58 protein-coding genes (2 of these 58 cut by a window edge) are annotated in these 57,671 nt (G+C 31.0%); 49 read left to right on the forward strand and 9 right to left on the reverse strand.

Annotation, left to right across the window (positions count from 1 at the left end; translation table 11 throughout):
• The 13 genes in view from HSX10_RS07790 to HSX10_RS07850 are tightly spaced (at most 57 nt apart) and all read left to right on the forward strand, a layout consistent with a single transcriptional unit that may run on beyond the window.
• On the forward strand, positions 1–16 hold the final stretch of the coding sequence (locus tag HSX10_RS07790) for a M23 family metallopeptidase (RefSeq protein WP_173587644.1). It extends 851 nt beyond the left edge of the window; the window shows 16 of its 867 coding nt (coding positions 852–867); its start codon lies off the left edge, out of view; the stop codon is at positions 14–16.
• Positions 16–1,518, forward strand: a complete 1,503-nt coding sequence (locus HSX10_RS07795; protein ID WP_173587645.1) for a GH3 auxin-responsive promoter family protein — start codon at positions 16–18, stop codon at positions 1,516–1,518. Before HSX10_RS07790 ends, HSX10_RS07795 begins: the two co-directional genes overlap by 1 nt.
• Positions 1,519–1,546: 28 nt before the next feature.
• Positions 1,547–3,238, forward strand: a complete 1,692-nt coding sequence (locus HSX10_RS07800; RefSeq protein WP_173587646.1) for a DUF6909 family protein — start codon at positions 1,547–1,549, stop codon at positions 3,236–3,238.
• A gap of 3 nt (positions 3,239–3,241) precedes the next feature.
• Positions 3,242–4,294, forward strand: a complete 1,053-nt coding sequence (locus tag HSX10_RS07805) for a hypothetical protein (protein WP_173587647.1) — start codon at positions 3,242–3,244, stop codon at positions 4,292–4,294.
• Positions 4,287–5,306 (forward strand): dTDP-glucose 4,6-dehydratase, encoded by a 1,020-nt coding sequence (gene rfbB, locus HSX10_RS07810; protein ID WP_173587648.1) that lies wholly within the window; start codon positions 4,287–4,289, stop codon positions 5,304–5,306. Before HSX10_RS07805 ends, rfbB begins: the two co-directional genes overlap by 8 nt.
• 1 nt (position 5,307) lies before the next feature.
• On the forward strand, positions 5,308–6,171 hold the full coding sequence (gene rfbA, locus HSX10_RS07815; RefSeq protein WP_173587649.1) for a glucose-1-phosphate thymidylyltransferase RfbA: 864 nt from the start codon (positions 5,308–5,310) through the stop codon (positions 6,169–6,171).
• Between the two features lie 5 nt (positions 6,172–6,176).
• Positions 6,177–6,722: a dTDP-4-dehydrorhamnose 3,5-epimerase gene (gene rfbC, locus HSX10_RS07820; RefSeq protein WP_173587650.1), complete on the forward strand. Its 546-nt coding sequence runs from the start codon at positions 6,177–6,179 to the stop codon at positions 6,720–6,722.
• Positions 6,719–7,573: a dTDP-4-dehydrorhamnose reductase gene (rfbD, locus tag HSX10_RS07825; RefSeq protein ID WP_173587651.1), complete on the forward strand. Its 855-nt coding sequence runs from the start codon at positions 6,719–6,721 to the stop codon at positions 7,571–7,573. The genes rfbC and rfbD overlap by 4 nt, the downstream gene beginning before the upstream one ends.
• Positions 7,574–7,623: 50 nt before the next feature.
• Entirely contained in the window at positions 7,624–8,910 is a 1,287-nt protein-coding gene (locus tag HSX10_RS07830; RefSeq protein ID WP_173587652.1) for a flippase, read from the forward strand.
• Positions 8,903–9,979: a glycosyltransferase gene (locus HSX10_RS07835; protein WP_173587653.1), complete on the forward strand. Its 1,077-nt coding sequence runs from the start codon at positions 8,903–8,905 to the stop codon at positions 9,977–9,979. Before HSX10_RS07830 ends, HSX10_RS07835 begins: the two co-directional genes overlap by 8 nt.
• The gene (locus HSX10_RS07840) at positions 9,972–10,982 is read left to right on the forward strand and encodes a glycosyltransferase family 2 protein (RefSeq protein ID WP_173587654.1); all 1,011 of its coding nucleotides are present in this window, start codon (positions 9,972–9,974) and stop codon (positions 10,980–10,982) included. Before HSX10_RS07835 ends, HSX10_RS07840 begins: the two co-directional genes overlap by 8 nt.
• Positions 10,983–11,039: 57 nt before the next feature.
• Complete coding sequence (locus HSX10_RS07845; protein ID WP_173587655.1) at positions 11,040–12,140, forward strand: glycosyltransferase family 4 protein; 1,101 nt, start codon at positions 11,040–11,042, stop codon at positions 12,138–12,140.
• Positions 12,133–12,822: an acyltransferase gene (locus HSX10_RS07850; protein WP_173587656.1), complete on the forward strand. Its 690-nt coding sequence runs from the start codon at positions 12,133–12,135 to the stop codon at positions 12,820–12,822. The genes HSX10_RS07845 and HSX10_RS07850 overlap by 8 nt, the downstream gene beginning before the upstream one ends.
• A gap of 49 nt (positions 12,823–12,871) precedes the next feature.
• Here HSX10_RS07850 and HSX10_RS07855 read toward each other — a convergent pair whose 3' ends face one another.
• Positions 12,872–13,057 (reverse strand): hypothetical protein, encoded by a 186-nt coding sequence (locus tag HSX10_RS07855; RefSeq protein WP_173587657.1) that lies wholly within the window; start codon positions 13,055–13,057, stop codon positions 12,872–12,874.
• A gap of 328 nt (positions 13,058–13,385) precedes the next feature.
• Here HSX10_RS07855 and HSX10_RS07860 point away from each other — a divergent pair, with 328 nt between their 5' ends.
• The 5 genes from HSX10_RS07860 to HSX10_RS07880 all read left to right on the forward strand — a co-directional run bounded on the left by HSX10_RS07860 (position 13,386) and on the right by HSX10_RS07880 (position 19,106).
• Positions 13,386–14,129 carry an O-antigen ligase family protein gene (locus tag HSX10_RS07860; RefSeq protein ID WP_302476787.1) on the forward strand — a complete coding sequence of 248 codons (744 nt, stop codon included), beginning with the start codon at positions 13,386–13,388 and terminating at the stop codon, positions 14,127–14,129.
• A 30-nt stretch (positions 14,130–14,159) separates the two neighbouring features.
• Positions 14,160–15,407 carry an O-antigen ligase family protein gene (locus tag HSX10_RS07865; RefSeq protein ID WP_173587659.1) on the forward strand — a complete coding sequence of 416 codons (1,248 nt, stop codon included), beginning with the start codon at positions 14,160–14,162 and terminating at the stop codon, positions 15,405–15,407.
• A 192-nt stretch (positions 15,408–15,599) separates the two neighbouring features.
• Entirely contained in the window at positions 15,600–16,697 is a 1,098-nt protein-coding gene (locus HSX10_RS07870) for a DUF1972 domain-containing protein (protein ID WP_173587660.1), read from the forward strand.
• Positions 16,698–16,971: 274 nt separating this feature from the next.
• Positions 16,972–18,327, forward strand: coding sequence for an exopolysaccharide biosynthesis polyprenyl glycosylphosphotransferase (locus HSX10_RS07875; RefSeq protein WP_173587661.1), 1,356 nt, complete (start codon positions 16,972–16,974; stop codon positions 18,325–18,327).
• A 5-nt stretch (positions 18,328–18,332) separates the two neighbouring features.
• A complete protein-coding gene (locus HSX10_RS07880) occupies positions 18,333–19,106 on the forward strand; it encodes a glycosyltransferase family 2 protein (RefSeq protein WP_173587662.1) in 774 nt (257 codons plus the stop codon).
• On the opposite strand, the gene HSX10_RS07885 is transcribed toward HSX10_RS07880, so the two are convergent.
• Entirely contained in the window at positions 19,096–20,403 is a 1,308-nt protein-coding gene (locus tag HSX10_RS07885; RefSeq protein WP_173587663.1) for a phenylacetate--CoA ligase family protein, read from the reverse strand. The genes HSX10_RS07880 and HSX10_RS07885 overlap by 11 nt on opposite strands.
• Positions 20,404–20,486: 83 nt before the next feature.
• On the opposite strand from HSX10_RS07885, the gene purD reads away from it, so the two are divergent.
• A complete protein-coding gene (gene purD, locus HSX10_RS07890) occupies positions 20,487–21,758 on the forward strand; it encodes a phosphoribosylamine--glycine ligase (protein WP_173587664.1) in 1,272 nt (423 codons plus the stop codon).
• Positions 21,759–21,880: 122 nt separating this feature from the next.
• On the opposite strand, the gene HSX10_RS07895 is transcribed toward purD, so the two are convergent.
• Positions 21,881–22,108 (reverse strand): DUF6341 family protein, encoded by a 228-nt coding sequence (locus HSX10_RS07895; protein WP_173587665.1) that lies wholly within the window; start codon positions 22,106–22,108, stop codon positions 21,881–21,883.
• A gap of 75 nt (positions 22,109–22,183) precedes the next feature.
• On the opposite strand from HSX10_RS07895, the gene HSX10_RS07900 reads away from it, so the two are divergent.
• On the forward strand, positions 22,184–23,101 hold the full coding sequence (locus tag HSX10_RS07900; protein WP_173587666.1) for a DUF6427 family protein: 918 nt from the start codon (positions 22,184–22,186) through the stop codon (positions 23,099–23,101).
• Here HSX10_RS07900 and upp read toward each other — a convergent pair.
• A complete protein-coding gene (gene upp / locus HSX10_RS07905; RefSeq protein WP_173587775.1) occupies positions 23,090–23,749 on the reverse strand; it encodes a uracil phosphoribosyltransferase in 660 nt (219 codons plus the stop codon). The genes HSX10_RS07900 and upp overlap by 12 nt on opposite strands.
• A gap of 72 nt (positions 23,750–23,821) precedes the next feature.
• Here upp and HSX10_RS07910 point away from each other — a divergent pair, with 72 nt between their 5' ends.
• On the forward strand, positions 23,822–24,430 hold the full coding sequence (locus tag HSX10_RS07910) for a DUF4254 domain-containing protein (RefSeq protein WP_173587667.1): 609 nt from the start codon (positions 23,822–23,824) through the stop codon (positions 24,428–24,430).
• Between the two features lie 186 nt (positions 24,431–24,616).
• Positions 24,617–25,633 carry a glycosyltransferase family 9 protein gene (locus HSX10_RS07915; protein ID WP_254453212.1) on the forward strand — a complete coding sequence of 339 codons (1,017 nt, stop codon included), beginning with the start codon at positions 24,617–24,619 and terminating at the stop codon, positions 25,631–25,633.
• A gap of 550 nt (positions 25,634–26,183) precedes the next feature.
• Here HSX10_RS07915 and HSX10_RS07920 read toward each other — a convergent pair.
• The gene (locus HSX10_RS07920; protein ID WP_173587668.1) at positions 26,184–27,242 is read right to left on the reverse strand and encodes a ferredoxin--NADP reductase; all 1,059 of its coding nucleotides are present in this window, start codon (positions 27,240–27,242) and stop codon (positions 26,184–26,186) included.
• A 139-nt stretch (positions 27,243–27,381) separates the two neighbouring features.
• On the opposite strand from HSX10_RS07920, the gene HSX10_RS07925 reads away from it, so the two are divergent.
• The 25 genes from HSX10_RS07925 to HSX10_RS08045 all read left to right on the forward strand — a co-directional run bounded on the left by HSX10_RS07925 (position 27,382) and on the right by HSX10_RS08045 (position 49,709).
• Positions 27,382–27,714, forward strand: coding sequence for a PadR family transcriptional regulator (locus HSX10_RS07925; protein ID WP_115838117.1), 333 nt, complete (start codon positions 27,382–27,384; stop codon positions 27,712–27,714).
• Positions 27,715–27,720: 6 nt separating this feature from the next.
• Entirely contained in the window at positions 27,721–28,368 is a 648-nt protein-coding gene (locus tag HSX10_RS07930) for a hypothetical protein (protein ID WP_173587669.1), read from the forward strand.
• Positions 28,369–28,406: 38 nt separating this feature from the next.
• Positions 28,407–29,042 (forward strand): hypothetical protein, encoded by a 636-nt coding sequence (locus tag HSX10_RS07935; protein WP_173587670.1) that lies wholly within the window; start codon positions 28,407–28,409, stop codon positions 29,040–29,042.
• A complete protein-coding gene (locus HSX10_RS07940) occupies positions 29,039–29,728 on the forward strand; it encodes a hypothetical protein (protein ID WP_173587671.1) in 690 nt (229 codons plus the stop codon). The genes HSX10_RS07935 and HSX10_RS07940 overlap by 4 nt, the downstream gene beginning before the upstream one ends.
• Positions 29,729–29,780: 52 nt before the next feature.
• On the forward strand, positions 29,781–31,259 hold the full coding sequence (locus HSX10_RS07945; RefSeq protein ID WP_173587672.1) for a DUF5687 family protein: 1,479 nt from the start codon (positions 29,781–29,783) through the stop codon (positions 31,257–31,259).
• 14 nt (positions 31,260–31,273) lie between these two features.
• Positions 31,274–31,996: an ABC transporter ATP-binding protein gene (locus HSX10_RS07950; protein WP_173587673.1), complete on the forward strand. Its 723-nt coding sequence runs from the start codon at positions 31,274–31,276 to the stop codon at positions 31,994–31,996.
• A gap of 187 nt (positions 31,997–32,183) precedes the next feature.
• Positions 32,184–34,802, forward strand: a complete 2,619-nt coding sequence (gene porW, locus HSX10_RS07955; RefSeq protein WP_254453213.1) for a type IX secretion system periplasmic lipoprotein PorW/SprE — start codon at positions 32,184–32,186, stop codon at positions 34,800–34,802.
• A gap of 16 nt (positions 34,803–34,818) precedes the next feature.
• Positions 34,819–35,253, forward strand: coding sequence for a bactofilin family protein (locus tag HSX10_RS07960; protein ID WP_173587674.1), 435 nt, complete (start codon positions 34,819–34,821; stop codon positions 35,251–35,253).
• Complete coding sequence (locus HSX10_RS18815; protein WP_367651260.1) at positions 35,237–35,455, forward strand: AtpZ/AtpI family protein; 219 nt, start codon at positions 35,237–35,239, stop codon at positions 35,453–35,455. The genes HSX10_RS07960 and HSX10_RS18815 overlap by 17 nt, the downstream gene beginning before the upstream one ends.
• The gene (locus HSX10_RS07970) at positions 35,448–35,840 is read left to right on the forward strand and encodes a DUF6168 family protein (protein WP_173587675.1); all 393 of its coding nucleotides are present in this window, start codon (positions 35,448–35,450) and stop codon (positions 35,838–35,840) included. Before HSX10_RS18815 ends, HSX10_RS07970 begins: the two co-directional genes overlap by 8 nt.
• A gap of 90 nt (positions 35,841–35,930) precedes the next feature.
• Entirely contained in the window at positions 35,931–37,097 is a 1,167-nt protein-coding gene (gene atpB, locus HSX10_RS07975) for a F0F1 ATP synthase subunit A (protein WP_173587676.1), read from the forward strand.
• Positions 37,098–37,135: 38 nt separating this feature from the next.
• Complete coding sequence (gene atpE, locus HSX10_RS07980) at positions 37,136–37,324, forward strand: ATP synthase F0 subunit C (RefSeq protein WP_173587677.1); 189 nt, start codon at positions 37,136–37,138, stop codon at positions 37,322–37,324.
• Positions 37,325–37,421: 97 nt separating this feature from the next.
• Positions 37,422–37,922: a F0F1 ATP synthase subunit B gene (locus tag HSX10_RS07985; protein ID WP_173587678.1), complete on the forward strand. Its 501-nt coding sequence runs from the start codon at positions 37,422–37,424 to the stop codon at positions 37,920–37,922.
• A 5-nt stretch (positions 37,923–37,927) separates the two neighbouring features.
• Positions 37,928–38,464 (forward strand): ATP synthase F1 subunit delta, encoded by a 537-nt coding sequence (atpH, locus tag HSX10_RS07990; RefSeq protein ID WP_173587679.1) that lies wholly within the window; start codon positions 37,928–37,930, stop codon positions 38,462–38,464.
• Positions 38,465–38,522: 58 nt separating this feature from the next.
• Positions 38,523–40,103 carry a F0F1 ATP synthase subunit alpha gene (atpA, locus tag HSX10_RS07995; RefSeq protein ID WP_173587680.1) on the forward strand — a complete coding sequence of 527 codons (1,581 nt, stop codon included), beginning with the start codon at positions 38,523–38,525 and terminating at the stop codon, positions 40,101–40,103.
• A gap of 143 nt (positions 40,104–40,246) precedes the next feature.
• On the forward strand, positions 40,247–41,107 hold the full coding sequence (gene atpG / locus HSX10_RS08000; RefSeq protein ID WP_173587681.1) for an ATP synthase F1 subunit gamma: 861 nt from the start codon (positions 40,247–40,249) through the stop codon (positions 41,105–41,107).
• Between the two features lie 145 nt (positions 41,108–41,252).
• Positions 41,253–42,206 (forward strand): hypothetical protein, encoded by a 954-nt coding sequence (locus HSX10_RS08005; RefSeq protein WP_173587682.1) that lies wholly within the window; start codon positions 41,253–41,255, stop codon positions 42,204–42,206.
• Positions 42,207–42,253: 47 nt separating this feature from the next.
• A complete protein-coding gene (locus HSX10_RS08010) occupies positions 42,254–42,727 on the forward strand; it encodes a hypothetical protein (RefSeq protein WP_173587683.1) in 474 nt (157 codons plus the stop codon).
• Positions 42,728–42,864: 137 nt separating this feature from the next.
• A complete protein-coding gene (locus tag HSX10_RS08015) occupies positions 42,865–44,325 on the forward strand; it encodes an oligosaccharide flippase family protein (RefSeq protein WP_173587684.1) in 1,461 nt (486 codons plus the stop codon).
• 20 nt (positions 44,326–44,345) lie between these two features.
• A complete protein-coding gene (gene dut, locus HSX10_RS08020; protein ID WP_173587685.1) occupies positions 44,346–44,780 on the forward strand; it encodes a dUTP diphosphatase in 435 nt (144 codons plus the stop codon).
• 113 nt (positions 44,781–44,893) lie between these two features.
• Positions 44,894–45,913, forward strand: coding sequence for a sugar phosphate nucleotidyltransferase (locus HSX10_RS08025; protein WP_173587686.1), 1,020 nt, complete (start codon positions 44,894–44,896; stop codon positions 45,911–45,913).
• 97 nt (positions 45,914–46,010) lie between these two features.
• A complete protein-coding gene (locus HSX10_RS08030) occupies positions 46,011–46,325 on the forward strand; it encodes an antibiotic biosynthesis monooxygenase family protein (protein WP_173587687.1) in 315 nt (104 codons plus the stop codon).
• Positions 46,318–47,673, forward strand: coding sequence for a tetratricopeptide repeat protein (locus HSX10_RS18890; protein WP_173587688.1), 1,356 nt, complete (start codon positions 46,318–46,320; stop codon positions 47,671–47,673). The genes HSX10_RS08030 and HSX10_RS18890 overlap by 8 nt, the downstream gene beginning before the upstream one ends.
• 6 nt (positions 47,674–47,679) lie before the next feature.
• Positions 47,680–48,471, forward strand: coding sequence for a lipoprotein insertase outer membrane protein LolB1 (gene lolB1 / locus HSX10_RS08040; protein ID WP_254453214.1), 792 nt, complete (start codon positions 47,680–47,682; stop codon positions 48,469–48,471).
• A complete protein-coding gene (locus tag HSX10_RS08045; RefSeq protein WP_173587689.1) occupies positions 48,471–49,709 on the forward strand; it encodes a murein hydrolase activator EnvC family protein in 1,239 nt (412 codons plus the stop codon). The genes lolB1 and HSX10_RS08045 overlap by 1 nt, the downstream gene beginning before the upstream one ends.
• A 14-nt stretch (positions 49,710–49,723) precedes the next feature.
• Here HSX10_RS08045 and HSX10_RS08050 read toward each other — a convergent pair whose 3' ends face one another.
• Positions 49,724–50,236 carry an acyl-CoA thioesterase gene (locus HSX10_RS08050; RefSeq protein WP_173587690.1) on the reverse strand — a complete coding sequence of 171 codons (513 nt, stop codon included), beginning with the start codon at positions 50,234–50,236 and terminating at the stop codon, positions 49,724–49,726.
• A 261-nt stretch (positions 50,237–50,497) separates the two neighbouring features.
• Positions 50,498–51,433: an HU domain-containing protein gene (locus HSX10_RS08055; RefSeq protein ID WP_173587691.1), complete on the reverse strand. Its 936-nt coding sequence runs from the start codon at positions 51,431–51,433 to the stop codon at positions 50,498–50,500.
• A 473-nt stretch (positions 51,434–51,906) separates the two neighbouring features.
• Here HSX10_RS08055 and dprA point away from each other — a divergent pair, with 473 nt between their 5' ends.
• The gene (dprA, locus tag HSX10_RS08060) at positions 51,907–53,010 is read left to right on the forward strand and encodes a DNA-processing protein DprA (protein ID WP_173587692.1); all 1,104 of its coding nucleotides are present in this window, start codon (positions 51,907–51,909) and stop codon (positions 53,008–53,010) included.
• Between the two features lie 238 nt (positions 53,011–53,248).
• Positions 53,249–56,536 (forward strand): DUF8693 domain-containing protein, encoded by a 3,288-nt coding sequence (locus HSX10_RS08065; protein WP_173587693.1) that lies wholly within the window; start codon positions 53,249–53,251, stop codon positions 56,534–56,536.
• A gap of 89 nt (positions 56,537–56,625) precedes the next feature.
• On the opposite strand, the gene HSX10_RS08070 is transcribed toward HSX10_RS08065, so the two are convergent.
• The gene (locus HSX10_RS08070; RefSeq protein WP_173587694.1) at positions 56,626–56,802 is read right to left on the reverse strand and encodes a hypothetical protein; all 177 of its coding nucleotides are present in this window, start codon (positions 56,800–56,802) and stop codon (positions 56,626–56,628) included.
• Between the two features lies 1 nt (position 56,803).
• Positions 56,804–57,671, reverse strand: partial view of a tryptophan--tRNA ligase gene (gene trpS / locus HSX10_RS08075; protein WP_173587695.1) — the 3' portion only. 101 nt of this gene lie beyond the right edge of the window; 868 of the gene's 969 nt are visible here — the last part of the coding sequence; the start codon falls outside the window, past its right edge — the gene reads right to left on this strand; its stop codon occupies positions 56,804–56,806.

The raw sequence follows: 57,671 nt of genomic DNA on the forward strand, positions 1-57,671 counted from the left end.
TATTAATTTTCAGTAATGGCATCACTCAAAGCCGCACTTTCAAAACCTTTTGCAAAATACGTCGCAAGGAAAATAAATAAATGGTCTTCTAAACCTTTAGAAACACAACAAAAAGTGTTTCGTAATTTAATTTCTACAGCGGAACACACCGTTTTTGGAAAAGATCATAATTTTAAAAATATAACATCGTTTGAAGAGTTTCAAGCTAATGTTCCAATTAGAGATTACGAAGAACTTAAGCCTTATGTAGAACGCGTTGTTGCAGGTGAAGAAGATATTCTTTGGAAGGGTAAACCTATTTATTTTGCAAAAACTTCAGGAACCACATCTGGTGCAAAATATATTCCTATTACAAAAGAAAGCATGCCAACTCATATTGAAGCGGCAAGGAATGCAATTTTGCTATATATCCATGAAACTGGAAATGCGAAATTTGTAGATGGTAAAATGATTTTCCTTCAAGGAAGTCCTATTTTAAAAGAAAAACACGGTATAAAATTAGGTCGATTATCTGGTATAGTTGCTCATTTTGTTCCTAAATATCTTCAAAAAAACAGATTGCCAAGTTTAGAAACCAACTGCATTGAAGATTGGGAAACTAAGGTCGATGCAATTGTAGAAGAAACGATCCATGAAGATATGAGTATCATTTCTGGAATACCACCATGGGTACAAATGTATTTTGAGAAATTAATAGAGAAATCTAGTAAGAGTGTTGGTGATCTTTTTCAAAATTTCAATTTGTTCATTTTTGGAGGTGTTAATTATGAACCTTATCGTGCTAAATTCGAGAATCTAATAGGAAGAAAAGTAGATAGTATTGAGTTGTATCCGGCAAGTGAAGGTTTTTTTGCGTTTCAAGATAAACAAGACGAAAAAGGAATGTTGCTTCAGCTAGATTCAGGAATATTCTATGAATTTGTAGAGGCAGAACATTTTTTCGATAAAAACCCAAAACGAATTACAATTGCAGATGTTAAGTTAAGTGTAAATTATGTAATGATTATTTCTTCTACAGCAGGATTATGGGCATACAATGTTGGAGATACTGTTGCGTTTACATCATTAAAGCCTTATAGATTGATTGTTAGCGGTCGTATAAAGCATTTTATTTCAGCATTTGGCGAGCATGTTATTGGTAAAGAAGTAGAGCAAGCGCTTAAAGAAGCAACAAAAAATACGTTAATTTCGGTTAATGAATTTACGGTAGCCCCTCAAATAAGTCCTGAGGAAGGTTTACCTTATCACGAATGGTTAATAGAGTTTGAAAACGAACCAGAAAATGAAGCTGAATTAATTGAAGCCTTAGAACAATCTTTACAACAACAAAACAGTTATTATTTAGATTTAATTACAGGAAAAGTTCTTAGACCTTTAAAAATAACAAGAATTAAAAAAGATGGTTTTCAGAGCTATATGAAGTCTATTGGAAAGTTGGGAGGACAGAATAAAATACCAAGATTATCAAACGATCGAAAGATTGCAGATAGTTTACATGAACTTCATTTAACGAAATAAGCCTATATTTGCAGGTTAAACTAATATTATGAGTACAACAAAAAAAGAACAAGGAAGAACTAGAGCACAAGAGAGTTCTAGTGCTATAGAGCGCATGTATATAACAATGCGTCACCTCTTTAACCGTGGTTTTTATAAGCCAATGGGGATTTCTGGAGAAACATTACGTGAAGCTTTATTGCTATTGCGTCCAGAGATTTATGGCTCAATTGGTGAAGAGAAAGCAGAATTAGAAGGATTATTATATGTGGTAGATCGTTTACCTCAAGGTATAGAAGAGTGTACTTTTGTTAACTTAACAAGTGATGAAGGGTATGCAAATTCTCATTTTCAATCTATAATTCCACCTAAAAGAAGACGTAATTGCTATCGTATTGACGATGAGCAAATGAATATTGAAATCACAAGAGGTCGTTCTGAGATTTACGATATTTTAACACATCTTACGTTTTTATTTGTAGAGTCTCATAAAATAAGCAAGCGTGTTATTATTGATGAAGATGGTTCTACAATTAGAGATTGGCAAAAATTAGAGAATGCTGTCCTTTCTACTAATAAACTGACACAAAAAGAACGTGAAATTGCAATAACGCATACTGCTAATATTTTAGGCAGAACGTTTCATGAGTTAACAGATGCTTATCCAAAATTTGCTACTGAAAACCAACCAGAACGCTTACTTCATATTGTATATTGGTTAGGGAAATTAGCGATAGAAGAAACAATTAATAATGAAAAACGTACTATAACATTTAGTCCTGTTTTAAGAGAGCGTTTAGGACATCATATTCATGGTGAAATTTGGGCAGATGAAATAAAGTCGGCTTTACATAAAAACGGATTATTAGGGAGACCTATTCATATTATTAGTGCTAACATGCATAGCGTTATGAATACTTTATTTGCCAAAGGAGCACTTAAAGGAGCAGATGCTAAAAAAGATATTTTTCAAACTTATGAAGCTTTAAGTGAGTCTCAAAATGGACACTTAAGAAGTAAGGTTGAAAAATTAGCGTTGCAAAACGGAATGATAACTATTAAAGATACTTCAGGGACTAATATTGATATCCAGATTTTTGATACCGATAAAATAGATTTTTCTAAAACAGACTTTAAGTATTTAGAAGAAGCTAAAGAGAAAAAAGCGGTCATCTTTGTAATGGATTATGCCTTTGGAGAGCAAGCTTATGAAACTTTAGATGAATTTTTAAAGCCTATACATGTAGCAGGTAAAGATGTACATTTAAATGTAGAATCTATTTCCATTATGGGGAAAGCTGGTATTTTACAAGGAGGAAAAGGAGATGTTATGATTCCTAATGCTCATATTTTTGAAGGTACTGCAGATAATTATCCATTTAAAAATGAGTTAACTAAGGAAGATCTTTTAGATTGTGGTTTCTCTGTTTTTGAAGGAACGATGGTTACTGTTTTGGGAACATCACTTCAGAATAAAGAAATTTTAAAATTCTTTAAAAAATCGACTTGGAATGTTATAGGCTTAGAAATGGAAGGTGCACATTACCAAAAAGCCATCCAAGCAGCATCTAGAGTTAGAGGGAATATAAACGAAGATGTAAAAGTAAGATATGCGTATTACGCTAGTGATAATCCATTAGAAACAGGAGGGACTTTAGCTTCTGGAGGATTAGGAGCTTCGGGAGTTAGACCAACTTATGCAATCACAAAAAAAATACTAGAACAAATATTTAATTCATAAAAAATGAGTGAGAAATTACCGCAGCAACCAGAAAATGAAGAGGTTGATTTAGGACAATTATTTAATGCGATTGGCAATTTATTTGAAAGACTATTTTCTTTTATAGGTGGTATATTTAAAGGGGTTTTTTCTGCTTTAATTTATATTATAAAGCCACTTGTAGATAACATAAAAATAGTAGCTATTGCTGTTGTAATTACCTCTATTTTGGGTTTTGTTGTTCAAAAGAATAAAAAACCAACTTATTATTCAAACATGGTTGTTAGAACTAATTTTGGTTCTAAATACCAATTAGCGAGTAATATCAACTATTTTAATACTTTAATAGGTTCAAATAATCTCAAGGAATTATCTTATATCTTTGAAATAGATACATTAACGGCTGATGAATTAGTAAGTTTTTCATTAGAAGCCGGACCAGAAACTCAAAATGATTTATTTGTAGAATATGATGAATATGTACAATCTATAGATACGTCTTTGGTAGACGAATTAAGTTATAAAGAATACGTAGGAAATAGAAATTTACTATCTGGTAATTTGTTTTCTATTAAAGCGAGATCTCGTAAAAATGACATTTTTCCGTTGCTTTATCCTGGTTTCAAAAAAACGCTTGAAAATGATTTTTCTAAACATAAAAAGCACGTTAGAGATACAATGGTGTCAATAGAGCGTACTTCGTATGAAATAGAATTAACACGTTTAGATAGTATTCAAAAAACATATTTACAAGTCTTAAAAAATAATTCAGAAACTAGAGATTTATCATTCGGATATACATCAAACATACCACTAAAAGAAGAGATGTCTGTCACTAAAGAGTATGACTTATTTATTAAGGAACAAGAGATTTTAAGAAGTTTAAAATTGATAAATCAAAGTGTTGCAGAAGAAAACACTTATTTTGATGTTTTATCTACTTTTGATAGGTTGGGTAATGAAGACAAAAGTATTGGTCATCGCTATTTTATATTATTTCCTATTTTAACATTATTACTTTTTATAATAACTTTTTTAGTACTTAAAGCATTTAATTTTATTAAGAATTATGAGTAAAACAATTTTAATAACAGGAGGAGCAGGCTTTATCGGTTCAAATTTTGTAGTTCATTTTTTAGAGAATTATAAGGACGTAAAGGTTGTTAACCTTGATTTACTGACTTACGCAGGCGATCTTTCTAATTTAAGTGAACTTAAAGAAAATAAAAACTACACGTTTGTTGAAGGCGATATTTGTGATACAGAACTTGTAAATAGTCTTTTTATAAAATATAAATTTTCTGGAGTCATTCATTTTGCAGCAGAATCTCACGTAGATAACTCAATTAAGAATCCTGATGCCTTTGTAAAAACAAATGTTAATGGAACTTTTAACTTAATAGATGTTGCCAAAAAACATTGGATGGATGCACCATTTTCATTCAAAGAAGGTTGTGAGACTAATAGGTTTCATCATATATCAACAGATGAGGTTTATGGAACCTTGGGAGAAACAGGTCTATTTACTGAAGAAACGCCTTATGCACCAAATAGTCCCTATAGTGCTTCAAAAGCATCATCAGATTTTATTGTTAGAAGTTATTTTCATACTTATGGGATGAATGTTGTTACAACCAATTGTAGTAATAATTACGGTCCAAAACAACACGATGAAAAACTGATTCCAACCATTATAAGAAAGGCAATCAATAATGAAGCTATACCGATTTATGGAGATGGAAAAAATATTAGAGATTGGTTGTATGTAGAAGATCATTGTACAGGAATTGATTTAGCATTTCAAAAAGGAAAAGCTGGTGAAACCTATAATGTTGGTGGAAAAAATGAACGTGATAATTTATACATCGTTCATAAGATTTGTGAAATATTAGATACTATTAAGCCAAGAGAGAATACTTCGTCTTATGCTGATTTAATTACATTTGTTAAAGATAGACCAGGACATGATTTTAGGTACGCTATTGATGCTTCAAAATTAGAAAATGAATTAGGTTGGAAGGCGAGTGAAAATTTTGAATCTGGTATAATGAAAACGATAGAGTGGTACCTTAATAAATACAACAGTTAATATGAAAGGAATTATACTAGCAGGTGGATCAGGAACAAGATTACACCCTTTAACTTTAGCAGTAAGCAAGCAATTAATGCCTGTTTACGACAAGCCAATGATATATTATCCGCTTTCAACCTTAATGTTGTCTGGGATAAGAGAAATATTAATCATTTCTACACCTCAAGATTTACCTTTATTTAAAAAATTGTTAGGTGATGGTACTAAATTTGGTTGTGATTTTCAATATGCGGTACAAGAAGAACCTAATGGATTAGCTCAAGCTTTTATTATTGGTGAAGATTTTATTGGTGATGATAAAGTGGCTTTAATTCTGGGAGATAATATTTTTTATGGAACTGGTTTATCAGACTTATTGCAAGAAAATAATGATCCTGATGGAGGAATCGTTTATGCTTATCATGTTCTTGATCCAGAACGTTATGGTGTTGTAGAGTTCGATAAATCGGGTAAGGCTGTTTCAATTGAAGAAAAACCAGAACATCCAAAATCTAATTATGCGGTTCCTGGGATATATTTTTATGATAATTCTGTCGTAGAAATCGCAAAAAATATTAAGCCAAGTCACAGAGGGGAATTAGAAATTACAGATGTTAATAAAGCTTATTTAAGTCAAGGAAAATTGAAAGTAAGCGTTCTAGATAAAGGTACAGCTTGGTTAGATACAGGTACTTTTAAATCTTTAATGCAAGCCTCTCAGTTTGTACAAGTGATAGAAGAACGTCAAGGTTTAAAAATTGGAGCTATAGAAGAAGCGGCTTTTAGTATGGGGTACATTAATGAGGATCAATTAAAGTCTCTTATAGAACCATTAATTAAAAGTGGTTACGGTAAGCATCTATTAAGTTTATTATCTAAATAAAAAGAATGACAATTAAAGAAACAAAATTAGAAGGTTGCTATATTTTACAACCTAATATTTTTAAAGATAAAAGAGGTTATTTTATTGAGAGTTTTAATCAAAAAACATTTAATTCTTTATTAGGGTTGGATGTAAACTTTGTTCAAGATAACGAATCTAAATCCTCTAAAGGGGTTTTAAGAGGGTTACATTATCAATTAGGTGAACATGCCCAAGCAAAATTAGTACGTGTTGTTAAAGGTGCTGTTTTAGACGTAGCGGTAGATGTAAGAGAAGGTTCTAAAACATTTGGACAGCATGTTGCTGTAGAGCTTACAGAAGAGAATAAAACACAGCTTTTTGTGCCAAGAGGTTTTGCGCATGGTTTTATTGTTTTAGAAGATGAAACAATTTTCAGCTATAAATGCGATAACTATTATCATAAAGCATCAGAAGCAGGGCTTATTTATAATGATGAAGATCTAAATATAGACTGGAAACTGCCAAGTACTGATTTTATTCTTTCAGATAAAGATATCATTTTACCTAAATTAAAAGATGCTAAAATATGATAAATGTACTTGTTACCGCTAAAGATGGTCAATTAGGGCATTGCTTTCAAAGCTTAGTTTCAGGGCATCCAAATCTTCAATTTACTTTTAAATCTTCTTCAGAATTAGATATTACTAATAAAGCGAATATAGAGGATGTCTTTGGTGCGTCTTCATTTGATTATTGTATAAATTGTGCAGCTTATACAGCTGTAGATAAAGCAGAGGAAGTAGCTGAATTAGCAGATAAAGTAAATCATTTAGGAGCTCAGAACTTAGCTGAAGCTTGCAAAAATTTTGATACGACTTTAATTCATATTTCAACAGATTTTGTTTTTGATGGGCAATCAACGGTTCCGTATTTAGAAACAAATACTACGAGTCCTTTAGGGGTTTATGGTAAAACAAAATTAGAAGGAGAATGCGCCATTACAGAGGTTTTAGAAAAGCATTTTATAGTTAGAACATCATGGTTATATTCTGAATATAAAAATAACTTTTTAAAAACAATGTTAAGGTTATCCGATGGTCGTGATGAGTTAAGTGTTGTAGGTGACCAAGTGGGGAGCCCAACGTATGCAAAAGATTTAGCCGAAGCTGTTTTAAAAATTATTGAATCTAAAAAAACAAACTATGGTGTTTATCATTATAGTAATCAAGGTGTGGTAAGTTGGTATGGGTTTGCTAAAGAAATATTTAAGCAAGCAGGTGTAACTATTAAATTAAATGATATAACAACTGCAGAATATCCAACATTAGCAGAGCGCCCAAAATACAGTGTTTTAGATACAAATAAAATTAAAGATACTTTTGAAATCAATATTCCTGACTGGGAAACGAGTCTTCATAATGCAATTTTAGCACTAAAGTAATTTGTAAAACAAACCTCTTTAGAAAATAAATTAGAGCTAATTAAGTTGCAATGTCAAAAAGAATAAAGATAGGTAAAGATAAAACAGTCGTTTTAAAGAATGCATTTTCATTAACGGTAATGCAGGCTACAAATTATCTCTTACCTTTAGCAGTACTTCCTTATTTAGCGAGAGTTTTAGGACCAGAAAAATATGGGGTTATATTCTTTGCGCAAGTCTTTATTAATTACTTCATGATTCTTTCTGATTATGGATTTAATTTAATTGGTGTTCGTCAAATAGCACAAAATAAAGACGACAAAAATAAATTAGAGTCTATAGTTTCCTCTATTTATAATCTAAGATTGATCCTTGGTATTTTAGGTTTTATTATCCTATTTATAATTGTTAATTCCTTTTCTAGGTTTCAAGAAGATAGCCTTATTTATTATTTTACCTATGGTATGGTGATTGGTAATATATTATTACCATCATGGTTTTTCCAAGGGATAGAGCAAATGAAATATATTGCGATATTAAATTTTATATCAAAATTAATTTTCACGCTTTCTATATTCTTTTTAATTACAGAAGAACAAGATTATTTATATGTTCCGCTTTTAAACTCGTTTGGGTTTATTATTTCGGGATTAATAGGGCTTTGGTTACTTAAAAATAAATATCAAATATCACTAAAAATTGTACCATGGCTAAAAATAAAAGAACAGCTTAGTAACGGGTTTCATGTTTTTATTTCAAACTTTAGTATATCTGCTTACACAACCACAAATACCTTTATATTAGGTAATATGGTTAAAGATGATATAATGGGATATTATGGAGGCTCTGAAAAAATCATTCAGGCCTTTAAGTTTATGTTTACACCTGTTTATAACGCCACGTATCCATATTTCGCTAATCTTGTGTCAACAAACAAAAAAAGAGCTTTAAAAGAGTTTAAAATAGGTTTGTTAGGTTCCATTATTATCGGAGCAATAGTTTGCGGTATATCTTTGTATTTTGCTAAAGAAATTATAACACTTGTACTCGGTTCTGATTATTTAGCAGGAATAGATATTTTTATGATTTTGGCGATTCTAATATTATTAACACCAATATCTTATTTTTTATTCAACGTTGTTTTCCTTTCTCTTTCTTTAGAAAAATACTCAATGAAAATATACATTGCAGGTGGTGTAATTAATATAACCTTACTTGTTAGTCTACTTTCTTTTTTAGATTCTCCTGCTATTGCAGCAGCAGTATCAAATGTCTTAACTCAGTTTTTTAATTTGTCTGCCGCCTTAATCGTATTCTATCTTTATCTAAAAAATAAAATACGTGGTTTAAATGGATAATTATATATACGTATTACACGAAAGAGGAGCTAAATCTCATTTTTTAGCGTTAGAAGAGTACGCTTTAAGACACGATAAGAAAATAGCTTATCACGAATTTTCAATTACCCGTTTTTTATTTAAGAGTATCGTTAAGAGAGATTTTAACTTGTTAAAAAACCAATTATTAAATATTGTGTTTTTAATAAAGTTATGTTTTTCATCAAAAAAGAAAATTATAATAGGTATTGCACCTTATGATTGGCGGTTGGTACACTTAAAATTGATATTAAAGAAGCATAATGTTTTCTATTTTACGTCTTGGACAAGTTGGTCGGGTGATTTCTACCCCAAAAAAAAATTATCTAGTTTCAATTACATTAAGAAATCATGGAGAGGGTTTTTAGAAAAGGATATTAAAGGTGTATTTGCCGTTACAAATTCAGCATTATCTAGTCTAAAAGAATATTATGATTTAAAATGTAAATCAAGTATTGTTTACCATGCTTATTCTCAAAAATCACTTATAAATACCGCTGTTAATGAGAGGGAATCAAATAAAACTAAGTTAATCTACGTTGGTAGATTAATTGAAGAAAAAGGGATTCAAGAACTTTTTGATTTAATGAATGTTCTCGATCCTCAAAAATTCAGTTTAACAATTATTGGAGATGGTGAATTAAAAAGCATTGTAGAGACAAAAGCCCAATTACAATCAAATATTAATTATATCGGTTATCTTTCTGATAAGAAAGAACTTTATAAAACATATCAAAATCATGATATTCAAATCTTATTTTCTAGAAAATCAGATACTTGGGAAGAATTATTTGGTATTGTTATTATCGAAGCTATGTTAAACGGTGTTATAACATTAACAACAGATCACTCTGGACCTAAAGAGATTATTAAAAATAATGTTGATGGGTTTATTTTATCTGATGATTCTAAATTGGTTAAGAACACTAAAGCTATTTTAGATGAAGGCATAAAGGATTTAAACCAAATGAAACAAGAAGCTTTGATGAATTCTCAATACTTTTCAGTAGATAAGTTATACTTAAAATGGAAAGATTTATTAGATGAATAAACAAAAGAAGGTATATATAATTTTAGTTAATTATAACAATGAAACTGATACTATAGAATGTTTAGAAAGTCTATTAAAACAAAGCTATAGTAATTATCAGGTTCTTGTTGTAGATAATTCTGAAACAGAAGATTCTTTCAACGTTTTAAAAGATTGGTCTAAAGGAAAATATCAAGATGAAATTATAACTAAGTTTCCCAATCTAGTTTTTCCTTTAATAACAAAACCAGTTTCAAATATATCATTAAGCGAAAAAGAGTTTTCTCATAAAATTGAAGACATTCACGATAAAGTAATATTCATAAAATCGGAAAAAAATGAAGGTTTTGCAGCTGCCAATAATATTGTTTTAAATGCTTTAAAAACGGTAAAACAAGATTTTATTTGTTGGTTACTAAATAATGATACGGTAGTTAAAAGTTCTGCATTAGATGCTATTGTAACTCACTCATTAAGTCAAAATAATCATGGGGTTTTAGGAACTTCGTTAATGGAATATAGTTGCGGAGAGGAAATTCAGTCCATAGGAGGTTTGTATAATCCTAAAATATCTAAACTAAATATTTCTAAAAACGAAGATGAATTTAGAAAATCTGAAGCCATAAAATATCCTAATGGAGCTTCTATGGTCGTTACAAAAGACTACTTAGATATAGTAGGGCCTCTTTCAGAAGATTATTTTCTTTATTTTGAAGAATTAGATTGGGTATTAAAAGGTGCTAAAAAAGCGTTTGAGCCAAGCTTTTTAGTTGAAGAATTAGTATATCATAAAGGGGGAAGTTCTACAGGTAAGAACAGTACTTTAGCCGATTATTATTATACGAGAGGAAGATTGATTTTAACTTTAAAATTTTTCAAAAAGTTTGCTCCTTTAGTTTTTTTACTGACCTTCGTAATGTTTCCATTAAATAGAATTATTAGAGGTCAATTTAAACGTGTGTTTATTATTTTTAAGGCATTTAAATCAGTTTATAAATGGTCTTTAAATCGTAAGAACGTTTAAAAAACACCAGTAGTAGGTTATATTACCTAATGAGTTACATAAAATTATTTTAGGAGAATGAAAATAGGGATAGATGCAAAATGGTTTTTTAAAGGTCCACCTAGTGGAACTGTAGTTATTAGAAATATAGTAGAGCAATTAATTAAATTAAATACTTCAGACGAGCTTTTTTTATTTTTAAATAAATCAGATAAGGGTAATAACTTTCCTTTTTTACAAGACAATGTAAAATTGATATATATTAAAGATTCAAACAATCTATTTGCAAACTTGTTTTTAGTCCCTTTAGCAGCTAGAAAACTAGATTTAGATGTTATAATGTATCAAAATTTCCCGAGTCCTTTCGGTGCAAAAAAAAGTATAAATTATATACACGACATCTTATTCTTAGATTATCCTAAGTTTTTCACACTTAAAGAAAAGGTTTATTTGAAGCCTATTAAATACCTTTCTAAATATTGTAATCATATAATTACAATATCTAATAGTGAAAAAAATAGAGTTGTTAAACATAGATTAGCAAAAGAAAATAATGTATCTGTTGTATATCATGGTGTTACAAACTATGAGAGTGTTAATTTTTCAAATGAAGATTTAGAAGCCTTTAAAAAGCGATATAATTTACCTAGCGAATTCATTCTTTATTTAGGGAGGTTAAATTCAAGAAAAAATATTTATAATTTACTCAAAGCAATGCCAGATGTGGCAAATAATACGCCTTTGGTTATTGCAGGAAGTGTTGATCATAAAATGTTTGACATTAATAAATTAATTAGCGAATTAGGTTTAAAGAATAGAGTTATACAAGTAGGGTTTGTGCCAGAAAGAGATCTTAATTTATTTTATTCTACAGCAAAAATATTTTGTTTTCCGTCTTATGCAGAGGGTTTTGGTTTACCACCCTTAGAGGCAATGGCTCTTGGTACACCAACTGTAGTTTCTAATACCACTTCTATGCCTGAGGTATGTGGTGATGCTGCACTATATGTTAATCCAGACGATTATAAAGATATAGCTACACAAATTAATAAATTATTAATAGATAAAGAACAGTTTGATTTAAGAGTGACTTTAGGAAAAGAACAAGCTAATAAATTTAAAAAAGATGTTGTTGGTAAGGAAATTTATAATGTTATAAAATCTGTAGTGAATGATTAATTTAGGTAAACTTATTTCTAAAATAAAGGGAGATAAAAATTACAGTATTCAATCTGAGTATTCTAACGTTGAGGTAATTAAAATAATAATTATTAGAGCGAAGCAAATATTAAGAGGAGGTTTCTCTAAAGTCTTTTTTGTTAAAACTAGCGGGTTTTTCTTTAAAGGAAAGCATGTTCAGATTAAACATTCTCATTTGTTTAGAGCAGGTAAGAATTTAATTCTTGGAGACAATGTATCCATAAATGCACTTTCTAAAAAAGGGATAACGCTGGGAGATAATGTCACTATAGAACGAAACGGAACAATTATAGGTACAGGTGTTATTGCAAATAAAGGAGAAGGGGTTAGTATTGGTAATAATACAGGAATTAATATCAATGTTTTTATTGGTGGTCAAGGCGGTGTTTCTATAGGTAATAATGTTATTATTGGACCAAGCGTTCAGATTTATTCTGAGAATCATATTTTTGCAGGAAAAGGCCTAATTAAAGAACAAGGAGAAGATAGAAAAGGAGTTAAAATTGAAGATGATTGTTGGATTGGTGGAGGAGCCATTATCTTAGACGGGGTTTGTTTAGGAAATAAAACAATTGTAGCTGCAGGTTCTGTTGTTAATAAAAGTTTTGATGGGAACTGTGTTATTGGTGGTGTACCAGCAAAATTGATAAAAAACTTATAACGTTTTAATAAAAAAAGAAAGGTTTTTAAATGATTAAAAGTATTATTTTTTATAAAACACTATTTGCTTCCTTAATTTTTGTAAGCCTATTTTCAGTTCCGTTTGAAGCTGTAATATTACTTTCTGTTTTTATATTTCTTTTACTTATTGTTGCTAAAAAAACAGTATTATCAAAATCTTTTTTTGAAGTACTTGCCCCATTAATCTTATTATTCTTAATAGCCTTGAGCGGCATTTTTTATAACAATAGTGACTTTATAGACTTTATTAAGGATTTTTTATACCTACTCAAACCTATACTGTTTCTTGTTGTCGGCTATTTGCTTTGTAAAAGGATTAATGATAGAAATAGCTTTTTAATTCTAATTGTTAATATCGCATTAGTATTTGGAGTTGTTCATATTATTGAATGTTTATTATATATATATCAAACTTCTGTGTTTTCTATTCATGTGATGAGGAATATTTCGGGAAGAGATAATTTTTTAGAACTAATAGCTATTGGGATTATTATAGCTAATTTAAAGAATAAAGAATTTAAAATCAATTTCTTAAAACCTATAATGATTGTTCTATCTATATCTTTTGTCTTGTATCTTTCTAGAACGATGTTCATTCTACTGATATTAATATCCTTAACTTTTTCAGGTTATTTAAGACTTTCAATGAAGGGATTGAGATATCTTTTTTTATCTGCTACAGGAGTTATACTTTTTTATGTTTATTTGTTTTCAATAGATATAGATAGAGCTAGTAAAAGTCCTGTAGATAATTTTTTATACAAGTTGAAATTAGCACCCTCTGAAATATTTGTTAGTAAAGGAGATATTGATATAAAAAACCACGCTAACCTTTGGGATCATTGGAGAGCTTACGAGGGTAATATGGCAATAAATCAATTAAATGAAAAAGGAGCTGTAGCATGGACGTTTGGTACTGGTATGGGGGCTTTAATCGATTTAAAATTTAACGCACCTCTTTCAGATGATCCTAATGGAATGAGATATATTTCGCTAATCCATAATGGTTATGTTTTTATATTATTTAAGACAGGTATATTAGGTCTTATACTTTATTTTCTCTTTCTGATTAGTAATTACTTCGTGTATAAAAAAATAAAAAATCAAGATTATTTAATTTCTAATATGATATTTGGTATTACATTATTTTACTTTTTTACAACCTTAGTAATTACAGGGATATTTAATCTATCGGATCCAATTACTTTAGTCTTGGGAGGTGTATTGTTTTTTAGTACCAAAGCAGCAGAGTATTCAAATAATAAGATTTTAAGATCGGGGTTATAACACCTGGTAAAATACACATGTTATAAGGGGATGAAGTATTTAAATCTTTTACAAAAAGAGAGTGGGTTAAAGATAAACTCTACAGCGTTTTTAATGTGTCTTTTAGGAGTCTTGTTGTCAACGTTGTTGTTAGGGTATGCTCCCAGTAGCATAATGTTAGGTGTCTTTTTTGTGTTTTCTATTAGGCATGCAATTATTCATAAGACTAAAATTAAATTAGAGTATAAACTAATCTTACCGATATTACTTTACCTATACTTTGTTGCTTCATTTTTTTGGTCTGTAGATAAAGGTCAAACCCTAAAGGGATTAGAAAGAATGGTTGCTTTAATTATAGTTCCTGTTAGTTTTATTTTTTTACCTAAATTATCAAAAAAGCACTTAAAAATTGTATTAAATATTTTTACAGTTACTAATGTTTTATTAGGAATATTTTTTCTGATTAATGCAGTATTTAATTTTTATAAAACGAGGGCTTTGTCCGTTTTTACTTATCATGAATTGGTAAGTGTCCTAGATCTGAATGCTATTTATGTATCTCTAATATTTTCAATAAGTTTATTCTATTTATTATCATTGAAAGAGAAAACAAAAATTCATAAAGGCTTGATTGCTTTTTTATTATTGCTGCTTTTTTTATTGTCTTCTAAGTTGGTAATTATTATAGCTTGTATTTCGAGTGTTATTTTTTTATTTAAAAACAACAGTAGTAAATGGAATAAGAAGAGAATAATATTATCTGTTTTTTTTCTAATTGCATTAGGGATTACGAGTTCAATAACACTTATAGATAGATTTAAATTTGAAAACGAAAGTAAATATTCGGAAGTCTTAAATTTAGATCAATTTGGAGGTATTTATCCTTGGACTGGCAGCTCAATTAGGTTGTTTCAGCTTAGGCTTTTAAAAGAACAAATTCAAGAAGATGCAATTTTATTAAAAGGATATGGTCTTTTTGCATCAAGAAAGAGTTTAGATGTGCTTCATGATAAATACAATACATATATAGATTTTCATCATTATAATTACCATAATCAATATGCTCAGATTTTATCAGAATTAGGTCTCATAGGTTTAATTATGCTATTATTAATTTTATTCAGTATTTGGTCTACAGGTCTAAAATCGTATAGTTTTTTAGTAATTATGTTTAGTATTATTATAACCTTAATGTTTTTCACAGAAAGTCTTTTATGGAGACAAAGAGGGCTTTTCTTATTTATTGTTTTTTATTCTCTTTTTGTGAAAATTTTTGAGAATAAAATTGAGTCACATTAATTCTTGTTTCTATTAATGAATAATACACTTTTTGGTGTTATTTTAAACGTATTATAAAACACAATAGAAATAAATATTTATTACATCTAATTATTAGTAGCTTTGTCTTCATTTTTGAATAGAGATAGGTTTAAGGTAAAGGAATTAAGTTCTTTTGTTTTAACATATTATTCTTGATAAATTATTTAAATTTTGAAGATAGCAATATTAGGAACAAGAGGTATACCGAATTATCATGGTGGTTTTGAGCAGTTTGCAGAATCATTATCAGAGTATCTTGTGTCCAAAAATCATGATGTAACGGTTTATAATTCACACAAACATCCTTATAAAGAGAGTGTTTGGCAAGGCGTTAATATTGTTCATAAATACGATCCAGAATATAGAATCGGAACCTCAGGTCAGTTTATTTACGATCTTAACTGTATCACTCACTCTAGAAGGCAGAATTTTGATGTTATATTACAATTAGGATACACTAGTAGTTCTATTTGGAATGGTTTATTTGATAAAAAAACAACCCTTGTTACAAACATGGACGGTTTAGAATGGAAAAGATCAAAATATAACAAGCCAACTCAAAGGTTTTTGAAATATGCAGAAAAGCTAGCCATTAAATATAGCGATTGTATAGTTGCAGATTCTTTAGGTATCAAAGAATATTTAGATAATAAATACAAGCTTGATTCAGAGTATATAGCATATGGATCTAAATTATTTGAAGACCCTAAAGAAGAATTAATAGCTCAGTATAATGTTGAAAAAGGAGATTACAATATGTTAATCGCTAGGCTAGAACCAGAGAATAATATTGAAGTGATCTTAGACGGAGTTTCTAAATCTAAATCAAAAAAGGATTTTCTGGTTATAGGGAAACATGAAACTAAATTTGGTAACTATTTAAAAGATAAATATAAAAACCATCCCTCAATAAAGTTTTTAGGAGGTGTTTATAATCAAAACCATTTAGATAACTTAAGATACTTTTCTAATCTTTATTTTCACGGACATTCTGTTGGTGGTACAAATCCATCTTTACTTGAAGCAATGGGCTCTAAAGCTTTTATAATTGCTCATAATAACATTTTTAATAAAAGTATTTTAAAAGAAAATGCCTTTTACTTTGAGTCAGATGAGGATATAATTAAGTTGATGTCTTTGAATAAAAAGGATCACCTTGCAATAGTTGAACAAAACTTTACCGAGATTAGAAATAAATTTAGCTCCGATTATATTAACTCTAAATATGAAAATTATTTAGAAAAATGTTTACTTCAAAAGCATAATTGATTCTGTATAATCTCCATTTTCTTATTTGGTTATTAAAGATTTTAATTCAAGCTCGATAATTGATAATTTATGTCTAAAAATAATTTATAGATATGTAATTAAATAGAGTAAAGCTTGTAAGATTTAAGACCTGAATATATTCTTAAATAATAGCTTATTTTTTATTTTGTAGATAGTATTCTTAGTTGCATCTTTGATTAATGTTTGTATCTTAATCAATTATTTTTAGATTAATTGAAGTTATAGATGATCATTCGTAACATAAATCATTGTATTGAGTTTATTTAAACAAGGTAGATATTCAGGATATTTAAGACCCATTTCTTACATTATTGATTTAATAATCATTAATGGAATTGCTGTATTGTATTTACTCAAAGGGAATGATCCCTTTATTTTTTTGACTCTAATATCAGTAAGCTGGTTTTTATTGTCTGTATATTCTAGTTTTTATGAAGTCTATAGATATACCAGACCGATAAATATTTTATCTCTCATTGTACAGCAATTTATTTTATTTCTACTTGTTGTTTTTGCGTTTTCAGGTTTATATCATGAGTTTAAAATATACCCAAGACCAATTGTTAAATATACATTGTTCTGTTTCCTTCTTATCACTATTTTTAAGTTTGCCATATATTATTTGTTACAGAAGTATAGAACTTCTTTCGGAGGGAATTATAGAACAACAGTTATTTTAGGGCTAAATAAAAAAACATTGGCTTTAGATAATTTTTTTAATAAGAACCCAGAATATGGTTATTTACATAAAAAGACATTTAATTTAAAAAACAAAAAACACTCACTAGAAGAATGTTTTAAATATGTTTTAAAAGAAGGAATCGATGAGATTTACTGTTCCATTTCAGAATTGAGTAATGTTCAAATTGCGGACATTGTAAATTTTGCAGATAATAATCTTAAGATTCTAAAATTTATACCGGATAGTAAAGAGATTTATGCTAAAAAATTACGCTATGAATATTACGATTATATTCCTATTCTTACGCTTAGAAATATTCCATTAGAAGACTCTGTTAACACATTTATAAAACGAGGTTTCGATATATTTTTCTCAAGCTTTGTTATTATTTTCGTGCTATCTTGGCTAACACCAATTATTGCTATTTTAATAAAGTTAGAATCTAAAGGTAACGTGTTTTTTAAGCAATCTAGAAATGGATTTAATTATAAAGAATTTGATTGCTACAAGTTCAGATCCATGACACCAAATAAGGACGCACATCTTTACCAGGCCACAAGAGGAGATCAGCGTGTAACTAAAATTGGTAAATTCATTAGAAAAACCAGTATTGATGAATTACCCCAGTTTTTTAATGTTCTTTTTGGAGATATGTCTGTAGTTGGCCCAAGACCTCACATGGTAAGTCATACCTTAATGTATGCCAAAAGAATTGATAAATTTATGGTGAGACATTTTGTAAAACCAGGAATTACAGGTTTGGCCCAAACTAGTGGATTTAGAGGTGAAGTTGAAACGGATAAAGATATTATTGGTCGAGTTAAATATGATATTTTTTACATAGAAAACTGGTCTATTCTTCTAGATTTAAAAATTATCTTCCAAACTTTTATTAATATTTTTAAAGGAGAAGATAAAGCTTATTAAACTATATGCAACCTTTAGTTTCTATTATAACCCCAATGTATAACAATGTTAATGTTATAGAGAAAACCATAAAAAGTGTTCTTAATCAAACGTATTCTAATTGGGAATTACTTCTAGTAGATGACGCATCTACAGATCAGTTTAATGACGTTTTAAAGCCGTATATCGATTCCGATTCAAGAATTAAGTTATTTTCCCATAAAAAAAATAAAGGTGCAGCAGAGGCAAGAAATTTAGGAACCAAAATGGCTTTGGGCAATTATATTGCTTTTTTGGATGCAGATGACCTTTGGCTTCCTATAAAACTTCAATTACAAGTAGATCAATTACAAAGTGGTATTACAGATATTAGCTTTGGAAGTTACGAATGGATAGACGCCAATAACAAGCCTTTAAATATTAAAGTACACGCATTACCACAGTTGTTCTACAAAAAACAGTTTAAGGCCAATTATATCGGTAATTTAACAGGAATGTATAATGCTGAAAAATTAGGGAAAATCTATACTAAAGATTTAAAAAAGCGCCAAGATTGGTTACTATGGTTAGAGGCATTAGATCGAAGTAATCAACCCGCCATCGGTATTCAAGAAACGCTTGCTTACTATCGCATTTCAGAAGGCTCATTATCTTCAAACAAAACCAATTTAATAAAACATAATTTTAATGTATATCGTAAAGGCTTAGGGTTTTCTTCAATAAAATCTTTTGCTTATTTAATACAGTTTTTATTCGAACACCTGTTTATTAAGAAACGTTTAATTAAACCTATAGTTTAGAAATAAACTGCTTTAATTTTCCTGCTTTAGTACGTTTTAATTGTTTTACAGTCTCAAAACTAACTGAGATACCCGCTTCTAAATAACGTTTCATTTCTACAGTAATAAGTTCTTTTTTATCAAAGCTCAATTCCTCTCTACTCACATACCGAATTATAAAATGATCTATTTTAGATTGTTCCACAATAAACTCTGAAACATTACCATCGTTTTCAATAACACTTTTAGTAATGTAATAAAAAGTTAATCCAGCTGCTTTTTTTCCACTTGGCAATACTACAATGCTATTTGTTCTTCCAATCAGTTTTTTTAGGATCGGTTTTCTAACGGTACTTTCTTCAGATAAAACACCAATATCACCCAAATCATATCTAATAAAAGGGTGTGCTTTATTGTATAATGAGGTAATCACAACTCTACCTTCTTGTCCGTTGGGTAAAACGTTATCATTATCGTCTAAAATTTCAACAAATAATGTTTCGCTATTCACTTGCCATTCGTCTTTTGTATTCTGAAACGCAATAAGGTCTAATTCAGATGCGCCATACTCGTTAATAACTGGCAATCCAAACTGAGTTTCTAGTAATAGCTTATCATCATCAAATAACATTTCAGAAGTAACAATACAAGCTTTTAAACTAGGACAAACAGCGTTTAGAATAATATTTTTGCGTTTTAGAAATTTGGCAAACTGTACAATTGAGCTTGTGTAGCCATTTATAAAGTCAAACTTAGTAGATTGAAACTTAACTAAAGCTTTTTCAAAGGCTTCATCACTTAAATCAAACACCGAAAACCGAAAACGGTTACCAAAATAATCTTTCAACCGTTCCTTGTAATATCCTTTTTTATCTAACGGAATACCATAAAATCGGGCTTGTTTAGAGCTATTAAAGTCAATACCATACCAACCAAAGCGATTCATTATTTCTGCCCAAGTTAGTGCATGGCACCATTTGTCTTTAGCAAAAATGAAAGGATCCCCAGAGCTGCCGGAAGTTTTATTTAAATAAACCGTTTTCGGTGTAAAACCGTCACTTAAACGTTCTTCTAAAGGTTGCTGTAAATGACGTTTAGTAATTATAGGAACAGAATTCCAATCGTTAAGATGAATAGATTTCCCTAAAGCCTTATAAAATGAATTATGCTCTAAATGATAAGAAACAATAGTGGTTTTTTGATGTTCAACATAAGCTGTAAAATCAGCATCATTTTTAGCCTGAATTTCAGACAAAGCAGATTTAGCTTTGTGAATATCAAAGCCATTTAATTTTAAGGATAAATCGAATAATCTCAAGGTGATTTTTGACTTTAAGGTTTCCGTAAAATAATTGCTTTTTAAACTTAAAACCAATTATTTTTGTTGAAACAATTTTAAGGATGAATATTTTAGTACTAGGCTCTGGCGGAAGAGAACACACATTTGCATGGAAAATTGCACAAAGTAACCGTTGTAAGTCACTTTTTGTGGCTCCGGGAAACTCAGGAACTGAAGCAATTGCAACAAATTTAAATATTGGTGTTACTGATTTTGAAGCGATTAAATCAGCGGTTTTAGAACATCAGATTGATATTGTAATTGTTGGTCCAGAAGATCCATTGGTACAGGGTATTCATGATTTCTTTTTACAAGATGATGCCATTAAAAATGTAGCAGTTATCGGACCACAACAAGCCGCTGCAGAGCTTGAGGGTAGTAAAGAGTTTGCTAAAGAATTTATGATACGTCATAACATTCCTACTGCAGCTTATGAGAGTTTTACGATAGAGAATGTAGAAGACGGCTATAAGTTTCTAGAAACGCTACAACCTCCTTACGTTTTAAAAGCAGATGGATTAGCAGCAGGAAAAGGAGTTTTAATTCTTAATGATTTAGACGAGGCTAAAGCAGAACTAAAAAGTATGTTAGTTGATGCTAAGTTTGGAGACGCAAGTACTAAGGTTGTTATTGAAGAATTTTTAGACGGAATTGAATTAAGTTGTTTTGTTTTAACGGATGGAAAAGATTACAAAATTCTTCCTACAGCTAAAGATTACAAACGTATTGGAGAAGGAGATACAGGTTTAAATACAGGCGGAATGGGAGCGGTGTCACCAGTACCATTTGCAACTAAAGAATTTTTAGATAAAATTGAAAACCAAGTTGTAAAACCTACAGTAGATGGTTTAAAGAAAGATAATTTACCATACGTTGGTTTTATATTTATTGGCTTAATTAAAGTGGGAGATGATCCTAAGGTGATTGAGTATAATGTAAGAATGGGAGATCCAGAAACAGAAGTTGTTTTACCAAGACTAAAAACAGATTTAGTTGAGGTTTTTGAAGCAATGGCAAACCAAACGTTAAGTGAGGTTGATATTGTTATTGATGAGAGAGCAGCGACAACGGTAATGTTAGTATCTGGTGGTTATCCTGAAGCTTATGAAAAAGGAAAAGAAATTACAGGTGTAGATAATATTACGGATTCTATTGTTTTTCATGCAGGAGCAATTTCTAAAGAAGGAAAAACAGTAACTTCTGGTGGTCGTGTTATGGCAATAACATCTTATGGAAATACGTACAATGAAGCCATAAAAAAATCTTACCAAAGTATAGAAAAACTACATTTTGATAAGATGTATTATCGTAAGGATATCGGATTTGATTTATAAGATCAGTCCAAACTTATTATAAATAGAAAATTTTTCTGTGCGCTAATAAACGAAGTTATCTTAAAAGAAAAGCTTCGGGATTAGAGTACAGAAAAATTTAATTCTTAAATAAAATAAAAAGTCTAAATGTAAGAGTGAGAAGTAATGCTTTTATTTTCTTCTCCATTATCACTATGCTTTTTAAGTTGTAGCATCCAATAAACAAATGCAACAACACCTATAGCCATAAAAATCCAATTGAAAATGTTTGCAGAAAACCAGTTTTCTAACTCTAAAGCTTTAAGAGCATCAAGAGGTTTAAGTAAAACATTTACAAATAAATCTTGTATTGCGTAAAAGAAATCTTTCATAACTTTATAAATTTACACCAATTCTAAAATTGTTATAGAATTGAAAATCGAGAAGCAAAAATACAAAAAGAGTTCATGATTACAAGTGTTTTTAGTAAATCTAAACCTATAAACTTCATAATTGTTGCCATTTATGTGAGTTTGCTTTTTGTTGTTACAAACTATTCGTTGTTTGTTTTAGATATGCATAGTGGTTTGGCAGCCCTTTTTAAATGGCTAATTACACTCTTTTTGGTCTTTTTACTCGATTTTATTGTTTCAAAAAATAATCTAACTCAGAGAAATAGTTACGCGATACTGGTTTTTGCTTTGCTTCTCGGCATATTTCCAGAGGCACTAAGGCATACCGATTTATTACTATCTAATTTGTTTATAGTCTTTTCTTTAAGACGCTTAATTAGTCTACACACAAAGCAGAATATTAAAAAGAAATTGTTTGATGCTGCTTTTTGGATTGCACTCGCAACGTTATTTTATTTTTGGTCTATATTATTTTTTGTGTTAGTCATCGTTGCTTTAATATATTATTCTCAAAATGATTTTAAAAACGTTATTGTCCCTTTTATAGGTACTGCAACCGTATTAATTTTACTCTTAGTGTATAATATTATAATGTATGACGTGTATTTTAAACCGTCAGATTTTGAACGTTATTTAAGCCTAGATTTTACTGCATATAATACTAAAGCGAGTATTTTAAAATTAACAGTATTATTTAGCACGTTTGTGTGGACGCTTTTTTATTACTTCAGAATTATTCCTGATAAGAATAAGAAATTAAAACCCTCTTATTTTATAATTGCTTGGGCTTCTGTTATAGCGCTTTTAATCGCTGTAATTTCACCTATTAAAAACGGAAGTGAATATCTATTTTTATTAGTTCCGTTTTCAATAATAATGGCAAATTATATGGAAATGCTTTCAGAGCGTTGGTTTAAGCAAATTTTTGTAGCCCTTTTAATCGTTACACCAATTATAAGTTTATTGCTGTAGTTTGTTTCCAAAGGCTAAATCACCAGCATCTCCTAATCCAGGAACAATATATCCTTTTTCGTTAAGCTTGTCATCAATAGCAGCAATCCAAAGCGTAACGTCGGTATCAAATGCTTTAGATACAAAATCGACACCTGGTTGTGCGCCAATAACACTAACTAAATGTATTGCTTTTGGTTTTCCAAAAGGTTTTAAAGCTTCAAAAGTTGCGACCATAGATTGTCCGGTTGCAAGCATGGGGTCTGCTAATATTAAGGTTTTACCTTCTAAGCTTGGGCAAGCTAAATATTCCACTACTATTTCAAAACTTTCAGGATTATGTTTGTGTTGTCTGTAGGCAGAAATAAAAGCATTTTCGGCAGCATCAAAATAATTTAGTAAACCATCATGAAGCGGTACGCCTGCTCGTAAAATAGAACAGAGAACAATATCTTTTTGATGTAAAACAGTTTCAGATTTGCCTAATGGCGTTTGAGTTGTATGTGGTTCAAATTGAAGTGATTTGCTCAGTTCGTAGCCCATAATTTCACCAATACGTTCAATGTTTCTACGAAAACGCATACTGTCTTTTTGAACAGTTTCGTCTCGTAATTCAGACATAAAAGTATTTAAAATTGAAGGTGTCTCGGAAAGGTTGTGAATTTGCATGTTTTGAAAATTAGTTCTGTCGTTAAAGTTAATAATTCCAAGTATATTTGTAAACATTAAATCAATTTCATTATGTTTTCACAAAAAGCAAACGCCATTTTTCAAGACGTTATAAAAACCTATAAAGTATTAAATACCGTAGATCAGCCTTTTACTAACAAGTATGATAAAAGTGATGATCTTATAGCACATTTGTTATACAGAAAGTCTTGGATAGACACTGTTCAGTGGGCTTACGAAGATATTATTAGAGATCCAAACATTGATCCTGTTGCAGCTTTAAAGTTGAAACGAATGATTGATGCTTCTAACCAAGATAGAACAGATACTGTTGAATTTATTGACAGTTATTTTTTAGATAAATATAAAGCTGTTGAGCCAAAGTCAGATGCTAAAATCAATTCTGAAAGCCCTGCTTGGGTTATTGATAGGTTGTCAATCTTAGCTTTGAAAATTTACCATATGCATATTGAAACTGTTAGAGAAGATGCATCAGAGGTGCATAAAGCGGCTTGCCAAAAGAAATTAGACGTTTTATTAGAGCAACGTGTAGATTTAAGTACTGCTATTGATGATTTACTTACGGATATCGCTAATGGTGATAAGTATATGAAAGTTTACAAGCAAATGAAAATGTACAATGACGATGAGCTTAACCCTGTTTTAAGAGGGCAAAAGTAATCTTTTGTCATTCTGAACAAAGTGAAGAATTTCAATTAAAGATATTTCGACGGTGTTCAATATGACATACTTAAGTTATGTTTAAAACCTAGTATAATTTAATTATAAGCCGTTGTCGTTGTTTCTCACTGACAACGGTTTTTCAATTTTATAAAAGTATTTATACACCTTTTTGATTGTTGTTTTATGCCAAATCCAAAACACATATTAGTTCTTAGATTTTCTGCCATGGGCGATGTCGCGATGACTGTTCCTGTTTTAAGAGCGCTAACTACGCAGCATCCCGAGTTGAAAATTACAGTCGTTACAAGAGCGTTTTTTAAGCCTTTTTTTGAGGATTTAGAAAATGTTACTGTTTATGCAGCTGATTTAAAAGGAAAGCATAAAGGTGTTTTAGGACTTTATAAACTATCTAAAGAACTTAAGGTATTACATTTTGATGTTGTAGCAGATTTACATAATGTATTGCGAAGTAAGATTTTAAAATTCTTTTTCTTAGGGAAAAAAGCGGTGCAATTAGATAAAGGGAGGGCAGAGAAAAAAGCGTTGACTACAGGTAAATATTTTAAACAATTAAAAACAACGCATCAACGTTATGCGGATGTTTTTGAAGCTTTAGGTTTTTCAATTAATTTATCGGATCCAATATTTTTTAAGCCAAAAAAAATAAATGATAATTTAAAAGATTTTTTCTCGAGTAAAAATCTCAAAACTATCGGTATTGCGCCCTTTGCAGCACATGATAGTAAATTGTATCCTATAGATAAAATGCGAGCTGTAATTGCTGACATTTCCAAAAATTATAATGTTATTTTATTTGGCGGCGGTGCAAAAGAAATAGCAATTTTAAACCAGCTTGAACAGGATTTTTCTAACGTGAAAACGGTTGCAGGTAAATTAAATTTAGAAGAAGAATTAGCTATTATTTCTAACTTAGATCTTATGTTGGCTATGGATTCTGGTAATGCACATATGGCGGCAATGTTAGGTAAAAAAGTAATTACCATTTGGGGCGTAACGCATCCCTTTGCTGGGTTTGCACCATTTAATCAACCTGATGATTTTGCTTTAACAGCAGATAGAACTCAGTTTCCTTTAATTCCGACCTCTATTTACGGGAATAAATTCCCTGAAGGTTACGAAAATGCTGCAAGTAGTATTTCTGAAGCTACAATCGTTTCTAAAATTAAGGAAGTTATTTAGTTTTAAAACATCTCGCTACAATTTTTTCGTTCCTCAAAAACCACTCTAAGTGACGCTATTTCTTTTGATTACTGCTCGTCAGTTCGAGTGAAATTCGTTTTCAGAATTTCGTATCGAGAACTTTTTAATCTATTGCTTTTACAAATCAGGATTATCATTTGTGTTTTAGTTTGTAAAACTTCTCGATACAATTTTCTCGTACCTCAAAAATCACTCGAAGTGACGTCTCTTCTTTTGATTATTACGAATCAGTTCGAGTGAAATTTATTTTTAGAATTTCGTATCGAGAACTTTTTAATCTGTTGTTTTTATAAATCAGTATTATCATTTGTGTTTTGGTTTATATAGCTTCTCGATACAATTTTCTCGTACCTCAAAAAAGCACTCTAGGTGACGTTATTTCTTTTGATTATTGCTCGACAGTTCGAGTGAAATTCTTTTTTCAGAATTTTGTATCGAAAACTGTTTCAAATAAAAAAACCTATCAGAAATTAAATTCTAATAGGTCTTATATCTAAAAGTAGAGTCTTCTAGACTCTATTGTCTTTTTTTATACATCATCATAATCCACAACAACAGAAGCTGAGGTTGGATGCGCTTGGCATGTTAAAATTAAGCCGTCAGCAACTTCACTATCTGTAAGGATATTGTTTTGTCGCATTTTAGCTTCACCTTCGGTAACTCTTGCAATACAACTGCTACAAATTCCGCCTTGGCAAGAGTAAGGTGCATCAATATCTTGTTTTAAAGCGGCTTCTAAAATGGTTTGTTCTTGAGACATGCTAAATTCAAACTCTTCCTCATCAACTAAAACCTTTATTTTAGTCTCACCAGAAGGTAAATCTGTATCGGCAGTCGTTTCTGCTTCAACAGGAGCTGTAAACAATTCAAAAGCAATTGCTTTTTCTTTCACGCCATTTTCAATTAAAACATCTTTTACAGTGTGAATCATTTGTTCTGGGCCACAGAGGTAAAACTTTTCAATCGTTACCTCTTTGTATTTGTTCTTAACGATGAGGTTAACGGTGCTTTTTTCAATTCTACCTAATAAAGCATCTTCTTCTCGAGCTTGACTGTATATAAAGTGCACATGAAAACGGTTACCATACTGTGCTTGTAATTCTACAAGTTCTTTAAAAAACATGGTGTTTTTAGAAGATTTGTTTCCGTAAACGAGTATGAAGTTGCTAAACGCTTCGTTTTCTAGAAGGGTTTTGGCAATACTTAAAATAGGTGTAATTCCACTTCCTGCAGCAAAAGCAGCAATCGTTCTGGTTTTTGCATCGTTAGCTTCAAATGTAAAACGACCATTAGGTTCTGCAACTTCTAATACGTCGCCAGCTTTTAAGGTGTTGTTGGCATAAATTGAAAATGTTCCACCTTCAACAGCCTTAACTGCAACGGTTAGATTACCACTTTTTTCTGAAGCACAAATAGAGTAATCTCTACGGATATCTTCATTATTAATAGTGGTTTTCAAAGTAATATATTGTCCGGCTTTAAAGCTGAATTTTTCCTTAAGATTTTCAGGAACGTCAAATGTAATCGCAACCGATTGGTCTGTAACCTTGTCGATTGACTTTATAATGAGTGAGTGAAATTGTGACATTAAAAAATAATTTTGTGCAAAGATAAACATTCTGCTACATACCTAGAGGGTTTCAAAAGCCTGAGAGGTCTAAAATTCAATAAATACACATGCATAAGTTTCTTATATATAAGAAAATTATGTATATATTTGTTGAACGATGAGCAATTCAAAATTATATAAAGGAAGTTTAACGACTATCATTTTAAAGCTATTAAATGAGCACGACAAAATGTATGGTTATGAGATTACCCAAAAGGTAAAGGAATTAACTAAAGGTGAGTTAAAAATTACGGAAGGTGCATTATACCCAGCTTTACACAAGTTAGAAGCTGAGGGTTTGTTAGATGTCGAAGTTGCAAAAGTAGATAACCGATTGCGTAAATATTATAAACTAACCGAAACAGGAACCAAAGAAACTGTTAATAAACTGGAAGAATTAGCAGATTATATTAAAACGATGCAAGCTTTAGTGAATCCTAAATTAGCTTAGGTTGTGATGAGGTTAGAAAAAGAAGACATACAATTTATAGACACCTATTTAGAAAACTCTGATGTGGTTTATGCAGATATTAGAATGGAAATGGTAGACCATGTGGCTTCAGATATAGAAAACCGAATGGAAGCTGGTGATACAAGAAGTTTTTATGAAGTATTTAAAACTTATATGGTTGAAAATAAAGCCCAACTTTTAAAGGATAATAAACAATTTTTAAAGTCTGCGGATAAGAAAATTTGGAAGATTTTTTTAAAAGCGTTTTTAAGTCCATTAACACTATTATTGTTTTTAATATGCTGTATTGGGTTTTATGTCTTGTATTTGAATTCCGATATTGAGACCTTTAGGTTAATTATTTCTTATGTTCCATTAATATGGTTATCTGGTTTTTTATTGACTTATGTGGTTTATCATAAAGTAAATAATCTAAAACGATTTTCGGTTGTAGAACGTTTGGCATTTCCGTTTTTAGTCTTTTATCAATTACCAAATTTAGTTTTTAATTTTAGTCATCAGACTAAAGATTTCAAAACGATACTTTGGATTATAGGATTTGTAAGTTTGATTCTAACGATAAAGATTTTGTTGGTTGTAATTAGTATTAACTTATTCAAAAGTTACGAAAAACGATTTAAAAATATAGCTTAATCAGAAGCGAACCTAGCAAGTCTTTGATTAAAAACAAAATGAAACTAACCAAAAAAGACATACAATTTATAGATGATTTTCTCATATATAAAAAGATAAAACATCTTGATATTAGAGTTGAGTTAATAGATCATTTAGCAACAGAGTTCGAAGATTGTTCTGCTTATGTTATTATTGAAGATTTTTTATTAAGTAAAGTTAACTTTATATTAGAGTTCAATAAGAAACAGAAGAAGACGATTCATTGGGGTTATCAAAAGTTGCTTTGGGTTCAGTTTGCTAAGTTTTTTTATCAATTAAAATTTATAGCAATACTTACCGCATTAGTATTTATTGGATATGTGATATTTAATCTTTTTAGTTTAAAGACTTTTAGTTTCATTTGGTTATCGACACTGGCAATTTTGCTGCTTTATCCAATCTATTATCAAATTCGGTATTCTAAAGCATTAAAAAAAGTTCAATCTATGCAATCATTGTTTAGTATAACTTCACTTCCCTCTGTGTTTTTATATACGTTTGGTATTTTAAAAGATTATTTATTCGAAACTCCAACAGTATTAGTCTTATACTTTAGCATTTCGCTTTTATTAAGTCTTTCTGCGGTAATTGTAATTGAAAACAATAGAAGAAAAATTATAGAGAAATATATTAAACTTGTAAGAGAAACATGAAACTAACCGAATCCCAAATACAAGAACTCTACGCTTTTACAAGACAACATTTTGTAGAACATTACGATTTACAAACAGAACTGGTAGATCATTTAGCTAATGATATAGAAACCCAATGGCAAAAAGAATCTAAAGTAAGTTTTGAAGATGCTAAAAACAGAGCCTTTAAAAAATTTGGCATTTTTGGTTTTATGGATGCCATTGAGCAAAAAGGTAAAGCTATGAACAAACGCTATAGAGGTTATTTGTGGACTGAGCTTAAAAAATGGTTCGAGATGCCACAAATTATCGCGACTATTGCTCTGTTTTTAATGTTTTATGTGGCGTTTTCAACCGTATATACAGCGGCTTTAGCTTTGGTGTTTTACGTATTAATATCTGGATGGTGTATTTATAAAAGTATTCAACTCAACAAGCAGTTTAGGCAACGCAAAGAGGTTTCTAATAAGAAATGGATGTTAGAAGAAATGATTTTTAAACAAGCGGGTAGCACAATGTTTGTTTTTATGTCGCAATTATTTAATGTGTATCAAATTCCAGAAAGATTTGGGGAGAACGCTTCTTTTTTAGTTCTTTTTTCTTTAGCATTTACAGCCTTAACGTTAGTAAATTATATCAGTCTAGAGGTAATCCCTAGTAAGGCTGAAAAATTACTGAATGAAGCTTATCCAGAATTTAGTTTGTAACAAATTTTTCTTTTTTGATACTTATCTCATATAACCAACCCATCATTACATTATGATAAAACATTTTCTCAATCTCGAGTGGAAACAATATTTTCGTTCGTCATATTGGCAAAAGAATATGGTAATTAATATCTTCATGGTATTATTTGCGCTCTATTTTGTTGCTATTTTTATAGGATTAGGTATTGGATTACTTTATTTACTAAAAGAAGGTTTTCCAGATCAAGATCCGTTTGTAGTTGCAAATAATTATCTGTTTTATTGGATTATTGCAGATTTGCTAATGCGTTTCTTTTTACAAAAATTACCCGTAATGAGTGTGAAACCGTTGTTAACGCTTCCTATTAAACGCGCTACTGTTGTAAATTATGTTTTGGGGAAATCGGCACTTTCATTTTTTAACTTTTTACCTCTGTTTGCCATTATTCCTTTTAGCTTTATGTTAGTAAGTGATGGTTATGAAACATCTTTAGTTTTAACTTGGATGTTTACGATGATAATTTCGGTACTCATTATTAATTTCTTGAATTTTATAATTGAAGCATTTTCAGCAGAATCCGAAATATCATTTTTACCAATAATTGTTATCATTGGTGTTTTATTTGGGTTAAATTATTTTGAAATTCTACCAATGACATCTTTAATAGGAAGTGCATTCTTAGCCATTGCGCATCATCCAATTCTTATATTAATTCCTATTATAATTTTAGGATTATGTTACGGTTTCAATTTTAAAATCTTAAAGAAGAAATTGTATTTAGACAGTTCATTAAAATCTAAAGTAGCGGAAGTAAATACTTCAGACTTATCTTGGACAGAGCGTTTTGGTGATATAGCACCTTTTATGAAACTCGATTTAAAATTGATTTGGAGAAATAAACGAACCAAATCTATGGTGTTTCTATTATTTATTGGTGTTTTATACGGATTGTTCTTTTATCCACAGCCAGTGTATCGAGAAATGACATTTATGTTTGCTTTAATCGGTATATTTTCTACAGGATTCTTTCTTATTAATTTTGGGCAATTTATTCCAGCATGGGATAGTGGTTATTATAAATTACTAATGAGTCAGAACATTAAATACGAACAATATTTACGTTCAAAATTTATCCTTATGGTAATTAGCGTCGTAATTCTATTTGTTCTAGGAATTCCTTACGTCTACTTTGGTTATAAAATCTTAATCGCTCATTTTGCAGCAGCAATTTATAACATTGGTATCAATACGCATGTTATTCTTTGGGGAGGCTCTTATAATCGAAAAAAAATAAATTTAGATAAAAAAGCAGCCTTTAATTATCAAGGTACCGGAGCTGTACAATGGTTAATTGGTATTCCATTAATGATTGTTCCAATGGGGTTATTTGGACTTGTAAATTGGCTTGTAGGTTTTGCAGCAGCAATAGCTTTATTAATGGTACTTGGAGTTGCGGGTATTGTGTTTCATAAAAAATTAATGAAATTCATTACTAAGAAATATATCAACTCAAAATACAAAATGATTGACGCTTTTAGTCAAGATAACTAATAATACATCTCATCATGATATATACAAAAAATCTTACCAAAACATATAACGGAACTACAGTTCTAAATATTGAAGAATTAAGCATTCCTAAAGGCCAAAGTTTTGGTTTAGTTGGAAATAATGGAGCAGGGAAAACAACCTATTTTAGTTTATTGCTCGATTTAATTAAGCCAACAACTGGAAACATTACCAGTAATAATGTAGTTGTAGATGAAAGTGAAGATTGGAAACCGTTTACATCCTCTTTTATAGATGAAAGTTTCTTAATTGGTTACTTAACACCAGAAGAATACTTTTATTTTATTGGAGAATTAAGAGGGCAAAATAAAGCCGATGTCGATAATTTAACCGCTAAGTTTGAAGACTTCTTCAATGGTGAAATTATTGGGAAAAAGAAATACTTAAGAGATTTAAGTAAAGGAAATCAGAAAAAAGCAGGAATTGTAGCCGCCCTTATTGGTCATCCTGAAGTTATTATTTTAGATGAGCCATTTGCGAATCTAGATCCAACAACGCAAATTCGTTTAAAGCAAATTATTAAAGATTTAGCCCAAAAACAAGGTGTTACAGTTTTAGTATCCAGTCACGATTTAACTCACGTAACGGATGTTTGTGAGCGTATTGTGGTTTTAGAAAAAGGAAATGTGGTTAAAGATTTAGAAACAAATCCTGAAACTTTAAAAGAATTAGAGGCACACTTTTCTGGTGGCGCAATATTTTCTGACGAAGAAGAATAATCGTTTATATTTATAATTTAAGGCTCGTAATTAATTGTTAGTTACGAGCCTTTTTATGTTGTAGCCTGTTGTAGTTACTCAAAAAACGATTAAATAATATTAGAAGTTCAAAAAGATGCTTATTTTTACGAACTAACACACTAAATACGGTGTGTTTTAGTTATCTATTAATCAAATAGAACCAACGTTGAAAACCTATTACAAACTTATATTGCCTTTGTTTTGTGTGATGATGCTAGTTCAGAGCTGTTCGCGCAAGAAGGATAAATTTATAAATCGAAATTTTCATGCCTTAAGTACAGAGTTCAATATACTTTATAATGGTAATATTGCTTTAGAAAGAGGAAAGGATAATGTAAATAACGAATTTACAGAGGACTTTTGGAACCTTCTTCCTGTAGAACGAATGGAGGTTAAAGATGATCTCTTCTTACCTGGTCAAACCAAAAATGTTGATTTTGAACGTGCTGAAGAAAAAGCGATTAAAGCCATTCAAAAGCATAGTATGAATATCGGTGGAAAGGAAAAAAACCCACAAATTGACGAAGCATATTTACTTTTAGGACAAGCGCGTTACTTTGATCAACGTTTTGTGCCAGCTATGGCGGCATTTAATAATATTCTTAATAAATATCCAACTAGCGATAAAATTAATCAAGTTAAAATCTGGCGCGAAAAAACAAGTATGCGTTTAGATAATGATCGTGGAGCAATTGATAAATTAAGACGTTTATTAGAAGAGGAAGAATTAGAGGGTCAAGATTTAGCAGACGCAACGGCTACATTAGCTCAGGCTTATATTAATTTAAAATCTAAAGATAGTGCTATTGTAGAGCTTACTATTGCAGTAGAAAATACTAAGATAAAAAGAGAAAAAGCACGTTATCACTTTATTAAAGGACAACTTTATAATGAATTTGGAAAAAAAGACAGCGCAAATTTAGAATTCGATGCGATTATAAAAATGCATCGTCAAATTCCTCGATCATTTTATATTAATGCTCATATTGAAAGATCAAACAATTATGATTTTTCAAGTATTGATCCCGTTGTTTTTGAAGAATATTTAACAGAATTAGAAGAGAATAGAGAAAATAGACCTTATTTAGATAAAATATATTATCGTATTGCAGAGTATTACCGTAATAATGTTTCCGATAGTGTTTCTGAAATTTATTATAATAAATCGCTTAGAAAAATTACAGGAGATAAGTATTTGAGAGCTTTAGATTATGAGACGCTTGGTAATATGTATTTTGACAGAAATATCTATAAGACGGCTGGTGCTTATTACGATAGCACAATGACGTCAATGGAGTTGAATACCAAACCGTATAGAGTTATTAAAAAGAAGCGTGAAAACTTAGATGATGTTATTTATTACGAAGGTATTGCGCAGACAAATGATAGTATTTTAAGAATGGTAAGTCTTCCAAAAGAAGAGCAATTAGCTGTTTATACTAAACACGCAGAAGGTCAACGCTTAAAAGCTTTACAAGAACAAAAACAAGCGGAAGAAGAAGCTTTAAGAAAACAATCGGCTCCATCTTCTCAATTATCTCAAAATAATCAAAAATATTCAAAAGGTTTAAATCCTCCAGGTGCATCAAGAGGACTTCAAACAAAATCATCTACGAGGAGTAAGGGTAATAGTAGTTTTTATTTTTATAACTCTACAACTGTAGCTTACGGTAAAAATGAATTTCTAAAACTTTGGGGTGATCGTAAACTTCAAGATAATTGGAGGTTAAATAATCAACGTGCAGACCTTACAAGTTCTACAGAAGAAGAGGGTGAAGAAAAGGAAACCGAAGAAAATCAGCTTTTTAATCCTGAAACTTATTTAGCATCATTACCTACAGAACAAAAAGAATTAGATAGTATTGTTAAAGAACGTAACTATGCTTATTATCAATTAGGAATCATTTATAAGGAAAAATTTAAAGAGTTTGAATTGGCAAAAAGCAAGCTAGAAGTTCTTTTAGGAAAGAATCCTGAAGATCGCTTAGTTTTACCTTCAAAATACAATCTATATCATATTTATATCGAATTAGGTTCTTTAGGGAAAGCAGAAGCTATGAAAATTGCGATAATTAATGATTATCCAGATTCTCGTTATGCAGAAATTCTTTTAAATCCTCAATCTGAATTATCTAAGGATGAAAATAGCCCAGAAGTTATTTATACTAAATTATATGATCAATTTACAGCTGAAGATTATACTGCTGTAATAGAAGGAGCAGAAGTTCAAATTAAGCGATTTGAAGGTGATGATATTGTGGCAAAGTTTGAGATTTTAAAAGCATCTGCTAGAGGTAGGCTTTATGGATTTGAGGCATATAAAATAGCTATTAATTATATTGCATTAACATATCCTGATACAGAAGAAGGAAAGAAGTCTCAGAAGATTATAAAAGAAGCATTTCCTATTTTAGAGAAAAAAGATTTTTTAAAAGATGATAATATAGATAAGTTTAATGTTATCTATCAGTTTGAAAATAATTCAAAAGAAGATATTGAAGCATTTATAAAAACCTTAGAAGAGGAGGTTGCTAAAATTACGTATTTCGATCTTACAACATCAAAAGATATTTATGATGAGAATACAACATTTGTAGTTGTCCACGGTTTAAAAAGTATTGAAGGAGCTAAGGGATTTGGGGAATTGCTTAAAAGTGAAGAAAAAGATTCAAGAGGGCGCATTATAAAACCAAAAATTACACGATCTTATTTTGCGATTTCGTCACCGAATTATGCTATAATACAGAGGCATAAAAACCTAAACATGTATTTAGAATTACAGTAATTTAAAACCTATCATTATGTTTTCTTCAGAAAAGAAAAAACCAAAACTACAATCAATTATGGAAACAAGTACGCAACAAAATATAATAGCTCAAGGCACTAAAATTGTTGGGGATATTGTGAGTCAAGGACCATTTAGAATTGACGGAACAATAGAAGGAAATGTAAAAACATCTGGTAAAGTTGTTGTTGGTAAAACTGGTTTTATAAAAGGAACTTTACAAGGAGAGAATGCTGATTTTGAAGGTAAGTTTTCTGGTAAACTTATTCTTTCGGGTACTCTATCATTAAAATCGACAGCAAATATAGAAGGCGAAGTACATATTAGTAAGTTAGCTGTAGAGCCAGGGGCAACATTTAATGCAACGTGTTCTATGGGTGGTACAGTTAAGTCTTTAGCAGCTGGCGAATCAAGTAAATCGCAACAAACTAAAAGTGTCCAAAGCAAATAATAATCCAAGTAAGTTTATTAGGTTCACCGCCGTTGGTTTTCAAATGGGAGGAGTCATTTTTATCGGTCATTATTTGGGGCAATGGCTAGATGTAAAATATGAACAAAGCTTTTGGGATACTACCTTAACGCTTTTATCGGTTTTTGCTTCTATTTATTTGGTGATTTCACAAGTTATAAAAGTGTCTAAAGAAGATGATTAAATCACTTATGCTTTATACTGCGTCTTTTGCAGTATTGTTTCTTATTATTCATTTCTCACAAGAATTTGTTCTTAACGAATCTAATAATACTGTTCGTTTTAATCTTTGGGACACTAATGTGTTTTTAGTCGTAGCATCGTTATTGATCTGTGTACATCTAAAATTATTTTCTACTATAAAAAGTCTCCAACCTCAATTAGGATTTATTTATTTGCCGACACTTTTTATAAAAGGAGGTTTGTTTTTTTTGGCATTTAAATCTTCAATATTTAGTTTAGAAACTTTAACAATGGTAGAGCGGTTAAGTCTTTTGGTGCCATTGCTCTTGTTTTTAGGACTTGAGGTATTTTTTGTGGTGAAAATTTTAGCGCAAAATGAGGATTAAACATTAAGAATAAAAAGATATTGTTTTTTTAATAAATTACGTACTTTTGCACCGAATTTGAAAAGAGTAATTTTTTTGATTTTTTTAACAATGAGGGTATTTCAACAAAGTTTTAAATTTTTAGCACTTACAGTCTTAGTGTTCTTGTCAACAACTGTTTATGCACAATCTTCTCATCATGAGGATGGTGGGCAGATAGATACTAGGGAGGAAGTGGATGCGTATATCGCTCATCACTTACAGGATTCTCACGATTTTACATTCTTTTCATATACAAATGATGAAGGTGAACGTAAGCATGCTGGTTTTCCACTTCCGATGATCTTATGGTCTTCTGAGGGATTAGTGACTTTTATGTCTTCTGAATTTCATCATAATGATGACGGACATGTTATCGTTGAAAAAAACGGTTTAAAATTCGCTAAAATTCATTCTAAAATATATGAATTAGAAGCCGGAGCAACAGCTGTTAATTTTGATGCTGAGCATCATGCTACTAATGGTGCTAGAGTTTTAGATTTTTCTATTACAAAGAGTGTTGTTGGTATTTTAGTTATCGGGTTATTAATGTTTTTCTGGTTTGTTAGATTAGCAAAACAATATAAAACAAAAACGATTCCTACAGGTTTTGGTCGTGTGTTAGAGCCATTAGTGCTTTATGTTAGAGACGAAATTGCTAGACCAAACATTGGTGAAAAACATTATAGAAAATTTACAGGTTACTTATTAACGGTATTCTTTTTTATCTGGCTTTTAAACATGGTAGGTTTAACACCTCTAGGTTTTAATGTTACAGGGCAAATTGCCGTAACGGCATGTTTAGCCATCTTTACACTTATCATTTATGCGGTAAGCGGTAATAAAGATTTCTGGATGCACATTTTATGGATGCCAGGCGTACCAATTTTAATTAGACCAATATTAGCAGTTATAGAATTGGTTGGTACATTCATTATTAAGCCTTTTTCATTATTAGTACGTTTATTTGCAAACATCACAGCGGGTCATACTGTAATAATGGCTTTAATTGCTATTATGTTTGTAATGAAAGATACATTAGGTGTTGCAGGTGCAACAGGGTTGTCTTTTATACTTTCTGTTTTAATTATGTTTATTGAGGTTTTAGTAGCCTTTTTACAAGCTTATATTTTTACAATGCTTTCAGCTTTATTTATAGGTATGGCGGTTGCAGAACACGATCATGAACATGATCATAAAATTGTTGATACGGAAGACGTAAGAAGTGATTTTGTTTAAGAAGAGTTTTTTTAATTTAACTATATAATTTATTTACTATGTACAATTTAATTGGAGCAGGATTAATCGTAATCGGAGCAGGTTTTGGACTTGGTCAAATTGGTGGAAAAGCAATGGAAGGTATTGCTCGTCAACCTGAAGCTGCTGGAAAAATCCAAACAGCAATGATTATTGTTGCAGCACTTTTAGAAGGTTTAGCATTCGGTGCTTTAATCTTAGGGAAGTAAGCTCAAAAAAAACAAGATAGCGCCTCTGCAACGGTTGGTTGCAGAGCCTATTTTATTTTAAAAAAGAAATTAAAAAAACATTTAATTATTTAATAAGATGGAAACATTATTAAACGATTTTTCACCAGGATTATTTGCAGTTCAAACTGTATTACTTTTATTATTAATTTTCTTAATGGTAAAGTTTGCTTGGAAACCTATCATCAGTTCTTTAACTGAAAGAGAAGAAGGTATTCAAGGAGCATTAGATGCTGCAGAAAAAGCAAGACGTGAGATGGCGAATCTTCAAGCAGATAACCAAAAATTATTGCAAGAAGCGCGTTTGGAAAGAGAGACAATGATTAAAGAAGCACGTGAGCTTAAAACTAAAATGATTGCAGAAGCAGAAGCTGAAGCACAGGTGCAAGCTAATAAAATGATTATCCAAGCACAAGCAGCTATTGAAAGTGAAAAGAAAGCAGCTATGGCAGAATTAAAAAGCCAAGTAGCAGGTTTATCTTTAGAGATTGCTGAGAAAGTAGTGCGTAACGAATTATCTAATAAAGACAAACAACTAGAATTAGTTGAGTCTATGTTAGGAGAAGCAACTTTAAACTAAAATAGATGTCAGGAGCAAGAGCGGCAATACGATATGCTAAAGCAGTTTTAAGCTTAGCAAAAGATCAGAAATCTACGGATGCAGTAAATAGTGATATGAAATTAATCACGGATACTATTGCACAAAGTGAAGATTTAAGTCAAATGCTTCAAAGTCCTGTAGTAAAAGCTTCAGATAAAAAAGCAGTATTAGTAGCAGTATTTAAAGATACTAACGCTATTACAGTTAATTTAGTGGACACTTTAATCTCTAATAAGAGACTAGCAATTTTAAATGATGTAGCGATAAGTTATACGCATTTATTTGATGAAATGAATGGTACACAAGTGGCTACTGTAACTACAGCAGTTCCTTTAAGCGATGATTTGAAATCTAAAGTGTTAGCTAAAGTAAAAGAGCTTACAGGTAAAGAAGCAGAAGTAACAAACGTAATTGACGAAAGCATTATTGGTGGTTTTGTGTTACGTGTTGGTGATATTCAATATAATGCGAGTATTTCTAACAAATTAAATAAGTTAAAAAGAGAATTTACATTAAATTAAGAAGCGTTAGATAGGCGTTCAGCGTCAAAATAATCTAGCGACTAATATCTAAATAAAGATGGCAGAAGTAAAACCAGCTGAAATATCAGCAATCTTAAAACAACAACTTTCAGGCTTCGAAGCAGGTGCTTCATTAGACGAAGTAGGAACAGTATTAACTGTAGGTGATGGTATTGTACGTGCTTACGGATTAGCTAATGCGGAATATGGCGAATTAGTTGAATTTGATGGTGGTGCAGAAGGTATTGTACTTAACCTTGAAGAAGATAACGTAGGTATTGTACTTTTAGGAACTTCAGTTGGAATCAAAGAAGGGTCTACAGTAAAACGTACAGAACGTATCGCATCAGTAAAAGTTGGTGAAGGTATTGTTGGTCGTGTTGTAGATACTTTAGGAAATCCAATAGATGGTAAAGGACCAATTTCTGGTGAAACTTACGAAATGCCTTTAGAGCGTAAAGCTCCAGGTGTTATCTATAGAGAACCAGTAACTGAGCCGTTACAAACAGGTATTAAGGCAATTGATGCTATGATCCCTGTTGGTAGAGGTCAACGTGAGTTGGTAATTGGAGATAGACAAACTGGTAAAACTGCAGTTTGTATTGATGCTATCTTAAATCAAAAAGAATTTTACGATGCAGGTGAGCCTGTATATTGTATATATGTTGCTATTGGGCAAAAAGCTTCAACAGTAGCACTTATTGCTAAAACTTTAGAAGAAAAAGGAGCTTTAGCATATACTACTATAGTAGCAGCTAACGCATCAGATCCTGCAGCAATGCAAGTTTATGCACCGTTTACAGGAGCTTCTATTGGTGAGTATTTTAGAGATACTGGTAGACCAGCTTTAATTGTATTTGATGATTTATCAAAACAAGCAGTTGCTTACCGTGAGGTATCTTTATTATTAAGACGTCCACCGGGACGTGAAGCATATCCTGGTGATGTATTTTATTTACACTCAAGATTATTAGAACGTTCTGCAAAAATCATTAATAATGATGCTATTGCTAAAGAAATGAATGACCTTCCAGATGTTTTAAAACCTTTAGTTAAAGGTGGTGGTTCATTAACAGCTTTACCAATTATTGAAACACAAGCAGGTGACGTTTCAGCATATATCCCAACTAACGTGATTTCTATTACAGATGGTCAGATTTTCTTAGATGGTGATTTATTTAACTCTGGTGTTCGTCCAGCAATTAACGTAGGTATTTCTGTATCTCGTGTTGGTGGTAACGCTCAGATTAAATCTATGAAGAAAGTATCTGGTACTTTAAAATTAGATCAAGCTCAGTATCGCGAATTAGAAGCGTTTGCTAAGTTCGGTTCAGATTTAGATGCTGTAACTTTAAACGTAATTAATAAAGGTAAGCGTAACGTTGAGATTCTTAAACAAGCGCAGAATGATCCTTTTAAAGTTGAAGATCAAGTAGCAATTATTTATGCTGGTTCTAAGAACTTATTAAAAGATGTTCCTGTAGAGAAAGTTAAAGAATTTGAACGTGATTATTTAGAGTTTTTAAATGCAAAGCATAGAGATACTCTAGATTTACTTAAAGCAGGTAAATTAACAGATGAGGTTATTGATACATTAGCAAGTGTAGCTAAAGACCTTTCAAGTAAATACAAAGCTTAATAAGCATAGAATTAAGAGTTATAGGAACAGAATCTCTCTGCTTATAACTCTTAATTTTAATAATTTAATAGATTTCAAAACGGAATGTCACTCTGAGCTTAAGCAAAGAGTCTTTTTTATAACATTCTAATACATATCAAAGAATGGCTAATCTTAAAGAAATACGTAACAGAATATCATCAGTATCTTCAACGATGCAGATTACTAGTGCCATGAAAATGGTATCTGCTGCTAAGTTAAAGAAAGCGCAAGATGCTATTACTGCTATGCGACCTTATTCTAATAAGTTAACCGAATTACTTCAGAGTTTAAGTGCAACTTTAGATGAGGATTCTGGAAGTAAATTTGCAGAACAACGCGAAGTAGAAAATGTTCTTATTGTTGCTATAACATCTAATAGAGGATTATGTGGTGCTTTTAATGCTAATATTATTAAGCAGACGCAGAACTTAATAAGCAATGTTTACGCTTCTAAAAACGTTTCTGTACTAGCTGTTGGAAAAAAAGCTAACGACGCTTTTGCTAAACAAAATAGAGTTGTTGACAATAAGAGCGATATTTATGATGATTTAACTTTTGACAATGTTTCTGAAATAGCAGAAACATTAATGGCTCAATTTATTTCTGGTGAATACGATAAAATTGAAATCGTTTATAATCACTTTATAAATGCTGCGACACAAGCGATCTTAACAGAGCAATTTTTACCGATTGTTCCTGTTGAAGCTGATTCTAATGTAAATTTAGATTACGTTTTTGAACCTTCTAAATTAGAAATCATTGAAGAATTAATTCCTAAGTCATTAAAGACACAATTATTTAAAGGAATTAGAGATTCTTTCGCTTCAGAACATGGTGCTCGTATGACGGCTATGCATAAAGCAACAGATAATGCAACAGAGCTTAGAGATCAGTTAAAATTAACTTATAACAAAGCAAGACAAGCAGCAATTACTAACGAAATCCTTGAGATTGTTGGTGGTGCTGAAGCCTTAAATAACTAATCGTTTTCTGCTGATTATAATTCAGTAAATAAGATAATATTAAACCTAACTTTAACGAGTTAGGTTTTTTTGTTTTAAAGCTGTAAAATTTATTTTTTATCTTATTTTTGAATTACTAATCAATGCTTTAATATACTCAATCACAATGAAAAAAGGACTAGTAATTCTATTGTTATTATTTGTTTCGTTAAATGTGTTTTCTCAATCTACACTAGGAAGGATAGAGTTAAGACCAGAGTTTTTTCAAAAGAAACTGAAAAAAAAACAAATTAAAATATTAAAAACGGCTAAAACTTATTTTGTTATACCTGATCAATTTAACAATGGGTATACCCGTGAAGATTATAAAAAAATCTTAGACGAAGTTTGGACTGTAAATACTATTGAGTTAATCACGGAAAATGAGGTTGAAAAACGAATTAAGATTGGTGATGTATTATTTAGGTTCATTTCAAGGTCTGTAAGATTACAAGGCGTTAAATATGTATTTAATTATTTTAAATTAAGTGAAATAACGCTATTACATAATCAACACAACGTAGATAAGGTATTTAGCTGGGATGATAATTTCTATGGAGGTGTTTTTTTTACAACTCATGCAGGCGTTGAGGCTGAAATAGCGCAATTAAATGACGTTGTTAATAATGGTTTATTCGATTATAGAATAGGCTATTTAAAAAATTATTTTCAGCAAATTAACAATGCCATTAGTGATTCTGAAAGCTATGATATTTTTAAAGATTATGTTGATGATGAAAAAATTAAGACCTTAAAAAAAGTATCTTTATTTATTCCTGAAAATATAATTTATGGATTCACTAGCCCTTCAGCCAGTGAGAAAGCAGAAATAACTAAAGAGTTATTTAAAGACTATACTTATAATAAGACCGTAATAACAGCTGAAGAGTTAAATGAGAAGATATTGAATGAGAAGCAACCTTTTTATTATTTAATGTATCATCAAAATAACTTTCATAAAATTATTACAGTTGTTGATGGGGTTTCAGGAGAAATAATTTATAGAAGGTATAAAAGAGTAACTTATAATATAGACTTTCGTGATTTTAAAGCATTGAATAGAATCATTAATAAATCTTAATAACTATCCTTTTTTCTCATATTTATAATGTCTTTTATTCTACTGTAATGAAGAAAGTATATGTATTACTTGGTGCAATTGGTATTGTATTTAGTTTTTGTCAGTGTTCTAGTTCTAAATATCAATTAGAAAAAGAATCTTTATTATCTCCCTATAAACCTTATTTTCAATCTTGGATAGCAAAAGTAGAGAAAGGTGGTTCAGGGTTAAATATAACATTTCCTAATTTAAATGCTAATAACCAAGTTGTAGTGGATAGCGTCTTTTTTAGAGGTCTTAAAAGTAAATTGGTTAAAGGGCGTGCAAAATATACAGCAAAACTTCAAAATCCTTCTCCATACGATATAGATATGAGCCTCGAAGCAGCTTTTATAAAAGATAAAGAACCTACATTTCCGTTTAAGCTACTAAATACAGAATGTGTAATTAGTTATTTTGAAAATGGATTGCTTAAGTATCAGAAAATTTCTGGGTTAAAAGAGAAAGAAGGTGTTTTTTACGATAATGATACTCTAAGGTAAAGAACTCTGAGATTGATAAATAATTCTTTCAATTTATAAATTAGTTAAACTTAACTTATTAAATTGGGTTTTTAGTTTCATAAACCGCTAGACCAATATATATTTAATACTTTTGAGTTTCATTAGTATTCATAAAATTGAGCGGATTCAAATCACTTTTTAAACAAACATTCATTTATGGTTTAGCCACTGTGCTACCAAGAATGTTGAGTTTTATTTTAGTACCACTTTACACAAATCCTGAGGTTTTATCTGTAGAAGAGTATGGGCGTGTATCGTTTATCTTCGCCTATTTTGTGCTTTTTAATGTGGTTTTGGCATACGGAATGGAAACTGCATTCTTCAGATTTTTTAATAAGGATGAAAATCAAGAAAAAGTCACCAGTACTTCTGCTATTTCATTAATCATAAGTTCACTTGGTTTAATGGGAATTGCCTTTCTGTTTAGAAATCAAATTTCATCACTTATAAATATAGAACTTAAGTATCTCAATTTAGTTTTCATCATATTGCTCTTAGATGCTCTAGTCATTATTCCTTTTGCATGGTTGCGTGCTACAGCAAGACCTATGAAATATGCGATTATTAAGATCCTTAATGTCGCTGTTAATTTAGGATTGAATGTATTCTTGCTACTATACTTAAAAGATTTAGCGACTAATTATCCAATCTTTAATAGTATTTATATAGCAGATTTTGAAATCAGTTACATTTTCATTTCTAACCTTATTGCAAGCGGATTAACTCTGTTGTTATTGCTGTCATTCTACACCAAACTAAAGTTTACTTTCGATACTGTTTTATGGAAAAAAATGATGCGTTATGCATTGCCTGTTCTTATTGCAGGGATTGCCTATTCTGTAAATGAAACGTTTGATCGTATTTTATTAGAAAAACTCTTACCAACAGATATTGCAGAGGAACAAATAGGAATGTATTCGGCATGTTATAAATTGGCTTTATTTATGACGTTGTTTGCAACAGCCTTTCGTTTAGGTATAGAACCTTATTTCTTTAGCCACTCTAAAGCTAAAAATCCACAAAAAAACTATGCTAAAATATTAGAATACTTTGTCGCTTTCGGCTCTGTCATTTTCTTAGGTGTTATTGTTTTTGCAGATATCTTAAAACCCTATATTATTAGTAGTGATGCTTATTATGAAGCCATGTGGATTGTACCATTTATCCTTCTAGCTAATTTTTGTTTAGGCATTTATCACAACCTTTCTGTATGGTACAAAATAACAGATCGTACAAAATATGGTGCCTATATTTCAATATTTGGTGCACTAATTACGTTAAGTCTAAACTATATTCTAATTCCGATAATTGGTTTTAAAGGTTCTGCCATTGCCACATTATCCGCTTATGCTGTAATGATGCTATTATCTTTTTATTTTGGAAGAAAACATTATCCAATCCCTTATAATTTGAAGAAAATAGGATTATATCTATTGGTGTCTATTCTATTTTCGTTTGTGTTTTTCTATAACTACAGAGAAAATTATATTATCGGAAGTGCAATGATAATTGTATTTTTGGGATTAGTTATTTCACTTGAAAAAGAGGAAATAAAACAAATTTTAAATCGAAATTAATTCGTCATTCAGAATATTACATGAATATAAAAATCATCAATAAGTCTAGTCATCAATTACCTCATTACGAAACTATCGCTTCGGCAGGTATGGATTTAAGAGCTAACTTATCAGAATCTAAAATTTTAAAACCTTTAGAACGAAGTATTGTTGGTACAGGTTTGTATATTGAATTACCAATAGGCACCGAAGCACAAGTAAGACCTCGTAGCGGATTAGCGGCTAAAAAAGGAATTACAGTGCTCAATGCGCCAGGAACTATTGACGCGGATTATAGAGGCGAAATAGGTGTTATTTTAGTAAACCTTTCTAACGAAAATTTTGTGATTGAAAACGGAGAGCGTATCGCTCAATTGGTCATTGCAAAACACGAACGTGCAGAATGGCAACTTACCGAAGAATTATCTAGTACAGATCGTGGTGAAGGCGGTTTTGGAAGTACTGGAGTCAAATAACAAATTCCTGACAAAGCAGGAATCTCAGAATAAATAAGAAACTAAAAAAATAGATTCCTGTTTTCTCAGGAATATAGTTTAACAAAAATCACCTGCATCTGCAGGCTCAAAATATGAAAATAATAGTTCCAATGGCAGGTCGAGGATCTCGCCTTAGACCACATAGTTTAACCGTACCAAAACCATTAATTCCTGTTGCCGGTCAACCAATCGTTCATCGTTTGGTTAAGGATATTGCAAAAGTTTTAAAACAACCTATTGAAGAAATTGCGTTTGTTTTAGGAGATCCTGCATTTTTTGGAGATGATGTTGTTAAAAGTTTAACCGAACTTGCAGAAGGTTTAGGGGCTAAAGCATCCATTTACAGACAAGATCAACCTTTAGGGACAGGTCACGCTATAATGAGCGCAAAACCATCTTTATCTGGGCCTGCAGTGATTGCTTATGCAGATACACTGATTAGAGCTGAATTCGATTTAGATCCAACAGCAGATAGTGTTATCTGGACAAAGTGTGTTGCGAACCCTGAAGCTTACGGTGTTGTAAAGCTAGATGAAAACGAGAGTATTGTAGAACTTGTTGAAAAACCAGAAAGCTTTGTAAGTGATCAAGCCGTTATCGGTATCTATTACTTTAAAGATGTTGCGGTTCTTAAAGATAAATTACAAGAAGTTTTAGACGAAAACATAATGAACGGTGGCGAATACCAAATTAACGATGGTATTAAACGCATGATGGGTGATGGACGTGTTTTTAAAACAGGAACTGTTGATGAGTGGATGGACTGCGGAAATAAAGCTGTAACTTTAGATACAAATGCTAAAATGTTAGGGTTCTTAACCGCTGATAAAGAAGAGCAATTGGTTGATGATTCTGTGGTTTTAGAAAATTCTAAAATTATTGAGCCTTGCTATATCGGGAAAGGAACGGTATTAAAAAACACAACTGTAGGTCCTAATGTGTCAATTGGTGAAGGCTGTGTTATTGAAAACACAACCGTTAAAAATAGCTTAATTCAGAATCATACAAATATCAAGAATGCTAATTTAGACGAAGCTATGATTGGTAATCATGTAAAGTACAATGGCGAGTTTACTAAGATTAGTATTGGTGATTATACTGTAATAGAGTAACAAATTCCTGCAAAAGCAGAAATCTCATTTTTTTTAATTCTTCTTTGGAATACTTTTTGAAAACTATTCCAAAGAATACCAAGTAACATCTTAAATTATGTACGTTGTATTATATTCATTTGTAGTTAAACCAAATCATGAAGATCAGTTTTTAGACGCTTGGAAAGGTTTAACAGCATTGATTTATAAACACGAAGATAGCTTAGGATCTAGATTACATAAAAAAGAGGACTTAAATTTCATTGCATACGCACAATGGCCAAGTAAAACTATTTTTGATAATGCAGGAAAACATTTACCTAAGGAAGCAAATACCTTTAAAAACGCAATGAAAGCGTCGTGTATAAAAATTGAAATTTTAGAAAAACTAGAAGTCGTGCAAGACTTGTTAAAAGAAAATAAAAGTGAATAAGAAGTATATTTTTATAGTCGTTTTTCTTTTCGGAATATTAATTCCGCAGGTTAATTATGCTCAGGTCGATTTTAATAAAAAACCAGATGATGATTTAGGGAATGTTGAAGATGAATTTCAAGAGCATTTCTTTGAAGCCTTAAAAGAAAAAGGAATTGAAAATTACGACCGTGCTGTTATTGAGCTTAAAAAATGTTTAAATCTTAGTTCTAAGTTTCCTGTTATTTATTTCGAATTAGGTAAAAACTATAACAAACTTAAAAACTTTGGCGCTGCAGAAGATAACCTGAAAAAAGCAATAGACATGCAGCCAGACAATGTTTGGTTTTTAGATGAACTTTATGATGTGTATTTTCAGCAAGATGATATTAAAAATGCTTTAAAAACGATAAAGCAATTAGTAAAATACCACCCTGATTATAAAGAAGATTTAGCGTCACTTTATGTAAGGGAAGAAAAATACAAGCAAGCCTTAGATATTTTAGACGAATTGGATGCTGAGTATGGTTTGAGTGAATCTAGAGACGGTATGCGTAACGATATTTATAGCATTACAGGAAATGCAGACGATCGTATTGAAAACCTAGAACAACGTATTGCTAATAATCCTAATAATGAGGATAATCACTTAAAACTGATTTATCGTTATAGCCAAACAGGCGATCAAAAAAAGGCTTACAAAGCAGCTAAAGATTTGCTAAAAATAAAGCCTGATTCTAAATTTGTACATTTAGCTTTGTATAAATTCTATCTTCAAGATGAAAAAGTAGATGATGCAATCAATTCTGTAAAAACAGTTTTAACAAGTCCTGAAATTAATGCAGATGCTAAGGCAAAAGTATTGAAAGATTTTGTTGCTTTTGTGTCTCATAATCCAGAATACGAATCCGATTTAATGGATATTACATCCTTAATAGATGATAATAAAGATGCGCAAACACATAGTGATCTTGGGCATTATTATTTAAAAGCCGGAGATAAGGTTAAGGCATTGTCTAATTTTAAAGAAGCTTTAAAACAGAACCCTAACGACTTCAAATTAATTAAAGATGTCTTATTACTTCAATTAGATATAAAAGATTACAATGCAGTTATAATAGATAGTGAGCGTGCTTTAGAATTGTATCCTGCGCAACCTATTCTGTATTTAGTAAATGGTGTGGCTCAGAATAATTCTGGTGAACCTAAAAAGGCAATTGATAATCTAGAAATGGGATTAGATTTCTTAATCGATAACCCAAGTATGGAAGCCGATTTTTATTCAGAATTAAGCATCGCTTATAAAGCCATAAATAATATTAGTAAATCAGAAACGTTTGCTAAAAAGGCAAAAGCCTTAAAAAAATAAGTGTAAATGAATATATTTCAAAAAGATATAAAACTAAAAGTTGTATTTAGTGCCATGCTTATTGGTTTGGTAATGAGTTGTAGCGGAACCAAAAGTGTTATAGCTTCTGGTGTTGCTAGCGATAAACTATCTGCAAAACAAGTAATAAAGCAACACGAAAAAAGTGATGCTGATTTTAAAACGATGAACGCTAAGGTTGCGATTGATCTTATTCAAGGTGAAAAAAATCAAGGTTATACGTTTAGTTTTAGAATGGAAAAAGATCAAGTCATTTGGTTAAGTGCTCCATTCGGGATGGCTCGTATGATGATTACGCCAGATAAAGTGAAGTTTTACAATAAGTTAGATGGCGAATATTTTGATGGTGATTACAAATTATTAAGCGATGTTGTTGGTGTTGATCTCGATTTTAATAAAGTACAAAACATATTGCTAGGACAAGCCATTTACGATTTACAGGAAGAAGCGCATCAGGTTTCTGTGAATGGAAATTCTTATGCCTTAAGTCCTAAAGACCAAAATGTATTGATAGAGTTGTTTTATTTAATTAACCCTTCACATTTTAAAATGGATAGTTTGCAAATGTATCAACAGTCAGAAAAACGAATGTTACAAGTAGATTACGCGTCTTATCAAGAAGTAGATAAGCAAATTATTCCAGAAAATATTAAGATTATTGCTGTTGATAATGACGATGAAGTTATTATTACTATGGCATTTAAATCGGTATCTTTGAACGATGAAGTTCGTTTTCCGTTTAACATCCCAGCGGGCTATAAAGAAATCGTGATTAAATAATGACAACAAACCGTTTCTACACTACACTTATTATTGGGCTATTATTGTCTTGCACATCGCTTTTTGCACAAAGTGATAAGCAAAAAAAATTAGAGCAACAGCGTCAGCAAATTTTGAGAGAAATGAAGCAGATCAATGCTTTGTTATTTACAAAAAAGAAAGAAGAGAAATCTGCCATTACACTTATTGAAGACATTAATTATAAAGTTAATGTGAGAAAGAATTTAATAAGAATTACTAATGAACAGGCTAATTTATTAACCCGAGAGATTAATACAAATCAAGAAGAAATTACGAGCTTAAGAACTCAATTACAAGAGTTAAAAGATGATTATGCGGCAATGGTTGTAAAATCTTATAAGAGTAAATCTGAGCAAAGTAAAGTAATGTTCCTCTTGTCTTCTAACAATTTTCAGCAAGCCTACAAACGCCTTCAATACATACGTCAATATAGAGAATACCAAAAAGAGCAGGGAGAATCTATAAAAGTAAAAACAAAAGAACTTCAAGTTTTAAACATTCAATTATCTAAACAAAAAGAAGATAAGAAGAAGCTTATTGAAGAAAACCGAATTGCAAAACGCGAATTAGAAAGTGAACTAAAACAGCGTGAAGTTTTAGTTGCATCTATAAAATCTGACATGAGTAAATTTGCATCGCAGATTAAATCTAAGAAGCAAGAAGCAGATCGTTTAGATAAGGAAATAGACCGTATAATTGCTGAAGCAATTGCTGAAGCCAATAAAAACACAAATCAAAATACAAGTAATAAAACAAGTTCTACCAAAAAATTTATTTTAACACCTGAAGCTAAAAAACTCGCAGCTAGTTTTGCTGCCAATAAAGGAAAATTGGGTTGGCCAGTATCTCGAGGTGTTGTAAAGGCTAAATTTGGAAAAGGTAGATCATTAACAGACCAATCTGTTGAAGTTAATAATTCTGGTATTAAGATCGCTACTGAAGTCAATAGCGATGTTAAGGCTGTTTTTAATGGTGTTGTATCTTCAATTCATGCTATGAAATGGGGAAACCCAACGATTTTAATAAGACATGGTGATTACTTATCTATCTATCATAACCTTTCTCAACTCTATGTGAAAAAAGGAGATCAGATTACAACGGGTCAAGTAATCGGTAAAGTCTTCAGTAATAAAATTACAGGTGAAACGCTTTTAGACTTCAGAATTTATAAAAACAATTTGAAGTTAAATCCTGAGTCTTGGTTGGCTAGGCAATAAGCAAAGTAGAGAGCTTATTTGTCAAAAAGGGCTTTAAGTTCAGTGGCATCTGCAGGTTTCATTTTTCCTGCTAAAACTAAGCTCAATTGCTTACGACGCAAAGCAGCATCAAAACGTTGTTTTTCTAATTCTGTTTCTGGCACTAATTCTGGTACTTTTACAGGATGTCCTGCTTCGTTAACAGCAACAAAAGTATAAATAGCTTCATTGGCTTTAAGGCGTTCTCCAGACTCTCTATCTTCAATCCAAACATCAATAAAAACCTCCATAGAAGAAGAAAAAGCTCTCGAAACCTTAGCTTCAATCATAACAACACTACCTAACGGAATTGCTTTATTAAAAGCCACGTGGTTAACAGCAGCTGTAACTACAATACGTCTAGAGTGTCTTCTAGCAGAAATACTAGCCGTTTTATCCATACGTGCTAAAAGTTCCCCTCCAAATAAATTATGTAGCGGATTAGTTTCGCTTGGTAATACTAAATCGGTTGCAATTGTTTTAGACTGTAGTGCAGTTTTAGGTAACATAAGTAATTTTAAGATTTGCGCAAATATAAAGGGATTTTATATTGCAGATGTATGATTATAGAAAAATGCAGGAAGCTGAGGAACTTATCAAAATTCTTTAGCATATTCTCTAATTTCTATGAGAAATTTAATGAATTCGCTAAGCGTCTTTTTGAAAAAAAATTCACAAAAAGGCACAACATAACGTTAACCCCAAAAGGTTGCTATAAAGTACTGAAATTAATATCAGAAGAAAATGAATAGCTTCTACTTTGCAGAAATCTATTTAAGATTTTTTATAAGTAACCATGCATCACGGTTATACTCACTACGAATTTTAAATAATTCATTTTGAGCTTCGTTTCGAGTATCAAAACTACCGTAAACAACTTCGTGTAATCCAAAACGATTTGTACCTATTATACGGGCTTTAAATCCTTTTTCTCTTAGTTGTTTTACTTTCATTTCAGAATTTTCTCTCATTCTAAAAGCCCCAGCAACAACATGGTAATTACCACTTTGTTTTTCTAAAGATAAAGTTGCAGCAGGTAACGGACTCATTACAAAAGTAGCTTCTTGTACTTTAGCATCGAGTTGCTCATTAGCTTGCTCTTGTGCAATTTGATTGTGGTTTTCTATAGTTGAATTATAGTAAGTAGCAGCTCCTAAACCACAAAAACCAAGTAAAATAACAGCCGCAGCTGCATATTTTAACCAATTATGATTAGAGCGTTTTTCTGGTGTTAATGTAATTGGTGCAGTTTCTTCAATAGCCTCAACGGTTTCTTTGTAAACTTCTCTTGTAACTTCCGAAGAAGAAAAATGAGATAATCCAAAAGCATCGGTCAAATAATTGATATGACTAGAAGGATTAAATTGAATTTTACCATCAGTACTTAAACCTAAATCACCAATATTCTTAAACTGAATAGTTTCACCTTCAGATAGGTAAGATTTAATAGCTTTTACTTCCTTAGAGATATTAAGCAATGCTGCTGAATAAGGTATTTTTTCTACCTCAGCAATATAATTAGCCAACAAGCCATCATTCTGTTGTAATTGCTCGTTAAAAGATAAAACTTTTTTAGGAGGATAGAATGTATGGGTTGTTTCGTGAATCTTTGCCGAAACACGTTGTGTTAAAAAGGCTCCGAACTCAGGTACGGTAACACATTCGTAACGGTATAAAAGGTCGCTTATGTAAGTCTCTAACTGCATGCGGCAAAGTTAGAAATTTTTATTTCCGAAAGAAATTTCGAGCGGCTTATTTATTAACATCAGATCATAGATGCAACTATCTATTTGATTTTCTTAGGATTTAATATTTAGATTTTCTCTTTTTTTATATAAAATCAGTATCAATATCGAGTCAATTGTCCTCTTGTGATGACTTTCGAGCTGTTTTTAAAATTAAGAATATGTCTAGTTTTTTGATTATTAATCAACCCTCACTTCTTATTTTTAGATTTTCTTCATCTATATAAACTCAAAATTCTACTTGATTTATTTTAAATGAATTGTCCCGTTGAAGGGACTTTAGGGGTGTTATTTATCATTTTATTTTATAGCTTCTAAAATTATAAAGAATCAGATCTGTTTTTCTACTTATGAAATATAAAGTGTTATAATGTTAATAATTAAATAGTTATATTCGTGTAGGTAGATTAATTCGTACAAGTACATAGTTTTCAATGACAGACCAACAACTCATTTACGCTCTTGCACTACAACACGTTCCAAAAATTGGTGCTACAACAGCCAAGAAACTCATTAATCATTGTGGGTCTGTAGAAGCTGTTTTAAAAGAAAAAAAGTCTTCACTTTTAAAAATAGATGGCATAGGTTTGGTTACCATTCAGGGACTTTTTGATAAAAACCTTCTTGAAGAAGCAGCGCAAGAATTAAGATTTATAAAAGATAATAATATTATAGCGCATTATTTTACAGAAGATACGTATCCTGAACGTTTAAAACATTGTTTAGATGGTCCTATAGTTTTGTTTCAATCCGGCAATATTAATATAAAACAGCAACGTATTATTAGTATTGTTGGTGCGCGTAAAATTACGACTAGTGGTATTGCTTTTTGCGAAAAATTAGTAGAGGCTCTATCGCCTTTTAATCCCATTATAGTCTCAGGTTTTGCTTACGGAACCGATATTACAGCACATAAAGCAGCGGTTAAACATAATTTGCAAACTATTGGCTGTTTGGCACATGGGCTTAATCAAATTTACCCTAAAGTGCATAAGAAATATGTTGCGTCTATTGAAGACCACGGTGGTTTCTATACCGATTTTTGGAGCACTGATACTTTTGATAGAAATAACTTCTTAAAGCGCAATCGTATTATTGCCGGATTAAGCGAAGCAACTTTAGTTATAGAATCTGCAGAAAAAGGTGGAAGTTTAGTCACGGCAGATATTGCTAATTCTTATAACAGAGAAGTATTTGCTGTGCCAGGAAGAACAACCGATAGCCAAAGTATTGGGTGTAATAATCTTATTAAGTTTCAGAAAGCACATTTGTTATCTAATCCGTTAGATGTGCCTTATATGTTGAATTGGGAATTAGAGTCTAACAAAAAGCCAGTAATACAACAACAGCTTTTTGTAGAGTTGAGTCCCGATGAAAAAATTATTTGTCAGTTTTTAAGGGAAAACAATAAGGAATTGTTAGATATTATTGCATTACGTTGCGAAATGCCTACATATAAATTAGCGGGTTTACTTCTTAATCTAGAGCTAAAAGGTTTAGTGCGCCCTTTACCTGGTAAATTATTCGAAATAATCTAGAAATATTCGATGAAATACACTCTGTCTTTTTGACTCTTTTTTCACTTAAAATACATCACACGTGTGTGTTATAATATTATCTCTGCATTTTAAAGGGATTTCTCTACACATCAACTAGTTTTTTTTGAGTATCATTTAAACTGTAGCATTTTTGCATTGTAAAACCCAAATTTACACTGAAAAGATATTTGCCTGAGGCTAATTCTTATGTTTATAAGCTTAATAATACTCAATACCTATGAATACAATTTTACATTTCCTATCGTCTAAAAAAACCATAACTGCTTTTTTACTTTTGTTTAGTGCTGTGTCTTTCTATGCACAAACTGTAACTAATATTTTTCCTACTCGTGTAACTACAGGTAGTAAAGTAACTATTATTGGTTCGGACTTTACTGACGGGGATCAGTCAGGTATTACAATTACTAACATAGGTACTGGTAGTAAGACGTTTGTAAGTGATACAGAAATGACTTTTAAGATTACAGCAAATGGTTCAGGTGATAGAACTGAAACCCTTTCAATAACAGGAGTCAGTGGTGCGTATACAACAATTGAATATATTGCGCCAACAAGTAAAAGTGTGGGTGATAGTAGTGAAATTAGAGTTAGAGAAGTGTATACCACTTGGGATCAGAATGGAGATGGAGAACATTTTTGGAAATCTTCTGATTTTAGTTCAAGTGATAGTTCTACGTGGCCAAATGATAGTCATGAATTATTAGGATTTAAAATGAGTTATGGAGGTACTATAGGTGATGTTATTTTTTCGACTGGTATTAATAATGCATTGCTTGAGACTAAATTGGCTGCATCAGGTGTAGATATTTCTTCTACAAGTACGGAGTATGTAAGTCAAGAGTTTAAAGCATATTCTACTAATGGAGTTAGTGGTAAGCCTAACTCTAACAATTATATGGGGTTTGCTGATAAAATAGATGGTTATACAGGTTCAATAGTATTGAATAATGCGGTTAGAAAAACAGTTTATGATGTTATCATAGATGGAGATAACGGGTTAGAATTGGGTACAGGTATCGCTAATTTTAATAATCAGGCAGATATAAGGTTTTACAGTGGTAATGGAGATGTTGGTGCTGTAAATGATGGTATTCCAGATTTATTAATTACTCAAATGGCACAGCCGGGCGGTAGTGATGTTTATTATTATGCAGATGTAGATGGTAATGTTGTTGGAAGGCCTGTTAAACTTGCATTTGTTGATAATAATGATACTAGGTTGTATCAATGGAAAGTAGATTTTTATAGATTAGATTATTCTGCAAGTGCAACTTTTGAAACGGCTATACCAACTACAGCATCATTTGGTAATGGACAGACAAGAGGTTTTAGAATGGCGGCACTAAGTTTAGAAGATTTTGAAATTGATGGCTCAACTACTGCTGCCGCGTATCAAAATATTAATAATATTGATAATATTAACATGGGAGCTGGTGGGTCTTCAGATATGTCTTTTATGGCTTATAACAAGTCTGCATTTGATATTAAATCTCCAGTGATTTCTAAATCTCCGGTTTCAAGATTTGTTTGTAGGTTTCCATCAAGTGAATTTATTTTCACTGCATTAGGGGGTATAGAAGGTAGTCCATCATCAGATCCGGATGAAGCTGCAAAAGAAGAAATTACTTATAGATGGTTTAAAAACAATACAGATTTGTCAGAACCGTCAAATACGCTTACCATCCCTGCTGGATTATATAGTTCAGATTTAGAAGATACTACTTATCGAGTTAGGGTTGAAAACGGCTATGGTGCTGTAGATTTACCCTTTACAATTACTGAAGGTGGTACACCCGCTTATTGGGATGGTTCAAACTGGGTTTTGGCTTCAGTTTATACAGACAATAGTATTTCTGTTCCTGATGGAGATCGTAGTTTAATAGTTACAGCTGATTATAATGACTCAGCAGATGTAGAAGGTTGTGATTGTACAGTTCCAGCAGGAAAAAATGTAACGATACCAGAAGGATATGCAATGACACTTTATAATTCACTTACGGTAGAGGAGGAGGTTGCTGCAACTACTGTAGATGGTGTTGCCGTTGATGCTATACCTGCTGCTACTTTTACTATAGAAGATGATGCTAGTCTAGTACAAATTAATGATGTAGAAAACAGTGGAGATATAAAAGTAATACGTAAAGCAGAGGGTTTACACCAATATGATTATGTGTATTGGTCATCTCCTGTTGAAACAGGTTTAGTATCAAATCTTCCAGGAGATAGAAAATATAGTTGGGAAACAAATGTAGAGAATGCTAATGGAACTCGAGGTAATTGGGTAAATGCAAGCGGTAGTATGTCAATAGGTAAAGGTTACATCGCTAGAGTTAATACAGTATCAGATGATACAGCATTATTTACTGGTAAACCAAGTAATGGCAATATTTCTTGGCCCGTTGATGTTAGTGGTACAGGAGGTCAGGGAGAAGGAAATAGTAATTGGAATTTAATAGGTAATCCGTACCCTTCGTCTATAAATGCTTATGATTTCCTTACAGTGAATAGTGTTGATAATGCAGTAATTGATGGGGGTGTGCATTTGTGGACACATGATTATGAAATAGCGACGACTGTTAATCAATATTATTATGAGGATTTTGGAATGAATTATGGTAACCAGTACATTACATATAATTATACTGGAAGTTCGGATGCAAGTGCAAGTGATGTTTTAAAAATCGCTTCAGGTCAAGGTTTTTTTGTTAAAATATTAAACTCTGCAACTTCTGCTTCTGTAACCTTTACTAACGATATGCGTCACGACGATGAAGAAGCTTATGATAATAGTGGATTTTACAGAAATAGTGAAGAAACTTTAGTTAGTACAGAAAAACAATTAGTTTGGTTAAGTTTAGCTAATGAAAATAACCATGCTATTAGTACATTAATTGGGTATGTTGATGGTGCTACAGAAGAAAAAGATAGACTTTATGATTCTAACACTAACAATGGTGGGTTTAATCTATATTCTTTAATTACTGAAGAAGATAAATTAGTAATACAAGGACTTCCATTACCATTTGTAGACACAAATACAGTACCACTAGGTATTGAATTATCTCAAAGTGGTATTTATAATATTGCTATCGCTAAATTAAAAGGAAGCTTATTTGAAGAGCAAGAACAAGATATTTACTTAGAAGATACTTATACTAATGTGGTTCACGATTTAAGAACAGTACCTTATACATTCACTGGTGATCAAGGTACATTTAATGATCGTTTTATTTTAAGATATACAGAGCCTGTTACACTTTCTGTTGAAGAGATTTCTAATACTAACACATTTGCATATATTAATGATGCTATGTTTTATGTGAAGTCTTCTAGTATAATTGAATCTGTAGACATATATGATATAAGCGGTAAGCAAATTACCAACTATACATCTAATGAAAATAGCAATACTTTTAGTACAGAATTTAATTTTGCTAAAGGTGTTTATATAGCATCTATAAAATTAGATAATGGTAGTATCGTAACTAAAAAGCTAATAAACTAATAGTACAATTAGTTTAAACATAAAAAAGCCCTCAGTTAAAATAACTGAGGGCTTTTTTTATTTAGTATTGTGCTAAATCTAGTATTTGTTTACTTTGATTTTTTATAGATTAAAAAGAGACTAACAATAGCAGTAATCATAACAGTTATGGCTAAATAACCTAACCAATCCATAGAGGTGTCGTCACTTAATAATCGTGAGATTAATAATAATGTCATCGCTATAATTGTTAGCGCAGGGCTTAGAGCTTCTCTTTTAAATTTCATTTTAATAACCCACTCTTTCTCTTACACGTTTTAATACGTCATTAGCAACAAGTTTTGCTTTTTTAGCTCCAACAGCTAAAGCAGCATCAACTTCTTCAAGATTATCCATATAATAATGGTAACGTTCTCTTTGTTCTGCAAAACGCTCTACAACTAATTCGTATAAGGCTTGTTTTGCATGACCATAACCATAATTTCCACCTTCGTAATTTGCTTTCATAGCTGCAAGTTGTTCTTCAGAGGCTAGTAAGCTGTAAATAGCAAAACAGTTACAGGTAGACCAATCTTTAGGGTCTTCAAGAGCTGTGCTATCAGTTTCGATAGACATTATTTTTTTACGGAGTTGTTTGTCTGGTAAAAAGATATTGATAAAATTACCGCGACTCTTGCTCATTTTTTCACCATCAGTACCAGGAATAAGCATTCCACTTTCTAGTATTTTTCCTTCAGGTAAAACAAAAGTTTCTCCCATTTTAGCATGAAAACGAGAAGCAACATCACGTGTCATTTCAATATGTTGTAACTGATCTTTTCCTACAGGAATAATTTCAGCATCATATATTAAAATATCTGCAGCCATTAACATTGGGTAGGTAAATAAACCAGAGTTTACATCTTCTAAACGATCGGCTTTATCCTTAAACCCGTGAGCTAATGTTAAACGTTGGTAAGGGAAAAAACAGCTTAAATACCAAGATAATTCCGTTACTTGAGGAATGTCACTTTGTCTGTAAAATACTGTTTTTTCTATATCTAAACCAAAAGCAAGCCAGGTTGCAGCAACAGAATAGGTATGGTTTCTTAATTCTTCAGCATCTTTGATTTGTGTTAATGTGTGCAAATTTGCGATAAATAAAAACGATTCGTTT

Source organism: Winogradskyella undariae, from assembly GCF_013285155.1.
Classification (GTDB): Bacteria; Bacteroidota; Bacteroidia; order Flavobacteriales; family Flavobacteriaceae; genus Winogradskyella; species Winogradskyella undariae.

Coding starts and splice junctions, on each gene's coding strand:
- HSX10_RS07920 (WP_173587668.1), bottom strand. CDS start 27,242: ATGTCACAATTTCACTCACTCATTATAAAGTCAATCGACAAGGTTACA.
- atpE (WP_173587677.1), top strand. CDS start 37,136: ATGTACAATTTAATTGGAGCAGGATTAATCGTAATCGGAGCAGGTTTT.
- HSX10_RS08005 (WP_173587682.1), top strand. CDS start 41,253: ATGAAAAAAGGACTAGTAATTCTATTGTTATTATTTGTTTCGTTAAAT.
- HSX10_RS07800 (WP_173587646.1), top strand. CDS start 1,547: ATGAGTACAACAAAAAAAGAACAAGGAAGAACTAGAGCACAAGAGAGT.
- HSX10_RS07845 (WP_173587655.1), top strand. CDS start 11,040: ATGAAAATAGGGATAGATGCAAAATGGTTTTTTAAAGGTCCACCTAGT.
- rfbC (WP_173587650.1), top strand. CDS start 6,177: ATGACAATTAAAGAAACAAAATTAGAAGGTTGCTATATTTTACAACCT.
- HSX10_RS07860 (WP_302476787.1), top strand. CDS start 13,386: ATGATTGTTCTATCTATATCTTTTGTCTTGTATCTTTCTAGAACGATG.
- HSX10_RS07865 (WP_173587659.1), top strand. CDS start 14,160: ATGAAGTATTTAAATCTTTTACAAAAAGAGAGTGGGTTAAAGATAAAC.
- rfbB (WP_173587648.1), top strand. CDS start 4,287: ATGAGTAAAACAATTTTAATAACAGGAGGAGCAGGCTTTATCGGTTCA.
- purD (WP_173587664.1), top strand. CDS start 20,487: ATGAATATTTTAGTACTAGGCTCTGGCGGAAGAGAACACACATTTGCA.
- HSX10_RS08030 (WP_173587687.1), top strand. CDS start 46,011: ATGTACGTTGTATTATATTCATTTGTAGTTAAACCAAATCATGAAGAT.
- HSX10_RS07835 (WP_173587653.1), top strand. CDS start 8,903: ATGGATAATTATATATACGTATTACACGAAAGAGGAGCTAAATCTCAT.
- dut (WP_173587685.1), top strand. CDS start 44,346: ATGAATATAAAAATCATCAATAAGTCTAGTCATCAATTACCTCATTAC.
- dprA (WP_173587692.1), top strand. CDS start 51,907: ATGACAGACCAACAACTCATTTACGCTCTTGCACTACAACACGTTCCA.
- HSX10_RS08045 (WP_173587689.1), top strand. CDS start 48,471: ATGACAACAAACCGTTTCTACACTACACTTATTATTGGGCTATTATTG.
- HSX10_RS07850 (WP_173587656.1), top strand. CDS start 12,133: ATGATTAATTTAGGTAAACTTATTTCTAAAATAAAGGGAGATAAAAAT.
- atpH (WP_173587679.1), top strand. CDS start 37,928: ATGTCAGGAGCAAGAGCGGCAATACGATATGCTAAAGCAGTTTTAAGC.
- HSX10_RS08055 (WP_173587691.1), bottom strand. CDS start 51,433: ATGCAGTTAGAGACTTACATAAGCGACCTTTTATACCGTTACGAATGT.
- HSX10_RS07910 (WP_173587667.1), top strand. CDS start 23,822: ATGTTTTCACAAAAAGCAAACGCCATTTTTCAAGACGTTATAAAAACC.
- HSX10_RS07895 (WP_173587665.1), bottom strand. CDS start 22,108: ATGAAAGATTTCTTTTACGCAATACAAGATTTATTTGTAAATGTTTTA.
- atpA (WP_173587680.1), top strand. CDS start 38,523: ATGGCAGAAGTAAAACCAGCTGAAATATCAGCAATCTTAAAACAACAA.
- HSX10_RS07880 (WP_173587662.1), top strand. CDS start 18,333: ATGCAACCTTTAGTTTCTATTATAACCCCAATGTATAACAATGTTAAT.
- HSX10_RS07805 (WP_173587647.1), top strand. CDS start 3,242: ATGAGTGAGAAATTACCGCAGCAACCAGAAAATGAAGAGGTTGATTTA.
- HSX10_RS07935 (WP_173587670.1), top strand. CDS start 28,407: ATGAAACTAACCAAAAAAGACATACAATTTATAGATGATTTTCTCATA.
- upp (WP_173587775.1), bottom strand. CDS start 23,749: ATGCAAATTCACAACCTTTCCGAGACACCTTCAATTTTAAATACTTTT.
- HSX10_RS08050 (WP_173587690.1), bottom strand. CDS start 50,236: ATGTTACCTAAAACTGCACTACAGTCTAAAACAATTGCAACCGATTTA.
- HSX10_RS07795 (WP_173587645.1), top strand. CDS start 16: ATGGCATCACTCAAAGCCGCACTTTCAAAACCTTTTGCAAAATACGTC.
- HSX10_RS07900 (WP_173587666.1), top strand. CDS start 22,184: ATGATTACAAGTGTTTTTAGTAAATCTAAACCTATAAACTTCATAATT.
- HSX10_RS07940 (WP_173587671.1), top strand. CDS start 29,039: ATGAAACTAACCGAATCCCAAATACAAGAACTCTACGCTTTTACAAGA.
- HSX10_RS07930 (WP_173587669.1), top strand. CDS start 27,721: ATGAGGTTAGAAAAAGAAGACATACAATTTATAGACACCTATTTAGAA.
- HSX10_RS08070 (WP_173587694.1), bottom strand. CDS start 56,802: ATGAAATTTAAAAGAGAAGCTCTAAGCCCTGCGCTAACAATTATAGCG.
- atpB (WP_173587676.1), top strand. CDS start 35,931: ATGAGGGTATTTCAACAAAGTTTTAAATTTTTAGCACTTACAGTCTTA.
- HSX10_RS07840 (WP_173587654.1), top strand. CDS start 9,972: ATGAATAAACAAAAGAAGGTATATATAATTTTAGTTAATTATAACAAT.
- rfbA (WP_173587649.1), top strand. CDS start 5,308: ATGAAAGGAATTATACTAGCAGGTGGATCAGGAACAAGATTACACCCT.
- HSX10_RS07830 (WP_173587652.1), top strand. CDS start 7,624: ATGTCAAAAAGAATAAAGATAGGTAAAGATAAAACAGTCGTTTTAAAG.
- HSX10_RS08065 (WP_173587693.1), top strand. CDS start 53,249: ATGAATACAATTTTACATTTCCTATCGTCTAAAAAAACCATAACTGCT.
- HSX10_RS07985 (WP_173587678.1), top strand. CDS start 37,422: ATGGAAACATTATTAAACGATTTTTCACCAGGATTATTTGCAGTTCAA.
- HSX10_RS08025 (WP_173587686.1), top strand. CDS start 44,894: ATGAAAATAATAGTTCCAATGGCAGGTCGAGGATCTCGCCTTAGACCA.
- lolB1 (WP_254453214.1), top strand. CDS start 47,680: ATGAATATATTTCAAAAAGATATAAAACTAAAAGTTGTATTTAGTGCC.
- HSX10_RS07945 (WP_173587672.1), top strand. CDS start 29,781: ATGATAAAACATTTTCTCAATCTCGAGTGGAAACAATATTTTCGTTCG.
- HSX10_RS07915 (WP_254453212.1), top strand. CDS start 24,617: ATGCCAAATCCAAAACACATATTAGTTCTTAGATTTTCTGCCATGGGC.
- HSX10_RS07925 (WP_115838117.1), top strand. CDS start 27,382: ATGAGCAATTCAAAATTATATAAAGGAAGTTTAACGACTATCATTTTA.
- rfbD (WP_173587651.1), top strand. CDS start 6,719: ATGATAAATGTACTTGTTACCGCTAAAGATGGTCAATTAGGGCATTGC.
- HSX10_RS07950 (WP_173587673.1), top strand. CDS start 31,274: ATGATATATACAAAAAATCTTACCAAAACATATAACGGAACTACAGTT.
- HSX10_RS07960 (WP_173587674.1), top strand. CDS start 34,819: ATGTTTTCTTCAGAAAAGAAAAAACCAAAACTACAATCAATTATGGAA.
- HSX10_RS08010 (WP_173587683.1), top strand. CDS start 42,254: ATGAAGAAAGTATATGTATTACTTGGTGCAATTGGTATTGTATTTAGT.
- HSX10_RS07855 (WP_173587657.1), bottom strand. CDS start 13,057: ATGCCGCTCAAGGCTATTAAGAATAATAAGATTAATGGGGCAAGTACT.
- atpG (WP_173587681.1), top strand. CDS start 40,247: ATGGCTAATCTTAAAGAAATACGTAACAGAATATCATCAGTATCTTCA.
- HSX10_RS07970 (WP_173587675.1), top strand. CDS start 35,448: ATGATTAAATCACTTATGCTTTATACTGCGTCTTTTGCAGTATTGTTT.